Raw genomic sequence first — 57,181 nt, forward strand, 5'->3', positions numbered from 1 at the left:
ACACAAAAAGTCTATGAAATGAACGTTAACATTCATTTCATAGACTTATTTTTTTGAGACTTATGTCACAGCCTCTTTTACCATGTACGAAAAGTACGATGGAGATGGCGGGAGTGGCAAAAGGGCTATATACATCAAGGGTTAAGCGTGTTTGAATGCCCTAATTAATGCCCTTTATATAATTTGCAAACTTTTCCGCAGTGTTGTCTCTTGATGATTGACTGACGTGTGTATAAATGTTCATGGTAGTCTGTGCATCTGAATGACCCAATCTGTCCTGTACTTGCTTGATAGTAGCGCCTGATTCAAATAACAAGGATGCGTGGGTATGGCGGAAACCATGTATGGTAATTCGCTTTAATTTTTTCTGAGCTTCCACATCCATTTTATCTTGTATCTTAAGTAGCCATCCTCTTGACGTGTCCATGGATTGCAATGTCTTACCATCTTCACTAAAAATTAAGTAACTATCCTGAGCAGGAGATTGTGCTTTTTTCCAATCTTTGAGGATTGCGTAAGTTTCTTTATCAACGGATATACGTCTAATAGATGCATTATTTTTAGGTGGTCCAATATACAAGCCTTTTTTATTACGGACAACAGCCTTGTCAATATTAATCGTTTTGGATGTGACATCCATCCACCTCAGCGCTTGGGCTTCTGCTTTACGCATTCCAGTAAAGGCTAGGAGACGGAAGTAGGCTTTAACTTTTGGCGATGCACCATCTAATGCTTTTAAGAATAATTTAAGCGTGTCCGTATTATAATAATTAAAATCTTCGTCTACCGTGTGCTTAGATCGTTTGGGTGGCTTTTTTATCAAGCGCGCAGGGTTATTAGTAATCAACTCCATCCGTTGGGCGTAGTCAAAGACCATGCCAGCATAATTAGCAAGTTCTGCGGCCTTAGATACTTTTTTGCTCCATGCATCGAGGTTCGCTTGCATATCTAACGGAGATACTTTTTGAATAAGCTTGTCAGATAAAACAGGGAGAATGTGGTTTTCAAACAACCTTTCAGTTTTTAATAGTGTGCTGTCTTTAACTGTTTTCTCGTACTCGAGCATCCACATATCATATATTTCTTGATAGGTGTATTGTTTATTTTTTGCTTCTAAATTTCCATTTTCAAAAGCAAGTTTCAACTGGGATTCTAAAATCTTACCTTCTTTTTTTGTGCGGACGGTTCGGGTGGTTCTCACTTTTTTACCAGTAAGTGGGTCAATTCCCAGAAACATTTGCGCCCGATATGCTTTCTTTCCGTCTTTTCCGATGATTTCTGTAAAACTTGCCATGGTAACCACTCCTAGTCTTGTGCTAGAATAGGGATAACAAATAGACCTATTGTAGGTTTTATTTTGTGTTAGGCACATCCAACTTCTTGGCGGGAGGGGATGTGTCTTTTTTATTTGCTATAAAATAATATTATCCTTGACCGTCAATATTAAACATGTTTACTGAGATGGCAGGAATAGTAATTTTACCACCGAGCGTTGAGTCGTAAGTGATGTTACCCATTGATTCACCATAAATAGTGATAATATCATTTTCAAGTACACGAGTTGACAATTTATCGGAAGCAATTTCGACAAGAGCAATAGTGTCGTAGTCAGAGTTTACCGCAAGTCGATATTGAGTGTACCCATCGCCTTCCATAACTTGGATTACTTTTCCTTGGAAAGTTACTTTATTTCCTGTGTATTGATCAGGAGTTCTAGCTAAATTATCATAAGTAATCCCAGTATTATAAGTTGCAGGGTCGTTTTTCTCCGCTTCGGCTTTTGCGTCGGCTTCAGCTTGAGCTTTTGCTGCCGCTTCTTTTGCTGCTTTTACTTCTGAGTTTGGTTTAACTTTTACTTTTGTATTTTTTGTATCTGAATCAAGTGATGCGTTAATTGTGATTTCTTCTTCTTCATCGCCTATAAGTTCATATTTAAGTGTAAACTTGCCATCTTTATCTGCTTCAACGGAATCGCCAATGATTCCCAAGCCCACAGACACTCTCGCTTCAGGAGTTGCAGTTCCAGAAATAGATGCATTTCCTTCTTTATCAACTTCAACTTCTGCAGGAACTTCTAAGGTTAATTCAACTTTTTCGGATGATTCTTTAACTTTTTCGGATGATTGCTCAGTTTTTTCATTTTCAGATGCTGCTTTTTCATCTCCTTCGCCACCAGAACCGATAGCGATTACAATGACAACAACGGCTAAAACCCAAAACCATGTTTTCTTGTAGAAAGGTTTCTTTTCCTTCATTACATAATTTTTCCCATCTTCGCCCATTACTTCTTTTTTCTTTCCCATTTTCTTACATCTCCTTAATATTTTTATATAAAGCCCCGTCAAATTGGCGAGGCTTATATTTTTAAAACAGTGTAGACATTTTAACCGCCTTACCAACAATTCTTGCTGGATTGTCTGGTGTGATAATGTACGGATTAAATTCCGTATTATCAGGCATTAGCATTACGATGTTTCCTTGATGCTTAATTCTTTTTAACGTGATTTCCGTATCGCCGTTTACTAACACAGCAGCGATTTCGCCATCCTCAACTTCTGGCTGTTGTCGTATCATGACATAGCTACCATTCGGGATAGTGGGCGCCATGGAATCGCCCTTGGCTTTGAGATAAAACAGATTGCCAGTAGGTAGTAACTCTGTAATCTCCTCCATGTAGCCCTCTACGTTTTCTTCTGCCGTGATTGGCTCGCCACACGCTATCTCCCCAAGGATGGGGATTTTCGTTAGGCTTGTAACTCGTTGTAAATTATCCGTTCGTTCTTCTGTGATTCTTGACCGGGAAACGTTAAAATAATCAGCTAAAGCTTGCAGTTTGTCAATCCTTGGATATTTATCTCCATTAAACCAACTTCTAACGGTAGCTTCAGCGAATCCGGTATCCCTGATGACGTCCGCTTGAGTTTTTCCTTTTTGTAACAGCAATTCATTTAAATTATCAGCTAATATTTGGCGTTGTTTCTGGGCGGTAGTCATATTTTTCATACTATAATATTCCTCCTTTCATGTACCTATCATACCGCATACATTACTAAAAGTAAAGTAAAAAAAGTTGAAAATAAATACTTTTAGTGTTGACAGCGTACTTTAAGTGCGGTATATTATAGACACAGGCAAGGGATGGAGGTGAGATAAATGCCGGAACAATTATCAATCGCAGCATGGCGCGAAGAAAAAGGAATCACACAAGAAGCTCTAGCGCAGAAGCTTGGCGTTAGTGAAAAAGCGGTAAGTGAATGGGAAAACAAAAAGGTGTCCGTAAAACCGATGCATATTTTTGCTATTGCATATGTACTAAAAGTAGACGCCGACAGAATTAGAATTTAATTTTTTTTACTCTATACCGCACTTTAAGTACGAAATAAGGAGGCATAACCATGGACGATAAAGAACTACGCAAAATTTTTTCCTCGTGGGTTCCGCCACGTTACCTCAATCAAAAGCAAGCCGCGGCTTACGCGGGCACGTCTCCAGGAACGATAAACTTGTGGGTTGAACAGGGATTACCACAAATCATCTTTGCGGAAAGCAGTTGGCCAAAGTACGACGTCAAAGATCTAGACGCTTGGATGGAAAAATTTAAAGTTTAGGAAACATCTAATGAAAAAAGACTTGGCAAACAGCCAGAAGATTTATTTGGAGGTTAATGCATGAAAAAAAATCAATTAAAAGTAATTACGCTGATTTTGGTCGGAATGCTGGTCGCGTGGATGGGCAATCGTAATCTGGAAGCAACTATTCTAGTATTTTTTGGGTCACTAATTACCCTATGCGCAATCATCACCTTGCCAGAAACGCCGAAAGAAGCGCGTTTGAAACGGCGGCGGCGGCTATGAACAAATACGACATCATCGGACTAATTTTGCAGATTTTAGGTTTTATCGGGTTGTCTTGGGCGCTATGGCGCGCTTGCAAGCGTGAAGAAGACGAACGGTTTGCAAAAAATGCTTTGCGATTGAAAAACGCAGCTCTTGCTGAAGAAATTGTACGGCTGAAAAAAGCAATAAAAAAAGACTGACTCGCCGGCAAGCTTAGTCAGTCAGAAAAAAACTATTATGAGGTGATTATAACATGCAAGTGATTAAAGATACACTCGGCCGTGTGCAGATTGTAGATGATTTTCAACCAGCCGGCAAAATTATTTTTGATCCGTACAAAGACCGCATCTCCGTGTATCAAGACAGCGCCGACACCGATTTATCAATTAAGTTTGAAGCGCTGGAAGAATCGGCAGAATTCAGTCGGGCAGAAATTATTGAAGCTTTGGAATGGGTCATTAAATTATTGAAGGAGGATTCTGAATGAACCTATACGAATTAAAAGCCAGTTATCAGGCCTTATTAGAGCGTGCGGAAGATTTAGACCCAACGGCCTTCCACGATACATTGGACGCCATCACGGATGCAATCGAGGACAAAGCCATTGGCTACGCAAGTGTCATTCAGCAGTTTAAAGCGGACAGCAAGGCATTGTCGGACGAGATTAAACGGCTGACGGAACGGAAACAATCCATTGAAAAACGTATCAGCATTATGCAAGAAAGCTTACAAGACGCCATGGAAGAGTCCAATGTGGATAAAATTAAATCCGCTAAGTTTACCGTCTGGCTTCAAAACAATCCAGTCAGTGTGAAAGTGACAGACGAACGATTGATTCCGAAAGGTTTCTACATTCCGCAAGAACCAAAACTGGACAAGAAAGCTTTAAAAGAAGAATTACAGCATGGCGATATTCCTGGTGCGGAATTGGAGCAGACCCGTGGCGTTCGTATTCGATAGAAAGGTGGTGGAATCATGAAACTAATTAAAACGGAAGACATTAAACGTTTTGACCATTGGACAGCGCTTATTTATTCCGAACCAGGCAAAGGCAAAACTACCATGGTTAAGTCGTTAAAAGGCAAGACGGTGCTGCTATCTGTTGATGGTATGTATCACGTACTAGCCGAACAAAAGGACATCATTATTCAAGTGATGGATTCAGAAGAGCCAAACAAAGATTTAGGCGACTTCTACCGTTTCTTAGTTAAGCACAAAGAAAGCTACGACAACATTGTCATTGATAACTTATCCACGTTTCAAAAATATTGGCTGAACGAACGAGCGACCGACACAAAAAGCGGAATGCCAGAAATGCGAGACTATGGCGTAATTGACCGCATCCTCTTTGACTTTGTTGCAAGTCTTAAACAATTAGAAAAAAATGTTTTGATTTTTGCCCACGAAAAGAAAGTAGAAGTCACGATGGATTCTGGCAGAGTTTACACCCAGTTTCAACCAGACATCCGCAATTTAGATGCCATCATGGGCATTGTGCCAATCGTTGGGCGCTTGGTGATTACAAGAAACCAAGAAGACCAAGGAACACAAAGAATCATCGTTTTACAACCGACCCAGTCCACACGAGCGAAAGACCAGCTCATTGGAAATATAGAAACAATCGAACAAATGGAACTACTTCCCACGCTACAAAAATAAAAGGAGAGATTACACATGGGATTATTAGACACTTTAAAAGCAATTAAGGATGAAGGATTCGACGCAAAGAACGACAAAATTAATAAGAGCCAACGATTAGATGCCGGCAAATATGGCGTACGTTTGAAATCTGCGCAAGCTGGTCAAAACAATATGAAGCAAGATCAAATCGCAATTACATTGGAAGTTATTTCTGGTAAAGACAAAGGACGTTTGGAAGTCATCTACATTTCATTTGATGAAGGCATCCCTGCTTTTGTTTTAGAAAAAAACGGACGTACTTTACTTAAACTTGCAGCAATGGTTGGTGTTGAATTTAAAAACAAAGACTTGGAAGACGAGTATTCAGCAGCCGAAGCCTTAGCGAAAGGTGTTGGACAACAATTCAAAATGGACTTGACTATCTCACCAAATAAAAAAAATCCAGACTATCCTTACAGAAATTATGATTTTGAACAATTTGAAGATTCTATTCCGACCATGGAAGAGGACGAAGATTTACCATTTTAAAGGTTACAAACGTGGTTACAAGAAAAACGGCTTGTAACCACAAACGCTAAACCCTTAGAGCGCCAAGGCTTTACAGAATCGGAAAAAGTTACAAAAGTGGTTATAGAAACCAAGAAATAACCGAAAATGAGAAAATTTTAATCTAAAACGGAAAAAATCCTGTAACTATAACCACTATATAACTTTTCTGTAACTGGCTTAAAGCCTTGGTGCTACTGGGTTTCTAGCAAAAAGTTACAAAGTTACAACTAGTAAATAGAGTTTTAAATTTAATAATAAAAAAATATCTCTACCCTATTTCCTGTAACTTTTTACAAGAAATGAAGTAAAGATATCTCAAATGTCCTATTAACTTAAGACAAGTGTACCACGAAAGGAGTTGATGAGCAAGTGGGGGAAATCGTATTTAATAAATCCCAAAAAAACCTAAAAAAAGTATACAACAGACTAAACTCCAACAATCTAAGCAAATACGTTAAATCATACACAGACAAAGTATTGTTTTTAGCAGTCGGCGGATATAATCGCACATTTGAACTAATACAAGCGATGGGTGCTGACAAAGACGATATTGCGACCTTTTCAACTTTAAACCTAACAAAACAATTTTTAATGGAAACCCACCAAAAGAAAGTTATCTACATCAAAAAAATTAATTATACAACCAGCGTAAATAAAAACCTATCCTTTACCGTTAAAAAGTTAGACCTAAACGTGGCAGATGCCTTTGAAGAAAGCATGATGGTTTATGCAACAGCTCAGCGGTTTATAGGAGACGGGAAACAAAGACAAGTTTGGGATAAACCGACAGTGGTTGTACTAGACGACCAGTCTTTAAACCTCCAATATGAAGGGCATCGTTTTAGATACCAAAATGACATCGGCTTTGTACAAATTAGAAATCGCAATGCTGATCCAAAGGAAATTATCAAAGAAATAGAAAATGTGGACGAAGCAGAAAAGATGATGTTTGCCTTATATCAGATGGACGTTTCTACAGAGGCAGAAGTAATCAACGTACTCACCCAATTAAGCCAAGTAGTCCAGTTAAAAATTGACGACGACTGGGCAATAAAACCAGCAGAGTTTAAACGCATTGCAGGTTCTCAAAACTTAGCGACACAAATTAAAGAAATGCCTGAATTAGGTATTTATCAGCTTTCGTCTAATAAAAAAATAGGTAAAGAAAATGCACGCTGGATTATCATTCCAGAACATGCCTTTAACTTCACCGGATTTACTTACAAAGACGAGGACGAAATATTTGCTGAACAAATAGAGATGGAAGAACAAGCCGAACAGCGTATAATCGCCGAACAAGAAACCAAGCTTCAAAAAATTCTATCTATTGAAATTCCATTTAATATCCGAATTGGTTATACAGGAAACCAACTTAGCTCATCTGTCATTACACTGCAAACATTTTTAAATGACATTGATGATATTGAAAGCGAAAAAGTAAATGGCATTGAATTATTAGAAGGGGCCACAACCGAGCAGGAATATAAAGCAATTAAGAAAAATAATCTCGTTTACTTCTTAGATGGAAATTATAAAAATGACGAACGTAAAGACGAAAACTACCTTGGTGGACGCAGACTTATTTCCATTGATGTAGATGATGGTGATTACAATCGAGCACAAATTGAAAGCCGAATTGAAACACAAGGACTTTTTGCTTTAGTTTATCCCACTGCAAAACATTACTACGACAATTCCAATCGATGGCGCATTGTCATGATGGCAGACGGCGAAATGAGTAAGAAACAGTACAAGCAAGTAGTTGCTGGTGTGGCAGAAGTGTTAATGCTTGAAATTGATGAAGCAAGTAAAAAAGTATCACAATTAATGGGCTATCCATTAGCCGGCAAAGATGTGTCTGTTTTGACTGGTTCATTGGTCAGCATTGACCAATTTGTACAAGAAGAAATTGATTTTTCTCAAAGTAAAAATGTCGTACCGTTTACCTCTACTAGCAAAAAATCTTTAGCTGATTTTAACCATCCGCAAGCCGAACTGTTGCGAAAAGTATTAAATGGCGGGGTGGAAGAAGGAAGAAGAAACGAGACTTACAGACAAGTCTACATGTATTTAAGAGATACATTAAACAAGCCGGAAATGGAAATTTGGCACGCCGAAGCTTTAGAACTTATTGAAATAACTAAACAGCAAGCTTTGACTGATGGCTTGCCAGAAAAAGAAGTGGAAGTGATTTATCGATGAACTTTACAAAAGCTCTAACCGCAAACGTAGAGCGAACCTATACTTATTCTTTTGTAAAAAACAAAGGAATGTATGACGGGCGAGCTGAAAATTACAATGCTTTAGATTTTTTTACCAAGCTGCTTTTTACTAGCAATCCTTTCAAAGTGTTGATGGAACTTGACGGATTTGCCTACAAACGAGCCTTTGAAAATATCAGACGTTACAACATTCCTTACACAGAAGACCAGGAACGGCAAGCGCGTATTTATTTTGATGTTACAACACAAATGCAAAAATACCGAACAGACTATATTTCAGAATTTTATGATCCCGCAGATTTAAAAGATACTGGCGTGGTGTTATACAAAGACCCACATATCTTAACGACTGAAAAAACATTGTATGTCGCAAAACGTTTAAAACAATTGCCACGAAATAAAAAAATATTCAATGTAGTCTACGAAAATTCTGTACCTTATGAACTTAAAAAAAGTAAAGAACAATTTGCAGCCTTAGAATTATGCCTTACCAGTCAAATTTCATGTTTGATTGGTGGAGCTGGTACAGGTAAAAGTTTTGTGACAGCTTCAATTGTTCACCAGTTAAAGAACAATAACAAAAAAGTAGTAGTCCTAGCACCTACGCACAAGGCGAGGGAGGCATTACAAGACAAGCTAAACCAAGAAAATGTTTCTACCACCGTCCGAACTATTCATAGCTTTGTTCATAACCCTAGCGACTGCGATTGCATTGTAATTGACGAAAGCGGCATGTTATCCACGCCTTTACTGGCTAAGCTTTTAGAATACTACGAAAATCAGCAACTTATATTTGTTGGCGACAAAAATCAAATCCCACCGGTTGAGTATGGCCGGCCATTTGAAAAAATCCAAGAACTTTTTCCGATTGCTGAACTTAAAGATAATAAACGGTCAGACGCTGCAGACATCATTGCATTAGGCAGAGAGATTCTAGGGATTCCACAAAACGCAAATATGAATATGCCCAATATAGAAGTGGTAGCAACATCTGAGCAAGCCTTTAAAAAAGGTGCGGAAGTCGCTTTAACTTTCACCAACGCAAACGTTGGACGCATCAATGAAGAGCAACGTATCAAAAATGGACAGCCCACTTTATCACCAAAAATAAGCGTGGGAGACGTGATCATTGCAAAAACAAACAATCGTGAACGACATTTCTATAACGGTCAAATTTTTAAAATGATTAGTCCAACGCAGGCACAAAAGAAAAATAGCTCTTTAATTGTAAGCTTTAGAAATCAAAAGGACTTAGAAGGAAACTTCGATTTAGCTTACGGCTTGACCATTCACAAGTCACAAGGTAGCGAGTGGGAAGTGGTAGCCTATCAGCCTAGTGCTTTAGATACTAAAAACTTAGCTTATGTGGCGGTAACAAGAGCCAAAAAGAAACTCATCATTATTGGCGACGAATTAAAAACAGAATACAAAGCAGAACGTGAATGGAGACACTTATGAATTTAATCGCATTTGACCAGTCCACAACAGCAACGGGTTGGTGCGTGATGGAAATGGATAGCTCAAAAATAGTAGCTTACGGGGCTATCCACCCAATTGGCACCACGAACGAACGAATCAGAATCACAATCAAAAAGTGTATGACCTTATGCAAAAAATTTGAAGTAGGTTTTGTGTTTATCGAGGGCATACAAATTCAACGAAATCCAAAAGTTTATGAAATCCTCGCAAAACTTGAAGGAACATTAGAAATCTGTTTAGAGGAAAAAGGCTATTTTGTAAATGTTGTTAAGGCTGCTGAATGGCGCAAACGTGTTGGTATTAAAAATAAAAAGCGTGAACTCGTCAAACAAGAAGCCATTGACCTTGTAAAAGAATTGTATGATCTTGAACCATCAGAAGACGAATGCGAGGCTATTCTGTTTGCTAAAGCATTCTGTGCTTAAGGAGGCTAACATGTACAAACTCCTAATAAAAACTCACTGCTGGCTCTACGTCAAACCAGACGGAAGCCTAACCAGTGATACAAGGCAAGCGTGGCAGACAGCCAACGTTTTAGAAGCACAGGAAAAACGAAACTATTACGAAAATCAAGGATACAAATGCAAATTCCGGCATGGCGTGACCGTCAAGCATGGATTTGTAGACATAAGGGGGCATAGATAGTGTCAACACAGCGACAAATACGAGCGACAAGACGTAAATTAGCACTAGATGCATTTGATCGTGGCGACCACCAATTATCCGTAAAATTATTTGGTGGTAATGCCGATAAACTTGATGTGAGTCAAAAAACTTTAGTGACGATGGACTTGCCGGAGGACGTGCTAGACGACATCAGACGGAAATATATTGCTGAAGAAATCAATCAAGCGGAGATTAGCGAGCGATACGGGATAAACCGTACTAGGGTGTGCATGTACTGCAATCAACAAGGCTGGACGCAAGAGCGCAAAAATAAGCATAGCCGAAATTATGCTAAAGCCGCGGTAGAGGTAGCTAGTCTTATCCGTCAAGGGCTGACTGATAAACGGATACTGGAACAGGGCTACACACCAGGGCACATCAAGGCCGCACGAAGATTGTATAAATTAGAGGGTAAGAGGGGGCGTAAAGATGCAACGGGAAGATAACACCATCGAGAATGTTTGTCGCAACATCATGTGGTATGCCAAGACACACGATAAGATAGACGACTTGCGGATTGAGATGCAGGGAAGCTTTGGTGCTATGCGCGATGGTGTATATAATCCGACAATTAGAAAATTAGTACGGATAGCGGAAGCGCTAGATATTGATTTATCGGAAATTAGCATCTTGCTAGAATCAGAAGTCCCGGAAACGGAGTATCAGCGCGGGTATCGTGAGGGTGAGAAGAGCGTGCGGGATAAGGTTAAGGCGGCGCTGGTTTGATTAAAGGAGGAATCGGAATGAATAAATGGAAATTAGCCGATAAATTGACGGCTTTAGCAGAAGAAAATCGCCATATGAAAGACCCAGTAGACCACGGGAGGTTTATTGCGTATGAAGCTATAAGAGATTTGGTTGTTAAAGAACTAGACGAACCCAAAGCACCAGAAGTAGTCGTGCCACAGTGGTTTGCGGATTGGATTGAGAGGGATTACGGTTATTTCACAAAAGGTGAAATGGTTTATAATTTATGGACTGATTATAATAATGACCGTTTTACAAATAAACAAGATAATTGGTTACATGACAACAAAAAACTTGCCACACGAGCCATTTTAGATGGGCACACGGTGGAGCAAGAGCAGTTGTATTATGTGCGATTTGCTGGCGATTGTATTTTATTTCAAGCGGATGATGAGTTTTGGGTGGAATCTATGGAGAATATGGATAGCGATTGCACAATTAAGCACAAATTCACTGAAAAGGAAATCAAAGCCAAAAGCGAGCGTTACTGGCAATTTGCTGTACCAGTGGAGGAATAACCGTATGGAATTACAATCGGTTGAACATTTTCCATTTTGGAAAGAGTTGGAGGAGGGAAACCATGGGGAAAACTAAGTTTAGAGCTTGGGATAAAAAAGCAGAAGTAATGCGAGAAATTAAAGCATTGATTTGGGAAGAAAACAATCTGATAGCGCATTGCCCGCCCAGAGGACACGAATACAACGAGTGGTTTACCGTTGTATTGCAAGGATGCGAATACCAACTCATGCAATCCACCGGCCTGAAAGACAAAAATGGCGTGGAGATTTATGTTGGTGATATCGTCATTTTGACCAGCAAGTCAATAAACTATGCCGATACCTATTGGCACAACTATGCAGAGGTTTTCCAACAGCCTAATGGAGCCTATCGTTTGAGAGGTAAAGGGATATATGAGACGGAACTTTATGGCAACAGAAAGCAAGTAACGTTGACCGGAAATATCTATGAGACACCAGAATTGTTGGAAAACGACCGGTTTTGTACAGAGACAGATGACCCCGATTATTAATCAAACATTGGAGTGAAAATATGAAGCACTATCTAATTAAATACGGTAGGCACTATCTCCTGTCGGTTGATAGAAAAACAGACAAACATCCGTCTAAGTTAACGCTAGTAGAGTTTAAGAGCGGAGCGACATGGTACCAAAAAGAAAACGCGGACGAGATAATAAAAAGATATGGTGGGAAGTTAGTTGAGATTGACGCTCCAATCCAATGGAATTAAACAGCTCCCTCTACCGCTACTACATTTCAGGAGGCACCTAATGGGCAAAACTAAATCCAAAATCAAAAAGAAAAAACGGCGGATGCAGGAGAAAGCCGTGAATAATGGTACGGCGAAAGGGAGTGAGAAGAAATGAGCATTTTTGTGGTCATAGTATTAGGCATATTATTTTGGGTCATGACATTAATGTTGGGGTTCTTGATTGGAGAACGGTCAGCGAAAGGTGGGAAATAATTGACCTACTACAAAATTAAATGTGGCACGCTATTCCTAAGCCACGATGGCGCTAACGGATATAAGCTTGTGGAAGAAGATAAGTATGCCACGCCTATTTTCCGCAAAGAACAAGCTGAACATTTAAAAAATATTACAGGCGGTACGATTATTAAGTTTATCGAGGGGGATTAGTCGGATTGGATAAATGGCGGTTTGAGCGTTGTAAAAAAGTGTTGAAGGATTATCCTAATGCACAACGCGAAATTGAAAAACTAGAGGAATCTATTAGAGTGCCATATCGAGAAACTGATAATAATTCTGGTATTAAAGGCTCAGGCAAGCAGCCAGATGCCATGTTCGACACGTTATGGACGATTGAAAGCTGCAAGGCATTAAATCAGATTAAACGCAATAAGCAAGCAGTGGATGAGTTGCTAGCCGAATGCGGAAACGACGCTGAGACGATTATTCGGGAGCTGTATATAAGACGCTTTCCGCGATATAAGATGCAAGGATTGGTGGAAAAGCGACTGATTTCTTGCGGAAGAAGTAAAGCGTTCGATTTACGAGATAAGTTTTTCGAGGAGCTAGATAAATTACTTTAAATTCGGACTAAATTCGGACGCACGGTGCTTTAAAACGTTTTATTATGATACTATCGGATAGCAAATGGAAAGACCACACATACAATCATACCTACTTTGCCATTATGCTATCTGTCCGCCATCGGTCCCACGCCGAGCAGTGAGTGCAATCCTCACGGGCGGATTAGCTTGCTAACGGAAATTGGCTGGCGGCACAATCATACAGTGAGCTACTGCTTAATGCGGTGGCTTTTTATTTTGGAGGTGTTTAATTAATGTCAATAGGTCAAAATATTAAATCCATAAGAAAAAAAAGGAATCTAACTCAAAAAGAATTTGCAAAGATTTTAGAAATATCAAATTCATATATGAGTGAACTTGAAAGCGATAAAAGAAATTTAAGCATAGATACTATTAATAAGATTGCAAAAAAACTCAATGTTCCAACAATGCAACTCTTAACACAAGATGCTGAAACCAATAAAGCAATTGAAATAGCACAAAAAATTTTAGAATCATCAACTACTATGACGGAAGAAGAAAGAGATGCTATGTTGGCTTTAATTAATCAAGTGAGCATCTGAGACAAGATACATGGACGAAAAGTTTTATCGCTGGTTAGTCCAGTTGATTCGTGATGGTCAGCTCAAAAAGTTTTATGATTGTGCACGCTGGCGAAAGCTTAGGCGTGAGGCCATCAAGCGGGATAACAATGAATGCCAGATGTGCAAACATCTTGGACGGTACCATCGCGTGGAAAACGTCCATCACATTAAAGAGGTAAAGGATAGGCCAGACCTAGCATTAGATATTAATAACCTGATTTGTCTGTGTGTGGATCATCACAATGAAGTCCACGACAGATACTTATCCATAGAGGAAAAGAAGCAGAAGAAACTGGAAAGCTTTAAGAACTTTGACCCAAGGGAGAGGTGGTAGCTCATGATAATTAATGACAATGGTAGAGAGTATGATACAGAAAAGATTGAAGAGTATTCTTCTTATACGCGCAACTTAATCTTTAGACTCATCTATCTGAGGTACGTTTCTATTCGTGACCTTCTGTCTGACAGCTGCTGCAATAAGATGCGTCTTGATGCAGTCAAGAAGGCAGTGCTGGAAGAAAAGAATATAAAAAGGATTCAAAACGTCTTTAATTATTCAGTGGATGAGATTAATTTTTATATTTCTTTTGCTGAAGAAAAAATTCCGATGGCGAGGTAAGCCCCCCCCTTAAAATATTTTGCAATTTTTTGGAGGGGTCTCGAACGGAGGGAGGTAGCAGGAAAAGATATTTTCCAAAAATTTATCACGCGCGAGAGGGGGATGTGAGCTTTGTTTAAAAATGAGTTAGCTCAAAAAAGATATCGTGAAAAATTAAGAAGATCATTAATGGACCAACTAGAAAAACAACAAATAACAATTGAGCCGTTTTTAGATATCATTGACCGATACATTAAACTCTGGGAAACGGCCATTTCGTTAGAGAAAGATATCAGTGAGCACGGTATACGACTGGAAAACGGAAAGAAAAACGAATCAGTGGCGCTGCTAGTGTCTGTTAACAAACAAATGGGACTAATGCTCGATAAACTGGCAATCACTCCCGAGGTGGTGAGTGGTGGAAATGACACAATTCCGGAACTATAAATATATTAAAGCTTGGTTTGACGCGATTGAAAAAGGAACTATAAAAGTTTGCAGAGAACAACTTAATTTGAAAAAGTATTTAGAAGAGCGTTTATTTTCACGAGATGATATTTATTTTGACGAAAAGATGGTTGAAGATTCCATTAAGATTCCTGCATCATATTTCCCGTTTGATTTAATTCCGTGGGAGAAATTTATTCAGTGCTTCGTTTACGGATTTCGCTGGAAAAAAGATAACACTTTAGTATTTAACCGGTACTTAACTCTGATGGGTAGAGGAAACGGCAAAACGGGATATGCAGCGTGGAATAATTTCTTTATGCTGACGGCTAAACATGGCATTACCAATTACGATATTGATATTTACGCCAATAACGAGAGTCAAGCTATGACCAGCTTTATTGATGTCCAACAGGTAATCAAGGCTAGGCCAGACCTGGATAAAAAAGTATTTATTGTAACAAACATGGTTATCAAGAATAAGGCAACCAATAGCCGACTAAAATACAATACGTCCAATGCCCGAACAAAAGATGGTAAGAGACCAGGCGCGAATAGATTTGATGAAATACACGAAAATGAAAATTACGACACTATGAATGTTGCTACTTCTGGTGGAGGTAAAATTAAAGATTATCGAGAGTTTTACGATACCACCAACGGGTATGTCCGAGGCGGTCCACTGGATGATTTGATAGAAGAAGCAGAAATGATTTTTTCTGGAGAATTAGGTATTGATCGTGAAGGTGCTGATTTTTCTGGATTGTTTCCTTTTATTTGCAAACTAGATAGTGATGAAGAAGTAGATACTCCTGAATTGTGGGAGAAAGCTTGTCCGTCCATTAACTATAATGATTCGTTAAAACGCAAGATGTTCCAGGAATATTCTCAAATGCAAAGAAGCTCTCAAGTCAGAATGACATTTATGACTAAAAGAATGAATCGTCCCTTGGAAGATACTCGTTTCGCGGTGGCCAGTTATGAGGACATTGTACACACTAAAGAAAAAGAAATGCCTGAAAAGATGGAAGAGGTTATCGGAACTGTCGATTTTGCAGACGTCCGCGACTTTGCAAGCGTCGGCTTACTGGGTAAATATAGTGGCGATGTTTACTTTAAACAGTTTACTTTTATCCACGAGACAGCTCTTAAAACCCAAAATATCAAAAGGCAAATCATTGATATTGCTTTGGAACAAAATAAAGCAAGAATAGTCCACGGAAAATCTATTGAAGTGAGTTACGTGGTCAATTGGTTTTTAGAACAAGCTAAGCATTATTACATTAAGAAAATATGCATGGATATGTATCGTGCAAAAATTTTGAAGCCAGCTTTGGAAGAAGCTGGTTTTATTGTTGAGATTGTCCGAAGCGGCGCTATCACTCACTCTCAATTGAAACAATTAGTAGACAATTTGTTTATTGAACAAAAGGTGTACTTTGGCGATGATGCCATCATGCGTTGGTATTGTGGCAATGTTTACGAGGAATACATCGGGAATGGAAATATTCGTTATGAAAAAATCGAACCCGAAACTAGAAAGACGGATGGCTTTTTCTCTTTCTTACATGGCTTGAATTGTCTAGATGAAATTTACGATTCTCAACCGATTAAAGTATCAAATCCATCTGGGGGCAGTCCGACATTTCAGCCACTAGTTTTCTAATGAAGGGAGGTGAATAAATTTGGGAGTAGTTCAAAAAGCGGTCAACTATTTTATGCGCCGAGAAATTAGAACCATCGAAGATTATTGCTACCAGCTCACCGCAGAAATGGCTTATAAAAGGTTTGCCATTGAGATTGGAATTGACCTTATCGCCAACGCTATGTCAAAAGTAGAGTTTAAAACTTACGAACGGCAAAAGAGCAAAAGAAATTCTCTTTATTATCGGCTGAACGTTGCGCCGAACAAAAAGGAAAATGCTACTGAATTTCGCAAGAAATTAATTAGGCGGCTCATTTATTACAATGAAGTTTTGATTGTCACGCCATCGGAAAGTAGCGACGAAATTTTTATTGCGGATGGTTGGAATCGAAATGAATCGGCGATTAGGTATGACACTTTTACTAATGTCACGATTGGCAATATGAGTTTAGACCGCAGATTTAGCGAAGAAGACGTGATTTACATTACGCTTGCCGATACTAATATCCGACAGCTCATTGATAGTTTTTATGCTAGCTATGGGAAATTAATTGCCAGTGCCATGAACATTTACAAGCGGTCCAATGCCCGACGATATATTTTGGAAGGCGATTTATTTAGACCGCAAGACGGCACAAACCAGAAACAAATTAACGATATGATGACTTCACAATTTAAAACTTTTATGGAGGCGGATAATGCCGGTGCAGTTTTCCAATTGCAAACTGGCAATAAGCTAAACGATATTTCCGACAGCAGCAGACCAAATTCGAGAGACATCAAAAGTTTAATTGATGATATTTACGAGTTAGCAGCAATAGCGTTTCACATTCCGAAAAACCTTTTTAAGGGCGATATGTCCGGGTTGGCGGAACAAGTGGACGCTTTTTTGATGTTCTGTATTTTGCCATTAGCGGAATTAATCCAAGATGCATTTAATTCCACGGTGTATAGCGAATTGGAATATTTGCGTGGCGATTACGTCCGTGCAGATACCACCATGATTCGAGTGACCAGCTTTAAAGAATTGGTTGAGGCGAATGATGTGGCTATTCGCTCTATGCAGTCCACGCCAAATGAAGCACGTGTCAAAACGGGTGCTGACCGCTCAGACGACCCACGAGCGGATGAACTCTATATGACGAAAAACTACATGGAATCCAATGTGAAGGGAGGTGATGTGAATGACAACGACAATGAAAACATTTCTAGCAGTTAAAAATGAAGATACCTCCAAGCCCCAAATCTTTATCCAAGGCTTTATTGGTTCAAGCTGGTTTTTTGAAGGGAACACCGACACCGGTATTAAACGCATGTTGGACAGCTTAGGCGATAAAGAAGAAATCGATGTGGTGATTAATTCCAACGGTGGCGATGTTTTCCAAGGGATTGCGATTGGCAACTTGTTAAAAGCAAATAAAGCTAAAATTAATGTGATTATTAACGGAATTGCCGCTTCGGCAGCGTCCATTATTGCGATGGCTGGTGATACGATCCAAATTTATTCCAATGCTCAACTCATGATTCACCGCGCTAGTACGTGGGAAGAAGGCAACGTGGACGATTTTCGCAGAATTGCTGACCAATTAGAATCCATTGATAAATCTGTTAAAGCTTCTTATAAAAAACGATTTAATGGCACGGATGAAGAACTTCAAAAATTGCTAGTGGATGAAACGTTTATGGATGCTGAAACAGCTTTAAATTATGGTTTAGTTGATGAAATCGTGGATGAAGTAGAAGAAACTGATCCACAAGAAATTGAGGAAGAAACAGCGGAAATTACCGCTGAAGTCTTTGCGAAACGGGAACAACGCTTTGCAGCTTTTGCCAATGCTTTACAAAAAACAATTAGAAAAGAGGACTAAAAATGACTGTTAAAAATTTAAAAAATGCTAGCGATTCTAGCGAACAATTATTACAAGCTTTTAAAGCCGGAAATGAAGAAGATTTCGGCCAAGCAATGGTGGCTTTCTCCAACGAAATCCAAAACAAAGTTTTAAAGGAAGCACAAACTCAAAACCAAGATAACCTTATCTTAATGAATCGTGGTCAACGTGTGTTAACGAGCCAAGAAACGAAATACTACAATGCTGTTGTGTCCAATGACGGTTTTGCCGGTGTAGAAGAATTAGTACCCGCTACCATCTTTGAACGTGTCTTTGAAGACTTGGAACAATCTCATCCGTTATTGCAAAAAATTAATTTTGTCAATGTAACCAGCGTGTCTGAATGGATTGTCTCTCGTGGCGTAAATCCTGCTTGGTGGGGCAAACTTTGCGAAGCTGTTAAGAAAGTTTTAGATAATGGCTTTGACGTGATTAATATGAAGCAATTCAAACTTTCTGGCTACATCCCAATTTGTAAAGCAATGCTTGACTTGGGACCGGAATGGATTGATCGTTATGTCCGCACTGTTTTAGTTGAATCTTTACGCATTGCCTTAGAACAAGCGATTGTTGACGGTACTGGTAAAGACCAACCAATTGGCATGATGCGTGATATGTCTTCTCAAACTGACGGCGAATACGCTGAAAAAACAGCAGAACCTATCACGGTTTTAGATGCCGTGACGATGGGCGGTTTAATGGCACGTTTATCCAAATTTACAGTTGATGGCGTGACTGACCCGATTTATCGGACAGTAAATCCATCTGACGTTGTCTTGATTGTTAACCCAACAGACTACTGGGCTAAAGTGTTCCCGGCTAAAACTGTCTTAGCTGACAATGGTCAATACGTTCAAACTTTACCAGTGCCGGTTTCCGACATGCAATCCATCGCAGTTCCTGAAGGAAAAGCCGTACTTGGAGTTGCTGATGATTACTTCATGGGGATTGGCTCTACTCTAAAAATCGAAGCATCTGACGAATATCATTTTGTAGAAGACGAACGCGTTTATTTGGCTAAGCAATACGCCAACGGTCAGCCAAAACGAAATGATAGCTTTATCGTATTAGATGTTAGCAATTTAGGACCAGTGTCAAAATAACGGCCCCGACAGTGGGGACTGTGACTCCCACTGCTGATGGGGCGACTGTAGAATTATCTTAAAGAAGGGAGATTTTTTTAATGACACGAACATTTAAAATTAATAAAAAAGATGGAACCAATGTCGCCGAGGGAGCTTCTCCTTTGGCGATTACTGGTTTAGCAGCAGGAACGGCTGTTAAAAAAGGAGATTATGTGGCTATTGCTGTCGACTTCGGGCGCGAATCAACGGCCGTTCCAATCCCAGCATTTACAGTGCCAATTCCCTAGGACGCCCCTGACCCTCGTCGTGAACGGGGTAGAAGAATCAGGGGATTACGAAGTTTTAGAAATCTCCCAAGCGGACTACCTGGTTCTGTTGGCAAACAACGCAGTAGACCCAGACATTGTGTATTCAGTAATGCCAGAAGGGAGTGAAAGCTGATGAACGTTTACTTTAAAGGCGCAACGCCGATTGATTTGGTTAAAAATGGGGATGGGGAAGTTGTTTACAGTCGTAATCTGTTGCTAAACACAGCACTAGATACTGATGCTAATTGGGCGTACAGTAAGTCAGCATCTCTCAACGTTGCCGTTACGACGGATAAAATTGATGGCATCAATTATAAAAAAGTTGCGCTACCCGATGGCAAAAACTCTGGGTTGTGGGGCTACCTAAGTAATGATAGTTTGCAAAATAGAGGAGTAATCGAGCCTGGAGACGAGTTGTTTTTAGGTATGACCGCTAAATCTACTCAATCAATTAGTTTAAAACTAAGCGTTTCTAACGCTCAGGGCAGTGTCGTGACTTTGCCATTTAAAAATGTGGGAGTCACGGAAAGCCTGCAAGAGCTCGTTAATAATGGAGTAGCTAGTGCTAATCCTCCTCAATTGGCAAAAATTGAGGTCCTTACTGGAGACGCAATTTCAGGCGCTACGGATTATTGGATTGGCAAAGCCTTTTTAAATAAAGGTGCAAAAGGGCCTTACACTCCCGCCCCAGAAGACATCACAGGCACCACCGCCACCACAGCAGGAGGAGGCGAATTTAGTTGATAACAGAATTAGGACGCACCATGCAGTTGTTCCTCATCGAGAAACGAGAAAACTTATTGCGTGATGTGAGCACCAACACCGTGTACTGTATTTCCGGTGTTTATTTTTACATTAAAGACGGTGTGGAAACTCCATGCAAGACTTGCGATTTTACAGGCAGAAAGTCGGAAAACGGCACTGATTTACCTGATGTCCATTATCGCCGGAATTATCTCCCGCTTTCCGCTATCGCAGACGGTACAGCAGTCTTACAGCTCACGCCAAATCAGGAGTACACGCTCATGCGTTATTGGGAGGAAGTTTCTGAGGAAGAAGTCATTCCTCACAGCGAGATTGTCGGTACCTATACTGGCTCGGCTGTTAAAGGTCAGGTCACACTTAAGGATTTATTGCCCGATAGCCGGTACAAGCTTTTTATTGACGATGGCAAGGGATTTGATGTGGAGTACACGCCGGCTTATGAGGATGTGTTTACAGATGAATCCTAACGAAATCACACCAGAATTACTGGCAGAAGTTAAAAACAATCTCTTCGTCACTTGGGAAGATGACGATACGCAAATTAAAATTATCATCACGAAGTCTGCACAGTATCTGCAATCTAAAGTGTCGCAAGTTTTAAGCCCAGAAGTTTTTTCCGGTTACGATATCGAACATACTCTCCTTATTGAAAGATGCCGGTATGACTGGAATAATGCACTGGATGAATTTGAGAAAAACTTTGCACGTGAGATTTTCTTTTTTATCCAAAAATATGCGCTGTTGGATTGGCAGGAAAATGGTGATGTCAATGGCGAATAAACGTGTGCGAGAAGTCTATAATGACGGTATTTTTAAAATCAAAAAACAAGCAACTGTCCGAAATGAAGCTGGTAAAAAAACTGGAGTCACTGATAAAACGGTTGCTTCTTTGCGTTTTAGAAATATGACCATTCGGGAAAGTGATATTACCACCATGCAAGCTTTAGATTCGAAAATCACCAAGAAAATCAAAACGCCAATCCATCCGATTAGTCGTGATTTTACAAGCAGTGATTTTTTTGCGGTCATTGGGTCTAGTAAGTACAACGTCACTTATGTGGATACGGACGATTATTCCGCCTTTTTGTATTTAGAGAAAGTGGGTGATTACACTGAACGATAAGGAGAAGACAAGGCTCTCGAATCAAACGATTGAGAACATCAAAAAATTGAAAGAAGCCTTTAACTTGCCTGTTGTGCAAGATTTTCTTTCCAACGATGAAAAGAAATCCTTAGGCGACAATTACAACTATTTTATCGTGGAGGAAGATGGGTTTAACTCCACCATTGATGAAAAAGGCAAGTATAGCTTTACTCAAAATGTGTATATTACCTTTTATTCGGAAAATCGGGAGAATTTGACAGGTGACCAGTTAGACGTTTTATCGTTACTCCACTCTTCAGTTTTCCGGTTTAGGGGAACCGAAGTTAACCATTTAAAACTAGAAAATCAAGACCGGTTTATTGACCAGGTCATTTTTAGCTTTACCCGAATCATTAGGGGTGGTTGCTAATGGCAGACCGCTGGGAAGTAACACTAAAAGGCCATGACCAATTGCTGGTCAAAATGCAAAATTATTCCAAAGAAAGCGAGCGGGTCATTAATGACACACTCAAAAAATCCGGAGGAGAAATTGCCACAGATAAAATCACCAACTTTATTCCAGTCAGCGCAGAACAATTGAGGAGTGGTCATCGTCACGCGAAATCGAGCAAGCCTTTGACGGTCACTTATTTTAATTTGGGTTTCCGAGTTAGACCAAAAGGAAATTTTGATTATCTCAAATATCCCGATTTAGGGATAGGAACGTCTAAAAAAAATAAACCGCAAGAGTTTATGCGCAGGGGATTGGAAATTGCTTTAGATCCAATCACCGACGAACTCATGCGAGCTTTTGATGCATTAAATAAATAGGAGGTGCCATAAATGGCAGTCACAACAGTAACCACGTTTGATAACGTGTCGATTAAAAAAGTTGCCTTTAATTTTGAGGGCAGTGAAGCCGGAGTATCCACTGATTGTAATGGTCAGTTATCCGGAGAAACGGAAATGCAAACCATTGAAAAAAAGTGTGGAGCAACCGTTCAAAAGTCCAAATCTAAACCAATCTCCATGACCGTCACTGTAACAGCCCATGTACCAGTGGATGTTTATCGTAAATTTTATGGAATTGCACAAGATGAGCGGATTAAACCAGGTATTTATTCTTACGGTCCTGATTCTGTCGGAACTGATTTTGCGTTATCGGCTGAAATTGTCGATGATTTTGAAGAAAATGAAAAATTGTTAGCTTTCTTAAATTGCACATCAAACACTGGATTGACCTTTACCATCGAAAACGGAGCGGATGAAGTCGCAGCTCTTGAATTGGAATGCAAGGTTATGGTGGATGAATTTAACAAATTTTATCACGAAGCTATTGTCGCTGAATTGGAAACGGATATCACTGATTTGTGGATGTCCAACTTGTCTGCTGACGTTATCGACGCGTCAAAATCCTAGCCCCAGTGATTGGGGCAGTAACCCCAACCGCAGACGGGGCATCTATAACATTGACTTAACACATTTTGGGCCCGCTTTAATTAGCGGGCTTTTTATTTAGGAGGAAAAATCATGGACGAAAATATCAGCGAATTGACCTTTAATGATGGAACCGTTGTGAAAATCGACGCCAAACTTAATCTCAAAAAACTCATGATGATTGATAAAGATTTTGACACATCCGAGTTTGCAAAACTGACTATGGGAAACAAAAGTGCTGAAATCTCCGTTATGCAAGCCGCCAAAGCTGTTTATGTCGCGTATCGTCAAGCAAACATGTCGGACTATATTAATTTTTATGAATTTATTGATCGCTGGGATATTGATATGGAATTTGGCTCTTTAATCTATAGCCTTATGATGTTTAAAAGTGCTCGCGATGCTTATCAAAAAGAATTTGAAAGACAAGCAAAATTAATCATGGTAAAAAATGGAAAAAAATAAAAACACCCAAGTTTAAAATCGAGACTTGGGTAGATATTTATAGTCTATATACCGACGTTTTTGAATTGCCCTCCGAAGTCGTGTTGAGCGATTTGCCATTTGAAACAATTTCTCAAATGGCACTTAATAAGTCGGCTTATCAAGGATGGCAAGGAAAAGTACGTCAAAAATTAGTGGAGGAAGGGGGTAAAAAATAATGGCGAAAAAATCAGAAGCTGAGGTAATTTTTAAAGCCACAGATGATGGCATGAAATCCACTTTAAAAGGGATTACCGCAGAAATGCAAAAGAACAAAGCAGAAGCTAAGCTCATGCAGGCTCAATTAAAACTCACTGGTTCTGATTCCGATAAGCTAGCTTCTAATCTTAAAACTTTAGAAAAGGCTTATGAATTACAAGGTCAAAAAGTCGAAGTGACCAGTGAACGTTTAGCAAATGCCAAAAAGTTTTATGGCGAAAATTCCGTTGAAGCTCAACGATTAGAAAAAGAACTAATCAATTTGCAAACAGGACAGCAGAATTTAGCTAACAGCATTGATACTACCAAACAAGCTCTTTCTGAATCCACCAGCGAAGTGAAAACTTATGCTTCTAGCATGTCGGAATTAGACGCTAAGCAAAACGATCTACAAAAAAGTGCAGAATTAGTGGAATCTGAGTATAAAAAATGGTCCGCTACTTCCGGCAAAACGGCTACCGATTCTGAAAAATTGGCTAAATCTCAAGAGTATGTGGCTAAACAATCTCAACTAGCAGAGCAAAAAATAGAAGTCATGCGTCAAAAATTAGATGCCACGCAAAAAGAATTTGGTGAAACTTCCACCGAAGCCAAAGAAATGGCGATTAAATTAAATGAAGCCGAAACTGAATTTGCTCAATTAGGCGAAGCGGCTGAAAAAGTAGATACCACTGGTGTGGATGATTTAGGCAAGAAAATGGATATGTCCAATCTCATGCAAGCTTCCGAGCAACTGGCAAATATCGGCGACAAATTAATTGATGTGGGAAAAAATTCCATTGAAGCCGCCGCTTCTCAACAAGCTTTACAAGCCCAATTTGACCAGGTGTTTGGTGATGGAGCTGATAAAGCTCAAAAGATGGTAGACGATATGGCGAGCGAGTTTAATATGTTGCCAAATCGTGTAAAGCCAAACTTTACGAAACTAACCGCCATGTTTCAAGGATTAGGAATGGACCAATCAGAAGCGATGGAATCTGCCGCACAAGCTACCACACTTGCCGCCGATGCCGCCGCTTTTTACGACCAATCAATGGAAGATGCTCAAGGCTCTTTGACTAGTTTTTTAAAAGGAAATTACGAAGGCGGAGAGTCAATTGGTATTTTCGCTAACGACACGCAGATGGCCGCGTTTGCTATTAAAAACAATTTAATTCCGGCCACGGAAGGCGCTAAAGAAGCGTCAGAAAAAGCAATAATCACTTTGGAAAAAGCTCAGAAAGCGCAAAGTGAAGCTATCAAAAAGCATGGCGAAAACTCTTTGGAAGCGCGCGATGCCGCTTTAAAACTGAAAGACGCGCAAACCGAAATTGATGAAGAATTGGGGCCTCAAACTCAAAAGTGGGCCGACCTTGACGAAAAAACGAAACAAGCCGTCAGACTAGAATATGCCGAGAACATGCAGAAATTATCTGGTGCTACTGGTCAAGCAAGTCGGGAAGCGGATGGTTATGAAAATGTCATGGGTAACTTAAAACAAGCCCAAGAAGATTTTTACGCCACCGTTGGAACACCGATTTTAGAAACTTTTACCAGCTCTGTACAAAAATTAACAGGTTTTATGTCTACTTTGAGTGACATTTTTACAAATCTTCCGGGACCTGTGCAGAACGCTATTTTTATAATTGGAGGCTTATTAGCTGGGTTTGCTGTTTTATCCCCGATAATTGCTTCCATGATTACTGTAATAACAACGTTAGCCGGAATAATGTCGGGACCTGTCGTTTTAGGAATAGCGGCTGTCGTTGGTGCCGTAGCTGGTGCAATTGCAATATTTACTAATTGGGGAGCTATCTCAGACTGGGTGTCCGAAAAGTGGGGTCAGTTCTCGAGTTGGGTTGGTAAAAATTGGGATGGTATTAAAAGTAAAACATCCGAAACGTGGGGGAATATCTCCAGTACCGTTAAAAATAAAGCTTCGGAAATGGCTAACGGAGCAAAGGAAAAATTTAATACTTTGAAAAATGATGCATCTGAAGCATTTGGAGCAGTTAAAAAATTTGCAAGTGAGAAATTAAACGCTGCGAAAAATACTGTCAGTGATATCATTACTAAAATTAAAAATTTGTTCAGCTTTAAACTTAAATTTCCTGAAATCAATATTCCACACATTCCGTTGCCACATTTTAAATTAAGTGGTTCTTTTAATCCTCTTAAAATGCAAATCCCGAAACTAAGCATTGATTGGTATGCAAAGGGCGGCTTGTTTGATGGACCAAATGTAATTGGTGTGGGTGAAGCAGGAAAGGAAGCTGTTTTACCCTTGAAAGACCGCGTTTTAGGCACAATTGGGCAGATGATTAGTAAAACTATGCCCGCTCAAGAAAACAACAACAGCGAGCAAAATATCACGAATAACTTTACGATTGAAATTGGCGATGTATCTGACCCACAATCCGCCCGACAAATGGTGGATGAATTGATGGAAAGAATCACCGATGCCCAGCGTGGAAAAAATACAGCATTTGAATAAGGAGGCGGAAAAGTGTTAACCGATAGAATTGAGGTCTTGATTGACCGAGTGTCTTGTTTTGCGTATAAGCTTTGTATCGATGGCAGACCGTCTATTCCGTCTCCAAAACGCAAATATAACACGTTTGAGGTTTATGACAGTGTCAATGGTGATGAGTATGAGTTTATCGGATTTGAAAACGTTGAATATGGAATCCAATTTAATTATTTGGAAGATGTCACTGACAATGGCACCTTTAAAAATCAATTTAGACGGATTAAGCGTTGGCTTTTAAATGCGGCGCGCCTTGAATTTTCCGACGAGCAAGACGTGTTTTATATCGTTAAAAAAGTTGAAATTGGCGATGCCGAAAATGATATTGTTGAGTACGGAAGTTTTGAAGTTAAATTTACGTTGGCTCCTTTTGGCAGATTAATTGAGAATGCGCCGTTGTCTTATGACAAGACGGCTGCTGACTTAGAAATTTATTTTGACAATCCATCCATCATTGAGTCTCCGCCAGTCATTGTTTTATATGGTAGTGGCGATGCTACGATTTATCTAAATAGCGTGCCCATCAAATTTACAGGAATTGACGGGAATATCACGATGGATAGTGACTTGCAGTTAACATACAAAACGGATGACGGATTGCATATTAACCAATCTGACAAGCAATCGTCAAACGGCTACCTTAATTTATTATCGGGGGACAATCATTTGATTGTGAAAGGTCCCGGAATAACTAAGGTAGAAGTTTGGCGAAATTCTTTGGTGTGAGGTGAGAATATTGGCAGTACCTTTTTTATACAGTGCAAACGATGCGACAAACGACTACACCAAAGATGGTTATGGCGCTTTATCCGGATGCACGACACTAACGTGTGTAGGGGAAATCAATGGCGAGGTCACTTTGACTGGATCAGTGCCGTTATCTCGTCCAAACACAGATTACGTGGTTAACAACAATATTATTAAGGTTAAAATTAACGACACACAAGACCCACAAATTATGCGGTTGTATAATGTCAAAAAATCCATGAAAGATGGCTTGGTTACTTTTAACGCCGAGCCAATCGCTAATGATATTCGTGGCGGCTTTTTGCCTAAGGTCAAGACTGACGGCGGAACCGCAGCTAATGCCATGGCGCAGTTAGCAAGTGAAGCTATTCCGCCAATCCCTGACCGCTTTAGTTTTGCGAGCGACAAAGAAAATTTAGCTACTGTTGAGTTGGAACGTGTTTCTGTTTTGCAAGCTTTAGGTGGCGTAGAAGGCTCTGTGTTGCAAAAATTTAAAGGGGAATACGAGAAGGACAACCACGCAATTAAACTCCTAAAACGGCTTGGAAATGACCATAAAATCAAAATTATCTATACTAAGAATCTCACTGGTTTGGATATCGAAGTAGACACACAAGGAATTGTCAACGGAATTTATCCTTATGCCAAGTTGGAAGGCAGCGAAGATGATGAAATTTTAGAAATCGAGGAAAAAGTCGTCTTTTTTAAAAAGAGATATGATGCCGGTGTCATTTCAGCGGTAGATTTTTCCAATGAGAAGCCAGAAACCCAAGCTGACCTTTTGAAGTTGGCCAATGATTATCTATCTAGTAATAGCAGCCTCAACGAGCCAACTGTATCAGCTAAAGTTGATTTTATCTTGCTCAACAAACAGCCGCGTTATAAAGATTTTGTCAATATGGAGACTGTCGGATTGGGCGATGGTGTAGACGTTTTTCATCCGAAACTAGCTACTGATATGCACGCCCGAGTTGTTAAATACGAGTACAATTGTTTGACTGAGCAATACAACAAGTTAGAGATTGGCTCTGTTAAGTCAAATTTTTTAGATCAGATTGCTAATCAAATTAGCGAGCAAGGCAAAGAGACTGATGATAAGTTGGGAATTCTTCAGCAAGCTCAAAAAGAAGTGTCCGATTTGATTAAGAATCCGGCAGAAGGGCACGTGGTCGTATATCCAAGTTTGGCTGACCCGCAAGAAATTTTAATAATGGATACTACCGACGTTAACACGGCTACTAAGCTATGGCGATGGAATTCATCGGGGTTAGGTTATAGCAAAAGCGGCTATAACGGCACCTACGAAACGGCCATGACTAAAGACGGGCAAATTGTGGCGGATATGATTACCACGGGTGTATTACGTGCCATTGATATTATCGGGGTGACTATTACTGGGGCTATGATTATTAGCCAACGAGCAAATAGTGACTACAAGATAGTGCTCAATGGCGGCAATCTTAATTTCAACCGTGGCGACAGTAATATTGGTGGCATTTATCCGACATTTAGCACTGCTACCGGAAATACTAATGGGTTTGCTATCATTAAATCCGATGGGGAAATTTTTTCCATCAACGTCGAGGGTACTAATGGCTCTGTCGCGGTTTTTCAAGTGCCGGCCGATTCCAATCCTAGCAACGTGAAGTACACGTTATCTGGTGCCGGAACGGTCACGGGCAAGCTCACTCTAAATGTTCGAGGAGTTTTCAAATCTGGCTTTAGAATTTCTGACGACGATACTGCGGGAGTTTTCCAAGGCTCCGACCGCAATTCCGTTTGGATGCAGGGCAATAACGTTAATATCAAAGGTAACAGTGGTGGTCAGTTAGATCTCGGTAGTGGAAATATTAATGTATATGGTAATTTTAATGCCTTTAACGGCTCAAAAAACGCCGTCCACGTTACTCGTGATGGTATGAGAGCTACACCAGCTTACGAAATGGCTGAAAGTTATTTAGGAGACCTCGGACGTAACTTTACCGATGAAAATTGCCAAGTCTGGATTCCAATTGATGAAATCTTTTCCGACACCGTCAACACCGATTTGCCTTACGAAGTATTTTTACAGGTCTACGATAATGCGAGAGCTTGGGTATCTGATTTTAAATCAAACGCCTTTTTAGTTTGCTCCGATAAGCCTTTAGTCCGCTTTGCGTGGGAAATGAAGGCGAAACGTCGGGGATACGAATCAGAACGACTAGTCAAACAAAACGTTGATAATGTTAAAGTAGCTGAGATTTTTGAACCAGAAAAATTTAAAGAAAAGGAGGTTGAGGATATTGACGGAAACGTTGAGGTTTGATTTAAACAAACAAAAATTTGGAAATCCCATTATTTATGGACGGGTTTCCGATGGGAATGAGTACAAAAAATCCGTCCAATTTTTGATGGACGGAAAGCCATTTGACTTAACAGATTGGGTAGTCAGTTTTGAAGGCATCACAGCTCATTTTAAAAACAAAATCATGGATACTGTCGGAGTCACTTTGACCGATGCGCCTAATGGCAAATTTGATTATGTTTTTCCGAATGCTTCCTTTAGTCAGCACGGGAAATATGAGAGAGCTTATTTTTCCGCAGTCAAAGGCGATAAACGAGTGACCACTGCTGATTTTGTGGTAATCGTGTTAGATTATGCCGATATTGATGCCCAGAAAGCGGAAGATTTTATCTCAGAATACAATCGTTTGGTTGTGGAATTAAATAGTCGTTTTAATTCTGCTATTAACCAGATGGACGCAGATTATGACGATTTAGACCAACGCGTAACGGCTTTACAGCAAGCCATGATAACTTATGAGGCAAGTGTAGAAAGCACTGCTAGCGAAGCAATACAGGCTGTTAACGATGCTTTGGAGCAACTGGGCACTTATTACACAAAAACAGAATCGAATGCAAAGTTTTTGAGTAAAACAGATGCAGAAAGTTTATATATTCCGCTGAATAAACTTTATCTGACATACCCAATTGGTTCCCCATACTTTTCATTTCTTCCAGACAACCCTGCAACAGTTTTGGGCGGCGGAACTTGGGAACGTGTGGCTAATGGCAGGACTCTAGTCGGAGTTGATGAAAATGATACGGACTTTGCAACAGCAGGATTAACTGGTGGTGAGAAGATGCATGTACTGACCGTCAGTGAGCTAGCTAAACACAGTCACGCTGCTTCCACTACTAATGGACTGTACGTGTATGGTGGAACTAGTAGCACGACTGGTCCCGCTAGCGGGACGGGATATAGGACAAATCTGTTTGAAACATCCACGACATCGGTCGGGGGGGATACTGCCCATAATAACTTACAACCGTATATCACGGTATACATTTGGAAAAGAATTGCTTAACGGTACAGCGAAATAACTTTTAGGGGAGCTGAAAAGCTCCTCTTTATTTTTAATTGAGGGAAGTGTAGGCATGTGAGTGAAACCATCATTGTATCGCTAGTTAGCTTAGTGGGTACATTAGGGGGAACGTTTGGCGGGATTATCACCGCAAATAAATTAATTACTTATCGGATTGAACAATTGGAAAAGAAAGTGGATAAGCATAATAGCGTCGTGGAACGTACCTTTGAGTTAGAAGGACGGATGCGCGAAGCTGAACACGACATTGTCGAAATGAAGAGAGGCGTAAATTAATATGGAAGAATTTACGGGAACTTTGATCCAAGCAGGTTTTATGATTTTAGTAGCGGCAGTAGGCTTAGTCGCCCAAAAGATTACAGCTTATTTTAAGAAAGAGGGCATCCTCACTGAGTTGGAAAGCAAAAAAGCCTACGCCAAAATTGTGGTAGAAGCGACGCAACAAATGTATCAGGCGGCTGAAGGTCCGGAAAAGCTTCAACGCGCTAAAACTCAGTTGGTGGATTATCTTCAAACTAAAAAAATTCCTTTTACGGAAGCCGAGCTTGAAACGCTTATCGAATCCACCGTTAAAAGCATGAAAGATGGTATTGCGACTGGATTAAAAGAGGAAAAATAGTTACTTAGTGGTGTGTGCAGTTTTTGCATGCACCACTTTTAATTTAAGGAGGATGATTAATTATGACGACAGCAAACGACATTTTAACAATCGCGCGGCACTATTTAGGTAGCGCTGAGGGCGGTAGTAATCACTATCATATCATTGACACGTACAATGCTACTAAGCCACTACCACGAGGTTATACGGTTAAATACACGGACGATTGGTGCGCTACGTTCGTGAGCTTTGTCGGCATTGAGGCGGGAGCGCCTGACCTATACGGACGCGAGTGTGGCGTGGAGCGATTTATTGATATCTTTAAGGATAAAGGCATCTGGCTCGAGGACGGCACCATCACGCCAAAAGTTGGCGACATTATCTGCTATAACTGGGATGATGGCACACAGCCCAATGACGGATATGCGGACCACATTGGCTTTGTCGAGTCCGTATCTGGAGGCTTAGTGACCGCGATTGAGGGCAATAAAAACGACAGCGTCCAACGTCGGACAATTTCTGTTGGAGCTGGGAATATCCGTGGATATGCACGTCCTAATTACAGCGGTGGTGGCAATCCCGCTCCTGCACCAATTCCAAGTAAATCTATTGCTGAAATTGCAAAAGAAGTAATGGATGGAAATTGGGGCAACGATCCCGAACGTAGTCAAAAACTTAAGGCAGCGGGCTATGATGCAGAAGCGGTACGAGCGGAGGTTAACCGGTTATCTGGCAAACCTGCAGTTGCTCCATCTACTCCACAAATTACCGTAGACGGCTATTGGGGCAACGCCACGACTAAACGCATCCAGCAAGTCCTAGGCGTTACTGCTGACGGCTTAGTGGGTCCTAACACATATAAGGCTATCCAAAAAGCGGTAGGTGTGACCGCTGACGGGATTATCGGTCCTAACACGATTAAAGCTATGCAACGTCACTTCGGGACTCCTGTTGATGGACGTATTGACAAACCGTCTATGGTGGTCAAGGCTATGCAAAAACGACTTAATCAAGGCAAATTCTAATATCAAAAACAGCCTATCTCTCTTAATCGGGAGGTAGGCTTATTTTTTTTACATATTTTTAAAATAAAAAGTACACAATGTGTATTTTTATCTTTACAAAAGTACCCAATGGGTATATAATGAAGACAGTTAAGAAAGACATAATGAAGGAGCGAATTAAAATGATTGAAATTAGATTTGAAGGAAGCTTTGATGAATTAACAGTAGTGATTGTAAACCATGACGAAAAAACATTTGCAGTAACTGATTTGGAAACAGCTAACGAAATGGTAGATTTTGAAGCAGAAGGCGTTAACCCTAACTTGGAAAACGCTGAAGACATGTGGGTACAAGATTTAGGAATGTTTTTAGATTACTTGGAAGGCCAAGGATATGAAAGAGAGGATGACTAATATGGACTACGCAACTGATGAGATTATCCAGCTAATGGATAATCTGCACGACTTGGATGTTGACCGGGAACCTTTTGGCTGGGAACATGTTGGATTGAGATTTGAGGAAAAAGCGTATAAAGTCGGGGATATTATCTCCGATAGTAAAGCTAATCCAGATCGCGTGGACGAACGAGACTTTCCTGATTTTAATTTGGAAGAATACGAAGACCTTCCAGAACTTCCCGGCGTGAGCACTTGGGTCAAAGAGGCTTTTGACGGAAAAGACATTCTCGAAATCATGAGACACCACAAGCACGCTTATATCGTGGTGGGAAATGACGATGCCTGGTACGGGGAAGTAGACGGTATATTTTTAGATCTCGATGAATTGGTCATCGAAAACGGGCAAGTAGCAGTGGTACTTAAATAAAGGAGGAAAACAAAATGGATTACGAATTATTTGCAGAGTTACATTTACAAGCAACAGAGGAAAAAGATTTGGATATGTACATCGGTGAGCGAGGATGGCAAGAGTGGATGGATAATTTTCCTCCCGCTTCCCTTGGCACAATTCTTAAAAATATTTTTGATCTAGCGCACGGAGATTTAAAATCCAATCGAGAAAGAATTGGCCTAAATCAAAAGCAATTTTCCGGCAAGTACAATATTCCGGTCACGACGGTGGGCAAATGGGAACGTGAGGAACGGGAGCTGTCTCCATGGTTAAAAGTACTAATTGACTACAGTATTTTTGGCAGCATGGAAAACTTTTACTCCACCACCAAAGTAGAGGAGTAGCCAGAATGACTGAAGTTACCATAACGAAAAAATTAGAAATTTATATTGCAGATCCCGAAGAACGACAATCGTATTTCGACTTCTTTTTTTCCAACAGTAAAAAATATGTACGAGCTTTAAATGCCGTGTACGCTCAACTAATTTATGAGGAGCTAGCGATTGATGCCATCAAAGAGTATGATGAGGGATTTGTAAAACGAGAACAAAAACTGTTAGACTCTATCAATTCAGATTTTGAAGTATTGACTGAAAAACGCAAAAAGTCCAAAGACAAAGGCAAAGACAAGACAAAGGGCGAGGAAACTTTGGAAGTAGCCATTGAAAAAAATAAAAAGAAATTAGCTGATTTGCGGAAGCAAAAGAAAAAAGAAGCTAACGAAATTTTAGAAAAAAGTCTAGGGCTAAAAAAGGAAACACGACTACGAGATATTGCATCGAAAGAAGATTTTGGTTATAGTATGTTTCCGGCTACGGCAACAAGGAAAGCAATAAAGGACTTTAGCAATGATTACGTAGGGATTCTTAAAAAAGAGCGCACTCCTAGAATTTATCGTGATAAAAAAGGGTATGGCATGCTTCCGTACCAAGGAAACGAATTTAAAATAGCTAAAGGCGACGATAATCGTTTTTATTTAGCTGTACCTTTAGGCTATCATTTTAGAATTAAACTTGGCGGCTCCTCGAAGAATGCCGCAAGGAGAAATGATGTTGTGCCATTGCTGGAAAAAATAATTTCTGGCGAATATACTCTGAGACAAAGTGCCATCACCTTTGAGAATGGAAAGTTTTACGCAGCAATGACAGTCACTTTTGAAACGGACTACACAAATTTGGAGTTGGACGAAGAAAAGGTGCTCACGCTTGAATTTGTAAATGCGGGAGAGATTAAAGGGTCTTTTGATGGGAAAAAAGAATTTACGATTGGAGATTCTCAGTACGTTAAAGATTTCCAAATGAAAATACAAGCCTTGAAAGATAAAGAAAAAAGCCGGATGCAGTTCGGCAAGGGTGGAAAAGGTCGTAGTCACAAGTTGAAATATGATCAATGGGAAGCTATCAAAAACAGAGAACGAAATTTTGCTAAAACGTATAATAACCAAGTTTCCTCAAAAATTGTCCAAAGAGCAGTTAGAAGCAGAGCCAAGTATATCCAAATTCTCCCGCCCTCAAAAGAATTGGGTGGATGGTCGTATTATGAGCTTGTTCAAATGATAAAAAATAAAGCAAACTATTACGGGATTGAGGCAAAGGATTAGGTTGCAATGATTTCGCGAATAACATATAATAAGTCTACGCTGGTTTGGCAGCGTTAGGGTGAGGGTAAAGCCACTCGCCGAAGGGTAAGCTCCGGCTAATGTGTAACCGCCGGAAGGCCATGTAAATTGAATAAGAGTTTCTAAATGTGTTTCCAGCTTTGGAACTATAAGAAACGACATGGTTCTCAAACGGCACTCTTCAGGATAAGGAAAGTATGTTTCCTTTGGAGCCATAAGAAACAACATGGTTCTCAAACTGTCGTACCTTTCACACTAGTTTTGAAACTACGTTTTATTTATATATGTACAAAAAGACCCCCGAAATTAATCGGAGGTCTTTTTTAGTATGGTGATGGTAGTCTCCCGAAGCGCGTCGATATAGCTCACCTCCTCTAAAAGAAGATACGCAAAAGATTTTGATTTTATTTTTTCGTAGGCAAAAAAGATTAAAAATTAATGCCCAAATTAATGCCCTTTTTCTAAAACTAGCGAAAACCTCCGAAAACAAAAAAAGCCGAAACCTTGTTAAATCAAGGGTTTCAGCTCTTTACGAAATGCTCCAAAAAGTATCTATGGAGATGGCGGGAGTCGAACCCGCGTCCAAATATTTTGCCACTCCAACTTCTACGTCTATAGTTCACTATTTATGATTCGTCTTTTTATAAGCCAGCAAACCTGCGTTTAAAAAGACTAGTCAAGGAGTCTCTTCGTAAGCTTTTTGACAGAAGTTTACGCGTATCCCACTAGAATAGGACCACGACTCGAGCACATGGGCGATGCCGAGATGGTCTACGCTGCTGGTTTTTAGGCAGCTAAAGCGTAAGAGTTGTTATTGTTTTTAGCAGTTATATTTAACTGTAACGTTTTTGCGAAGACGTAACCTTCGAGACGCCATCAAAGCTCAAACAATACCTGTCGAATCCGTAACATCCCCGTTACGAACATTTTAATTATAACAGTTCTCCTTGATTTAGCAAGTTTGGGGCCAAGTAGGTTTACTAAAAATTAAGACTTACGGATTTTTTTGGCGCGCGTGTTAGTCAACCAGTAACAAGGAGTAAAGACAAGACTACTAATACCTAAAGCTACTAAGGCGCGCAATGCATAATGGAGTAAGAGCACTGCTTGCGAGCTATCATCGGTGATACTTAAATTAAAGGCGAAAAAATTTTGTGGCGAGTATAAACTCATCGCGCCCGTTGCTTCTTGCAAGGCTGTGGAAACGGCAGTGTAGTTCATTTGTATGTTGCTTAAGAGGCGATTACCATAGCTTTGTAAGAGATGGAGAAGATTGTCTTGGAGCACAAAGAGTAAACAAAATAGGATAAAGAGGGTCAGGGACACTGGAAAAAGTAGTAGAAAAATATTTCTCAAGAATTGCCGCCAACTTTTGCTGCGGTTATTTTTTTGCAATTCTTTCACATAGTACAAGCCGAAAAGTAAACAAACAATGACCAGTAAACAGGTTAAAATATTTTGTCCTTGGCGAATTTGTTTTATTGCTAAGTCTAAGTGGTCTTGAAACGTCGCAAAGCTACTAGTAAATGTTTCATCACTATTGGTAGCTAGTTGAGCCACTCGATCTTGAAAAGTGGCGTCTGCTCTTTGCAAAAAATAAACGATAAAAGCTGCGCCGGCTGTCAACAGACCATAAAGACTTAAAGTTAGACTCATGAATAGATAAAAGCGACGATGCTTTTGCCAACGTTGCGTAAAGCTTTCCGTCTCCATAAAATCACCTCAAGTCTAGTATAAGGGCCGTTCATGAATAAAATATGAAGATATCTTGAAACAATTCCCACGCGCTTTTGGCCAAAGAAAAAAGACCTTGCACCAGCAAGATCTTTTTCTTAAATTTATTTTTCTGTTGTGGAAGATTCTGTCGTAGCACTAGTTGCTGAGGTACTCTCCGTACTTTCTTCATGGTACTCTTTATACGTTTTTGTTTGATAGAGGTCGCTAGTGGACTTGTTACCGTTTTGGGAGTAAAGGCTAGTGGAGAAGGTTCCTTTTGTTTCTTCAATTTCTTCTAGTTGATCTAGTTGATCTTTGTAATTAAAGTCTTCAGCATTAATCGGTTCTAAACCAGAGTCTGTATAGAAACGAAGCAAGTCACCATTTACTAGGCGATCAGAAATTTCCAATTGCTTGGCAACTTTTTCTTTAATATCGGTGATTTCTTGGGATTCTTCTTGTTCTTTCGTTGCCGGTTGGCCGGTTGTATTGTCGTACAAAATATTATCATAGTAGGTGTAGTTTGGTGTGAAGAAATAATTGTTTTTCCGGTAAGCTACGATTTGATCGTGATCAGGTGAGAACAAGTCTTGTCCTAATTGGATATAATTGGTCGTATCGACACCTAACAAGTGTAACAAGGTTGGTAAAGCGTCCACTTGACCACCGTACGTGTGATTGATGCCGCCGTTTGTTTGACCAGGGACGTGAATCATGTAAGGAACTCTTTGCAATTGAGCAACATCATAATTGGTCCAAGTATCTGGATTTTTTCCTAATAAAGAAGCAAGTTCTGTCGTACGACCATCGGAAATACCGTAGTGATCGCCATATAAAACAATCACGGAATTGTCATAAAGACCGCTAGCTTTTAAGTAAGCGAAAAATTCACTCACCGCAGCGTCTAGATAATTAGCAGTGGCAAAATAACCGTTGATGGTTTCATCTTCTGTTGTGGCAATGGGGAAGCCCGCTTCATCATTTTCAAATTGGGAGTAAGGATAGTGATTAGAAACGGCAATGAACTTCGTGTAAAAAGGTTGTTGCAAGTGTTCCAAGTATTGAACAGATTGTTGGAAGAAAGGTTTATCATGCAAGCCGTATTGGAAAGAGTTTTCCGCATTGACATCATAATAACTAGCATCAAAGAAATTTTGGAAGCCTAGACGTTTATACGTTTCATTACGGTTCCAGAAAGTTCCAGCATTCCCGTGGAACACAGCTGATGAATAACCAGCAACTTGATTTAAAATATTCGGAGCGGCTTCAAAAGTATTGCTGCCACCTAAAGTTGGGAAGAGTACCCCTTGGTTTAAACCAAAGAAGGAGTTTTCCATCAAGGTTTCAGCATCAGAAGTTTTTCCGGCGTTTACCTGGTGGAAGAAATTATCAAAAGCAAAGGTTTGATTATCGTGGAAAAGACTATTTAAAAATGGCGTAACTTCGTGTTCAGTACCATTTTCATCGGTTAATTTATAGTCAATTAAAAATTGTTGGAAGCTTTCTAAGTGGATATAAATGACGTTGCGTCCCTTAGCGATGCCAAACATGTCATCACTAGGAGCGGCATAGTGTTCTTTAACGTAATCCTCAACTTCTACTAAGTCATTAGGACTAGCTTCAGCCCGTACTTGGTTTGTTTGATACGTTTGGTAACCATCGTAGGCCATGAAAAAGTTTAAACCGAGATATTTTACAATATAATCACGGGAGAAGGTCCGACCTAAAAGTTGGGGACGATCGGCTTCGGCTAAAGATAAGTTAGCAGAAAAAATTAAAGCGCCTAAAATCGAAAAAGCTAAGGCAACCCGCGCACGAATTGGCTTTTTATCGACCTTAATTACTTTGGTAAATAATAAGATGGGAATGATTACCAAGTCAATGACATAAAGCAAATCGTGAACACGAAGCAAACGCAAAGCACTTTCTCCTAAACCGGAAGAAACAGCACCAGAGTTTAAGATGGTATTAATGGTCATAAAGTCGGTGAACTCACGGTAGTAAGAAGCGTTGGAGTAAATCAGCACGCTTAAAGCTAAGTAAATCAAAAACATAATCACGTAAGACGTTTTGGGCTTACGGACATATAAAGCAATGGAGAGGAGCAAAATCGTCGTGGCAAAAGGATTCACCAATAAAATAAAATATTGGAACCCACTTTCAATCCCTAGATTAAAGTCAACGAAGTACGCCAGCATGGACTTAGCCCAAATTAAAATCGTTAGTAAAAAGAAGAAACCTAGTCGGCTGTTAAGCCATTTAAAGGTAGCTTTCAAGTAAAACACCCTTTCTAAAATGAATTTACTATTAAAAGTGCATTTAATTTTCAATTTTTCAACAAAACTTACAAATTATACAAAAGTATTTTACGTAACCTTCCTAGGAAAGTCAACGAATATCGGGTGTTTCTTACGGATTTTAACGATTTCTTGACATTTTATGATTTTTCTTAGCCCTTCTTTTTGCTATACTAAGCATGAAATGAGGTGGCTTATGAAAGTGCAACTACAACGCAGCGGTGAAAATGCCCGCAATCCTTTGATTCACGAAAAAGAAATCAAAGAACAAAATTATCCTAAGACGTGGCTACGTTTTACTGATGCCAAAGAAAATTTTTTAAGCTGGGGTTATTTAGGTCAACAAAATAAAGGAGCTGGTTGGTTAGTTTTAACGGCGCAACAACAGCCTGATGCTCTTTTTTTTGAAAATCTTTTGGCCACAAGTTTACACAAACGAAAAAGTCTTTTTAAAAATTTATCCACAACCAATGCTTTTCGCCTTTTTAATGGGGTAGGAGATGGTCTTGGCGGGGTGACGGTGGATTATTACGACGGCTATTTGGTCTTTTCTTGGTATAACGAAACCATTGCGGCCTTAAAAGAGGAAGTTCTGCAAGGCTTTCTGACAGCTTACACCGCCTTTTGCGGTACGCCAGCTTTAGGAGTCGTGGAAAAATTCCGTTACAGTACTAGCAAAATAGAAAGCCAAGTACTGCAAGGAGCTGTGCCGGAAAGTTTACTCATCGTTGAAAATGACGTCCATTACCGCGTGTATCTGGATGAAGGGTTAATGACGGGAATCTTCTTAGATCAACGCCACGTGCGCAACTTATTAAAAGAAAAACTGGCGCAAGATAAGACCGTCTTGAATACTTTTAGTTATACGGGTGCGTTTTCGGTGGCAAGTAAAGTCGGTGGGGCAAAGGCTACCACTAGCGTTGACTTAGCTAAAAGAAGTTTAAAGAAGACACAAGAACAATTTGCCGCCAACGACTTGCCTTTAACCGATGAAAAAATTTACGTCATGGATATTTTTGACTTCTTTAAGTATGCACAAAAGAAAAAGTTAACCTACGATATTGTCGTGCTAGATCCGCCGAGTTTTGCCCGCAATAAGAAAAAAACTTTTTCCGTGGCGAAAAATTATGGCGAATTAGTTACCGCCAGTCAAACTTTAATTCAAAAAGGGATTTTAGTTTGCTCCACCAATGCTGCCAACGTGAACTTAAAACAATTTAAAAAAATGATTGAAGATAGCTTAGTCCAGGCTAAGCGAAAATTTCATTTTGGCGAGACCTTCCGTTTACCTGAAGATTTTTCCACGGTTAAAGAGTTGCCAGAAGAAAATTATCTAAAAGTCTGTCTGGTCTATTTGGAGGAACAAAGATGACCAAAATTTTAGTGGCGCTCACAGGGGCAACTGTAGAAGAAGTAAGCGTACAATTAAATACTTTAGCAACCGAGGATAATATTTTTGCCATCGAGTTTCGCGGGGATCTTTTTCAAGAATGGTCAGCCTTTTCGTTACTAGTACCACTTTTTGAAGCAGTAGCTTGTCCGCTGATTTTTACCTTACGCTCTAAAAGAGAGGGTGGACAATTTGCCAGTGGATTAGCAGAACAAAGCGTCGCTTACGAAAAGGCGCTAAAAGCGAAGCTCTTTACCTATGTGGACTTGGAAGTTGCAGATCCGCATTACGCTGATTTGAGCCAACTTGTTGCTGCCTATGATGTTCAAGTCATTTTAAGTTATCATGCACCAGTCAAAATGCCGCCCTATGCGGAACTCCTTCGTCTGAAAGAAAAAATGATTGCCCAAAAACCAGCCATTGTTAAATTTGCCTTAATGCTAACAGAACCTGATGAACTTTTACGTTTGAAACTTTTAGGCTTTCAAGAGCGTTATCCAGAGCAAATTATCATTGGTATGGGTATCGGGGGTTGGTTGAGCCGCGTCGTACCCGAGATGTTTGCTAGTGACTTTACTTTTGCTGCCGGGACGGTAGAAGCTGCCAGCGGTCAATTAAATATTGAGACGGTGGAATTTTTACGAAATAAAACGAGAATATCTGATTGAAACGCTTGTCAAAATTAAGGAAAAACTTTAATGTTATACTGTAATATCCAAATAAGGAGGAGAAGTAATGTCTCACATTCAATTTGATTATTCAAAAGTCCGCCCATTTGTCGGCGAACATGAACTTGGCTATATGCAAGCTCAAGTAACAGCCGCTCATCACACCTTACGGGAAGGCACCGGTGCTGGTAGCGATTATATCGGCTGGGTTGACCTTCCAACAAATTATGACCACGAAGAGTTCGACCGCATTAAAGCTGCCGCTGCTAAAATTAAAAAAGATTCTGAAGTATTAATCGTGATTGGTATTGGCGGTTCTTATTTAGGGGCTCGTGCCGCTATTGACTTTTTAAACCATACCTTTAACAATCTTTTACCAGCAGAAAAACGCAACGCACCTCAAATTTTCTTTGCCGGCAATTCGATTAGTTCCACCTACTTAGCTGACTTAATTGAAGTTTTAGGCGACAAAGATTTCTCCGTTAACGTGATTTCTAAATCGGGAACAACGACGGAACCCGCGATTGCTTTTCGTGTCTTTAAAGAATTATTAGTCAAAAAATACGGACAAGAAGAAGCCAACAAACGGATTTACGCTACCACGGATAAAGCGCGGGGCGCTGTGAAAGTGGAAGCTGACGCTGAAGGCTGGCAAACTTTTGTCATTCCTGATGATGTGGGTGGTCGCTATTCCGTTTTAACTGCCGTTGGCTTATTGCCAATTGCGGCTAGTGGAGCCGATATCGATGCTTTGATGCAAGGGGCCGCCGATGCTTCTAAAGAATATACTTCTGAAAAAATTGAAGAAAATGCTGCTTACCAATACGCTGCCATGCGCAACATCTTATACCGCAAAGGTAAAGTTACCGAGCTTTTAATTAACTACGAACCAGGAATGCAATATTTCTCTGAATGGTGGAAACAATTAGCCGGTGAATCAGAAGGGAAAGACCAAAAAGGTATTTATCCATCTTCTGCCAATTTCTCCACCGACTTGCACTCTTTAGGACAATACATCCAAGAAGGACGTCGCAACATTTTTGAAACCGTGATTAAAGTAGAAAAAGCGCGAAAAAATGTGACGATTCCAACAACACCAGAAGACTTAGATGGTTTAGGTTACTTGCAAGGTAAAGAAATGGACTTCGTCAATACGAAGGCTTTTGAAGGAGTTTTACTAGCCCACACTGATGGCGACGTGCCAAACTTATTAGTGAAAATTCCTAGTATGGACGCTTATACCTTAGGCTACATGATTTACTTCTTTGAATTGGCCATTGGCATTTCTGGTTACTTAAACGGCATCAATCCGTTTGACCAACCAGGGGTGGAAAGCTACAAACGTAACATGTTCGCCCTCTTGGGTAAACCTGGCTACGAAGATTTAGCCAAAGATTTGAATGCACGGCTCTAAAAAAGAAACTGAACTGTCTGGTGTTGCGCCAGGCAGTTTTTTTGCGAAAAAATTGAGCCTCATCTCTCATCAAGATGAAGCTCAACGTTTTAAAATCATTTAAATTGTAACCAGCAAAATAAAATGGCACAAAGTAACAAGAAGGGCGGCACATATTTGAGAATTAACTGGGCTAATCTTTCACTAACTTCTTGACGTGCTGCTGGCTTTAAGAAAAAGAGAAAAGGTGACAGCGGAAAGTTTCCTTTACTCCATTTAACAGCGCAGGCTGAAAGGACGAGAATACCGCAAAATGTTAAACCGGCAAAAGCCAAGAGAAGCCCTGAATTCGTCTTTATCGTTGGACCTAAATGGATGGGAACCTCCTCCTTTTTTTCTTAGCAATTATGCAATTATTTTGGTGCGCGGTAACCAGCCGCCTTGGCTTCAGCAATCGTTTTGAACCAAGCTTTAGGGTTAGTGGTTTGATCGTAATATTTACTGCCAGGCAAATGATAAATTTTATTTTTCGAACCTTTGATTAGCCCATTACCCTTTGCATCGACATACTCTTTTTCATCAGCAGTCGCGTTTGGTGCGGTAGTGGGAGCAGGTGTGTTAGCAGGAGCACTGGAGCTTGTGGTGGGTGCTGAAGAGGAACTCACGGTTTCACCAGTCAGGCTGCTAGAACCATCAGCATAGTTCAGGGTTACCCCATCTTGCACGTTATGAATAAAGACGTTAAAAGAAATTTCATTATCGCCAATGGATTGGGCTTGCATGTGGACACCGCGGGCTAAAAGTTCATCGCCGCGAAAAATAGGAGTAACGGAGTAGCGCACGTAATGGTCGGTACTTGCTTCCAAGTAGGTTTTAACATCCATTTCAAAACGTAACATCTCTGGGCTATTCAATTGTCGCGTACCAGTGATTAGATTTTGCCAGTTGGCATTCTCATCGGCTAAAGCCCAACCAATCAAATGGGAGCGATTATATAAGTAGCCACCGCTAATTTTTTTGTTTTTCCAACCAGTCGGCGTAACAGAAGAAATCGAGCCTCGCTCTTCACCGTCTTTAGGCATTAAACTTTGGTTTAACATGGCTTCAGCCGAAGTGGCCCGGTTCAATGTATCTAAGTCGCCATATTTTTCCCAAGCGCCATTAGCCAGACTTAAGTCTGCAGGCGAAAAAGTCGGCACACCGCCATTGATATCCACAGTTTGTACGCCATCGTAGGTAAGATTAGCTAAGTCGGTACTGGTGGTCGTAGTCGTTGGAACAGCGCTAGAACTGGTGGTCGTGCTCTGGCTGCTAGTGGTTGTGGTCGCCTGCGGCACACTACTTAAAGTGCTGCTACTTTGCGTTGTTTCTTTAGACCGATTGGTACAAGCCGCTAAACTTCCCACAAGACTTAAAGTCAGCAGTCCCCAATAAATTTTTTTTCGCAAATTATTTTTTTTCATGGTCATCCTCCTGTTTCAAGCAAAGTCATTCTAACATGGAAAAATCCTCAAGACCATTGTTCCTAGTAAAAAAAGTTGCTAAGTGAGATAAGCTTTTGCCAGTTTCGTTTGACAAGGGGCTTGATTTGCACTAAATTAAACTTGCAGTACAAATGAAGCGCATTATAGGAGGCAATCATGTTATTTTCTAGTGTTCAAGATTTACAAAAAAGCTTAGACTTAGCAACTGATTTAGCTAAAGTCGAAGAATTCATCAAAAATTTCACCATGGACCAATTTGAAGCCGGCACATCCATTCAAGTGGCCGACAACATTAAAGCAAATTTAATCGAATATCAAACAAAGACGCAAGAAGAAGGTTTTTGGGAAGCCCACAAAAAAATGATTGATGTCCATTACATTTTACAAGGTTCTGAACTAGCTGATTTAGATTTCACGGATTCATTAGAAAAAGGTGAATACCAACCAGAACGGGAAATGTATGAACTTTTTGGTGAACCTAGTGATACGATTCGTTTGGATACGACGAATAACTTCTTGTTATTGTTCCCAGATGAAGCACATCGCACAGGTGTTAAAGTCGGTGAAAGTGAAACGTTACGGAAAATCGTCTTTAAAATCGAAAAATAATTTCAGTTAAAAAATTGAGTAATGGAGAGCATACTACGGTAGTGGTGTGCTCTTTTTTGTTATTTTCAGTTAGGAAAGAACAACGCTTTAAAAAAATAAAAATGAGGGGTAACAGGCAAAGAAAAATATTTTTTTGAAATTTTTTTCATAGCGGTTAAAGCGCGCATTACTGAATTATTCTTACGTTTTTGTAGTAGGATTAGCCCCTAGCCAAATATTTTGTCATTTTATAAAAAAGGTATATAATATAAAACGTGAAGGTGAGTTAAATTAAGAAATTAATTGTTTTTCAATTCTTAAGTAAAGCATCTTCCCATGAAAATTTAGGAGGTTTAAATCACTATGGCAAAACAACATTATGACAGATCCAAACCACATGTTAACATTGGGACCATCGGACACGTCGACCATGGTAAGACCACATTAACGGCAGCTATCACCACCGTCTTAGGGAAAAAAGGTCTTGCTAATCCGCAAGATTACGCCAGTATCGATGCTGCTCCTGAAGAAAGAGAACGGGGCATTACGATTAACACAGCTCACGTTGAATACGAAACTGAAAAACGTCACTACGCCCACATTGATGCTCCAGGGCACGCGGACTATGTTAAAAATATGATTACTGGGGCAGCGCAAATGGACGGAGCAATTCTCGTTGTTTCTGCTACTGACGGACCAATGCCACAAACGCGGGAACATATTTTACTCTCGCGCCAAGTTGGGGTTAAACATTTAATTGTCTTTTTAAACAAAATTGATTTAGTGGATGATGATGAATTAATCGACTTAGTAGAAATGGAAGTGCGGGAGCTCTTAAATGAGTATGGTTTCCCAGGTGACGATATTCCGTTTATTAAAGGTTCAGCCTTGAAAGCTCTTGAAGGCGATCCTGAAGCAGAAAAAGCGATTGAAGAATTGATGGATACGGTGGATGAATATATTCCAACACCAGTTCGGGATACCGATAAACCATTACTATTACCAATTGAAGATGTCTTTACCATCACTGGACGGGGGACAGTAGCTTCTGGTCGGATTGACCGGGGGACCGTTCGTGTTGGGGATGAAGTAGAAATCGTCGGTATTAAACCTGAAACGAAAAAAGCCGTGGTGACAGGTGTCGAAATGTTCCGTAAGACTTTGGATTACGGGGAAGCAGGCGATAACGTTGGTGTCCTCTTACGTGGTGTTCAACGGGATGAAGTAGAACGGGGCCAAGTATTAGCTAAACCAGGTTCTATTACGCCACATACAAAATTTAAAGGTGAAGTCTATGTGTTGACGAAAGAAGAAGGTGGCCGTCATACGCCGTTCTTTAACCAATATCGTCCACAATTCTACTTTAGAACGACAGACGTTACCGGCAATATTCAATTGCCTGAAGGGGTAGAAATGGTTATGCCAGGGGATAACGTTACTATCGAAGTAGAGTTAATTCATCCAGTAGCGATTGAAAAAGGAACCACTTTCTCCATTCGTGAAGGTGGCCGCACAGTCGGTTCTGGTATTGTTTCAGAAATCGAAGCTTAAGTAATTTAAAAAGTCAGCGTTTCTCTTATTTTGAGAAGCGCTGACTTTTTCTTTAAATCCAATCCATAAATTTTTGTAACGGATGGGTCGTTTTATTTTTAACTGGCGCATTGTCCACTAAAAGCAGCTGAATCATAGAAAAGATAATCGAGCTATCGCGGCAGTATAGGGTGTATTTAGGAATCCACGCACTAGCGTACTTATCTTTATATTCCCGCAATCCTTGAAAGGAATAAAAACGCGAGCCAAAGTGGAAGATGAGGTACGCGATCCTTTCTTGGAAGAAACTGTGACGAGTGGTCCCAACGTTGGCGAGAGGAGCCATCCCTAAATCAAATTTTTCGTAACCTTCTGCTTTTAAATACTCAAAAAGTTGAATGAAAAGATAATCCATGATGCCGCTAACTACGGTTTTATCATAGCGCATCAAATCCACACTGGCTTTTTTGGGCTCATAGCTAGGAATTAAATTAGCGAAAGCGACGATGGTCCCAGCGCTATTTTTCACTAGTGCAATCGGTTCCCGCTTTAAGTAACTTTCATTAAAAAAGCCCATCGAAAAACCTTTTTCACTCCGTCCTGCTAACCACTCATCAGAAATTTCTTTAAGGCGTGTTAAAAGTTGGGAATCAAAAGGGGGTTGAACAATTTCAAAAGAATATTCTTCCCGGTTAAAGCGATTCATAAGCGCGCGCTCAGCTTTTCTTTTTTTACCTGTCAAGGAAAAATCTAACAGATTGACTTCGGCGGCTTCCCCCATCTTAAAGAAGTCATAGCCAAAGTTATGCAAGATCATTACGAGTTCTTCTGTTACTTCATAAAAAATTAATTTGTATCCTTGACGATTTGCCACATCAATTAATTCTTCAATAGCTGGTTCGAAATAACTTGCATCTCCAGCGGGGTTGCCCATGATAATCAGTTTATCATTTTTAATGCGATACTGAAAAAGAACAAGATCAACATCATCTTGGCGATAAAAATAAGTATCTTTGTCCCCTAAAAAGACAAGTTGGCTATCTGTATTTCCGCCTTGAGTCATTAAAAGATTTGTAATTCGATTTTCGTCATAAGGCATGGCGATTTTTTTTTGAGGTTGTTCTAAATAGTGAATTAAGAGAATCATAAAAAAGGCGACAATCAAAATGCCAATAAAGCCAATCAACCAAAGTCTTTCACTAGGAAAAACGAAAAAAGTAGGTAAGCGATGTCGATGCAATGGATGGTCTGGTCGGTTATAGACACCGATAAAGATGTACAGTAGTGTTAAGAATCCTAAGATAAAAAAATCTACCAAACGCATTTCCCATGAATAGACTAGCTGTTTGCGGAACAATTCTTGTTTTGAAAAAAGCATAATTAGTAGCAATATGCCGAAGTAAAGGACCGCGCCCAGCGAAAAGTCTAACAGGATTGTATAGCCTAAAGAAAGGGTAATGAATAAAATGGCGATGGGGTAGGTTCGTTTTACACGAGCTGAAACACCACGACCCATGAGAATAAGAAAATAACCGAGAATCAGCAGAATACTTTTGGACAACAGATGGTAAGTGAAAGGATTAAACTGACGTAAAAAAGAAAGCTCAGTGAAGGCGCGAGGAATCGTCCCGGAAAGTGCTAAAATAATGCCGCCGCTATACAAAAGAAATACTAAAATTTTATGTGCTAGTTCTTCAGCGAGGTCACGAGGCAGTCCTTCAAAGCGTTGATTAAAGCGACCGCTAAGATTTTTAGCGAATAGAAGAATACCTAACAAGAAAGGTAAAATGTAGTAAAAAAGTCTAAAGAGCAAAATCCAAACAGCGATAGTCTCGCGCGGAATACCAAAAGTTGCGAGGCCCATAAACATCATGACATCAAAACTTCCAATTTCTCCAGGTAACATGGTAATCACCCCAAAAACGGAAGCGGCAATCACTAAAGGAATGACTTGTAAATAAGGAACGTGAATATCTAAGAAATAAGCAATGGAAAGAAAAGAAGCCAAGACCCCCGTCCATTCTAAAACAGAGACGGCCATTAAAGCGATGGCTGTTTTTAAAGGCATGCCGCCTAAAATACCAGTTTTTTTAAGGTGAGTAACTAAAATAATTACCGGGAAATATAAACCGCCACCTAAGAGTAGCGGCCAGTATTGATGGAGATAAGGACTTCCTTGACCAAAGGATACTAGCAAGAAAGAAAGCAGACTGTAAAAAGACAGCCCACTCATTAAAAATAAAAAGACTTTACTTAACGCGTGTAAAAATTCTGGTCCTTCTTTTTTACCTCCGTAAAAGGCAGAACGGAAGCCAACGCTGACAAAACCACCAAAGCCAGTCAAATTATTGATGGTGTTGGTAACCCAACTGGTTTCCAAAAGATAGCTAGTTTTAATGGGGCGCTTTAGCATCCGATGGAAAATAATGTCGTAACCTAACATGGGTAAGATAGCAACAAAACCAATGACTGCCATCAAAATTAACTTGAACCTTGGCAAATCACGAAAAATTATTTTAAGTTGGTGGAAGTCTAACGTTTTTGTAAGATTGGTCAATTCAAAGAAAATGATAACTACGACAGTTACCATAAAGATTCCTTTGAAGTATTTGCTACGAGCTTTAAAAAAGTTAATTATTTTTTTCATAGTTCACTCCTTGAAGAAAATTAGTCAGCAGTTGATTAAAGCGTTGGGGATGGCTATGGGCAAAGCCGTGAAAAGTTTTAGGTAAAATTTTAAGTTCACCATAGGGCAAAAGATCAGCCATTTTTTTCCCATGCTTAATTTGAATTAAATCCCATTGACCAACGAGAATTAACGCCGGTACTTTAATCTGGGATAATTCTTGATAGCTTAAAAAAGGCTGAGTCATTAAACGATAGATACGTAAGCGACGTTGCCACTTGGTGGAAAATGATGCGAGAACTCTCGCTGTGGCGACTTGAAAAAAAGTAAACAGATTACCTAACCAGGTTAGGCCATCCGGTACAATATTTCCCGCATTTAAAAATAAACCGGCAATTTTTTGCGGATAATGGAAGCTGTAGACTAAAGCTAAATTAGCCCCGTCGCTAAAGCCTACTAAAAAAAAGCGAGTAATGTCTAGACTTGCTAACAGCAAGTGGAGATCTTGAGCCATTAACTCAAAAGTAAGTTCAGGGCGGTGGTTAGTGGAAAGACCGTGTTCTCTGGCATCTAGAGCGATGACGCGATAATTTTCTTTAAAAAAAGCCAGTTGTTTTTCGAAATAGCGACTTTTGCTATTATTGCCGTGTAAGAAGACGAGAGCTGTTGTCCCAACTCCGCCGCTTAAGTAATGGAGTCGACTGCCATCGTGGGTCATGAAAAAGTGTTGGGTTATCTCCATAAATCTCCACCTTCCTTTTACAATGCTTAGTATACCGAGGATAGCACTCCTTGCCAAATAACAAAAAAGTAAGGTTTCCTAAAGAAAAAGTGCAAGAGTAGTCAGGTTTAACTTTTTCTAGTACCATAAACTGGTAAAAGGAGTGGCTCATGAAAAGATTATTCCGTTGGTTACGCCGTCTGCTAGCTTTAGTTTTGTTTATTTGCTTAGGGGTGTTTAGCTATTATGCGTATCAAACTTATCAGCACGTGAAACAAGTAGAAACTTATCGCCATGAAGTAGCAGCACTTTATCCTCAAGATAAAAAAGCACAACAGCTAGCCTTGGCAATTATTTTAACCGAAAGCAAAGGACGCGGCACCGATGTCATGCAAAGCTCAGAGAGTCTTTATGGTACAACGGGTCAAATAAACAGTCCTGAAGAAAGTATTCAACAAGGGGTTGCCCATTTAACGGCGATGCAAACGCAAGCGCAAGACTTAGGGTTAGATGAGTGGAGCGCTATCCAAGCCTATAACTTTGGTGGCGAGTATTTAAATTTTTTAAAGGAACAGGGAGCAACTAAGACGAATGTCTCTTTAGCAGAAAAATATTCCAAAGAAGTTTTGTCACCACTTTTAGGAAATACCACCCAAGCACAATATCGTTATTTACAAATTTCAGCCATCTTAAAAAATGGTGGCTACTTGTATCAAAATGGCGGCAACTTCTTATATGTGGAAATTGTCAAATTAAATTTAAAATGGATCCAACTTTATGAAAGTTTCCACTGAGTTTCAGTAGGAAACTCTTGTAATTTTACAAAAATCTGCTATGATAAAAATGTATGATTGTGTCTTCTGTTCGCATTGATGTAAATTGATGCGAATTTTTTAAGTTTTTCGTAGGGAGCAGGTGAGAATCATGGCGCAAAAGATTGCTCCACAAGTGATTGACGAAATTCGGCAACGGGTGAACATTGTGGACGTAATTGGGGACTATGTGCAGCTGAAAAAGCAAGGCAAAAATTATTCTGGTTTATGTCCGTTCCATGAAGAAAAATCACCATCATTTTCCGTCACGGAAGATAAGCAAATTTTTAAATGTTTTGGCTGTGGCAAAGGCGGTAACGTCTTTACCTTCATTCAAGATATTGAAGGTGTTACTTTTCCAGAAGCGGTGAAGAAAGTAGCCGATCGAGTCCATGTTCCTTTAGAACTTGATGAAGAAGTGGTCAGTCCACAAAGTCAGAAGTTAAATCGTTTACTGTTAGCCCACACCAAAGCCAATGAGCTTTACCAACACCTTTTAAAAAATACGAAGGTGGGAGAAGGTCCTTTAGCCTATTTGGAGCAGCGGGGCTTGGATGCTGCCACTATTGAGCGCTTTGGTATTGGTTTTGCACCTGAAAATGGCGAAGTCTTGTTACAAGTTTTAAAAAAGGAAGGCTTTCAAGAAGAAGAGCTAGTGGCAACGGGGTTATTTAATGAAACTGCTGAAGGTCGCTTGTTTGATCGTTTTCAAAGTCGGATTACCTTTCCGTTACAAGATGCCAATGAGCGTGTTGTGGGTTTTTCCGGGCGCATTTATTTGCCGGAAGGCCAAGCCCACAGTCAAGCGAAATATTTAAATTCACCAGAAACGGCACTATTCACTAAGCGTACGTTACTGTATAACTTTGGGAAAGCTAAAAGCGAGATTCGCAAGGCCGGGAGTGCTTTTTTATTCGAAGGCTTTATGGATGTGATTGCCGCTTACCAAGGTGGAATCCTTAATGGGATTGCTTCCATGGGGACCAGCTTAACGAGTCAACAAATTCAAGGAATCCAGCGGGTGACGAAAGATTTAGTTTTGTGTTTTGATGGGGATGCCCCCGGCCAAAATGCAATTGCCAAAAGTTTAAGTCATTTGCAAGCTAATTCGCAGCTGCGTTTAAAAGTAGTCATGTTGCCAGAAAAACTAGATCCCGATGAATATTTACGAAAATACGGTGGGGAATCTTTTAAAAATTATTTAGGGCAACAACAAATTACGCCTTTTCAATTTAAGGAAGCGTATTTGCAAAAAAATTATGATTTAGCCAATGAACAAGGACGAGCAGACTTTTTGCAAGAACTCTTACGAGAAGTAGCCAATGTTCCTTCCATTGTGGAACGCGACATTTTATTGCATCATTTGGAAGAGCACTATCACGTTTCCTTAGAAATTTTACAACAACAATTAAAAAGTTTTAGTAATGCTGAAGTGGCTGCCCAACTGGCCAAAGTCAGTCAGTTAAAAGGTGCAGTACTTCCGCAACGCGAGAAGTTGACGCAATTAGAAAAAGCGCAACGTCATCTCTTGTACCGCTTCTTTACAGAGAGCGAAGTACGGCAACGTTTACGGGAACAGACGACTTTTGTTTTTCCCACGGAAGTGTATCAAGAACTTTTTTTACTGATGGATGGCTATGCTTTAGCTGGCGGTGAAATGGCCGTGGATGCTTTCTCCACTTTTTTAGGAGAAAATCAACGTTTACTGCAAGTTGCCACCACGATTTTTATGCAGGAGCTCGCACCAGAAGTATCTACTATTGAGATTGAAGATTTGCTGGCGGTGATTCAAAAAGCTAAAGTCCAACAGCAAATTACTGAAAAACAACGGTTACAAAAAGAAGCCCATCGTCTGGGAGATCAAGCGTTAGAGTTAACTTTGACGGTGGAAATTGTCAATTTGAAGCGACAACTATTAAGTTGAGCCAATTTTTAGGAGGGGTCATTTATGACAGAAGAAAACAAAATTCCTTACGAAGAAGCTGTCAAACAATTTATTCGTACCAATAAAGGAGCCGGTCAAGTTAAGCTCGATGATTTGACGACACAAATCGCCACCCCTTATGAGTTACAAGCAGATGCCATGGACGACTTAATTCAAAAAGTAGAAGATGCCGGCATCAGCGTTGTCGACGATAACGGTGAACCTACCGCCAACAGTTTGAAAAAAGAAAAAGTTACTAAAGCAGAACTAGAAGATTTATCTGCTCCTACTGGTGTAAAGATTAACGATCCAGTCCGGATGTACTTAAAAGAAATTGGTCGTGTGCCTTTATTGACGGCTGAAGAAGAAGTGAATCTCGCTTTAAAAATCGAAGAAGGCGATCAAGAAGCTAAACAACGCTTGGCTGAAGCTAATTTACGTTTAGTGGTTTCCATTGCCAAACGCTACGTTGGGCGGGGAATGCAGTTCTTAGATTTAATTCAAGAAGGAAATATGGGCTTGATGAAGGCCGTAGAAAAATTTGACTACCGTAAAGGGTTTAAGTTCTCTACTTACGCTACTTGGTGGATTCGCCAAGCCATCACCCGGGCAATCGCAGACCAAGCGCGGACGATTCGGATTCCGGTGCACATGGTAGAAACCATTAACAAATTAATTCGGATTCAACGGCAATTGCTCCAAGATCTCGGGCGGGAACCAACACCTGAAGAAATCGGCGCTGAAATGGATTTACCGACAGAAAAAGTACGAGAAATCTTAAAAATCGCGCAAGAACCGGTTTCTTTAGAAACGCCAATTGGGGAAGAAGACGATTCCCACTTAGGGGACTTCATTGAAGACCACGAAGCCACAAGTCCAGCTGAACACGCGGCTTATGAATTACTAAAAGAACAATTGGAAGATGTCTTAGATACCTTAACAGACCGAGAAGAAAACGTTCTACGTTTACGTTTTGGTTTGGATGACGGACGGACACGGACGTTAGAAGAAGTAGGAAAAGTCTTTGGGGTAACCAGAGAACGGATTCGGCAAATTGAAGCTAAAGCGTTGCGGAAATTACGCCATCCATCTCGTTCCAAACAGTTAAAAGATTTCTTAGAATAAAAATAAAAGAGGACTCGGTAGGAGTTTACTCTTAAGTATTAGCGGGGATATCCGAAAATCGCTCTTCGTATTTTCGTGATAGCTCCGCTTATTTTTCAGTGAGGAGGAAAATAAATGGAAGAATTATTAGGACGTGTCGCCACTGGGCTGATTACGGATGAGAACCAAGACTATTACTACGTGCAAAAAAATGGTGTCACCTTTCAGTTAGCTAAAGCAGAAGGTGCACACCAATTAGGAGAAAGTGTTGAGGGTTTCTTTTATGTAAATCAACAGCAACACAATGCTTTTACGACGGTCATTCCTAAAATTGTGGTGGGTCGTTATGGGTTTGGTGAAGTAAAAAGTGTGCGGCGAGATTTAGGTGTCTTTGTGGATATCGGTTTACCAGATAAAGAAGTTGTCGTTTCTTTAGACTCTTTATCTGAAATCAAAGAATTGTGGCCTAAACCAGGTGATCGCTTATATATTACCTTACGCGTGGATCATAAAAACCGTATCTGGGGTGAATTAGCCACCGAAAATATTATTTTAAGCTTGTTTAAACGCTTGCCACAAGATGGCACCTGGCAAAATAAAGAAGTTACGGGGACGGTTTACCGATTAAAGTTGGCGGGTACCTTTGTGCTTACCGATGACTTTTACCAAGCCTTTATTCATCCTAGTGAACGTTATCGAGAACCGCGGCTGGGGGAGCGGGTTACTGGACGCGTCATTGGGGTTTCTTCCCACGGCTACTTGAACCTCTCGTTAAAACCTCGCAGTTATGAAGTCATTGATAATGATGCTTTAATGCTCTTGACTTTCTTAGAGCGGGCGCAAGACCACAAGATTCCTTTTACTGATAAAAGTGATCCGGAAGCGATTAAAGACCAATTTGGCATTAGCAAAGGACAATTTAAACGGGCGATTGGCCATTTATTAAAGGCTAAAAAAATTAAGCAAGAAGAGGGTTATACGATTCTCTTGGAGAAGTAATTGCAATTTAGCTGGAGCTAGTTTATACTTTTTGTAAAATGAGTTATTATTTATTTAGACTAATTACAATTAGAGGTTAGCAAATGAACACCACCTTAGCATTGAAAAAAACCAAAGAACAACTACATGACTCAGGCTTTAAGTTGACGCCGCAACGGGAAGCGACCTTGTTAGTTTTATTGGAAAATGAGAAAGACCATCTTTCCGCTGAAGAAATTTATTTATTAACGAAGCAAAAAAATCCCGATATTGGTTTGGCTACGGTTTATCGGACGTTAGAAATTTTAACGGAACTAAAAATTGTCGATAAGGTCAGCTTTAATGACGGCTTAGCGCGTTACGATTTACGTAAGGCAGGCGCTAAACATTTTCATCATCACTTGCTGTGTTTAGAGTGTGGCAGCATCCAAGAAATCGAAGAAGATTTACTAATCGATGTTGAAAAAGTTGTCGAGCAGCAATTTGGTTTTCAAGTGAGCGACCACCGTTTAACTTTTCACGGCATTTGTGCAGCGTGCCAAAAAAAGAAAAAAACAACACCAACGCAACCATAATAAATCAGATATGAAGAAGTGGGACTGTGGGAATTGCCCGGTCCTGCTTTTTCTTTGGAAAAAAATGTTTTTCATTGCCTTAAATTCTGCTATGATGGGTAAGAAAGTGGGGGATTCCATGGAACAAATCGTGTTGGAATATTTAACCTATTTACAAATTGAGCGGGGACTAGCGGAGAACACGCGTGCTAGTTATCAAAATGACTTAAAACAATATTTGGATTTTTTAGCGAAAGAAAAAATTAGCGACTTTAATCAAGTGGATCGTTTTACGATTATGCATTTTTTACAAGCCTTACAAGCTGAAAATAAAGCTAGTAGTACCATTATCCGGATGGTTTCTAGCTTACGCCGTTTTCATCAATATTTGCGGCAAGAACGCATTACTGAACAAGATCCCATGCAGCACGTGGATACGCCTAAAAAAGGACAAACCTTGCCCAAAACTTTAAGCTTAAAAGAAGTGGAAGTCTTACTGGCCACACCAGACACGACTACTCCCTTAGGTCTGAGGAACCGTGCGATTCTCGAAGTGATGTACGCTACGGGTATGCGGGTTTCCGAAGTTGTTAACTTGAAGCTGAACCAATTGCACTTAAGTTTAGGCTTACTGAAGACGATTGGGAAAGGAGATAAGGAACGAATTATTCCTTTAGGGAAAATAGCGATTCAATGGTTGGAGCGTTATTTGACGGAAGTACGCGAAAAACTCGCCGTCGAAAACGAAGAGCACGTCTTTGTGAATCATCACGGACGCCAATTAACCCGCCAAGGTATTTGGAAAAATCTACGGGAAATTGTACGGGAAGCGGGCATTCAAAAAGAAGTTACCCCCCACACTTTGCGTCATAGTTTTGCCACCCATTTATTAGAAAATGGTGCCGATTTGCGGATTGTTCAGGAACTTTTAGGACATGCTGACATTTCCACTACCCAAATCTATACGCATATTACCAAGCAACGCATGGCGGATGTTTATCAAAAATATTTTCCCCGTGCTTAAAAGGAAGAGATTATGGCAGATTTAAATGTAAAAATTGACGTCTTTGAAGGGCCACTGGATCTTTTGTTACACTTGATTCAACAATATGAAGTGGATATTTACGAAGTACCTTTGGCTGAAGTAACCGATCAATATCTCGCTTTTGTCAATACGATGCAATCTTTGCAGTTGGAAGTAGCCGCGGAGTATTTAGTGGTGGCCGCCACCTTACTAGCAATTAAAAGTTATCAGCTCTTACCTAAAGCGCCCCTTTTAGAAGTGGAAGAAGTGGATCCGGAAGAAGATTTGCGGGAAGCTTTGTTACAACAATTGCTGGCCTACCGTAAATTCAAATACGCTGCTGTTACTTTGCAAGATAAAGAACGTGAGCGCCACCAATATGTAGGGAAAGCACCGGAAGATTTGAGTGAGTTTGAAAAAGAATTGCCGCTAATTAAAAATCAAGTGACCACCATTGATTTATTTTTAGCTTTTCACGATGTGTTGCAAAAACAAAAGCGGCAAAACTTCACTGCTGCCACCATTGATAAAGAAGATGTGAGCGTCAGTGAAAAAGTCACGTGGATGCGCCAGTATTTTAAAGGGCAGCACGGGCGAATTAGTTTTGCTACTTTATTTGCCACACCGTCCCGTAGTGAATTAGTCAACACTTTCTTAGCCGTTTTGGAGCTGATGAAAGAAGGGGAACTGGTGGCGTTACAGGACGAAACATTTGATGAAATTTATTTTGCTAGCCAAGGAAGTGAAGAGACTCTTGAATAATTATTTAGCCCAATTGGAAGCTTTGCTTTTTGTTGCCGGTGGGAAAGGCGTCAGTCTAGGAGAATTCAGTTTGCTCCTGGGACTCTCTAGTGGGGCGTGTTTACAACAGTTAGAAAAGTTAAAACAATCCTACGAAGAAGATTCTAAGCGCAGCTTCACTTTGTTAGAAACAGGCGAACGCTATCAATTGGTAACCAAGCCGCAATTTAAAGATTTATTAGAGTCCTTTGCTAAAGCGCCAACGACCCCGCGTTTGTCACAAGCCGCCCTAGAAACGTTAGCCATTGTTGCTTATAAACAGCCAATTCCTCGTTTAGAAATTGATGAGATTCGTGGTGTGCAATCTACTGGTGCTTTGCAGACATTAACCATGAGGCAACTAGTGGAGGAAAAAGGACGGCAAGAAACACCAGGTCGTCCCATTTTATATGGCACGACTGCCTACTTTTTAGATTATTTTGGTTTGCAGACGCTAACGGATTTACCGGATATCGCTGAATTAGAAAGCGAAACAACAACCGAAATTCCCGACTTATTTTTTAATGAAGCAACACTAACGAATCCTTTGCCTGATGAATTGACGGCAGAGTAACAAGGAGGACAAGATGGAAAGACTACAAAAAGTAATGGCTCAAGCTGGCGTGGCTTCAAGACGTAAGTCAGAAGAATTAATTCTAGCTGGCTTTGTCACCGTCAATGGTGAAGTAGTAAAAGAATTAGGCACCAAAGTTTCTACTAGTGATGTGGTGGAAGTCAAAGGAGTTCCGCTAGCCAAAGAAGAACCTGTTTATTATTTATTTTACAAACCCCGGGGCGTAATTTCTGCCGTAACTGACGACAAAAAACGCCCTGTCGTAGTGGATTACTTCCCGCAAGTTAAAGAACGTATTTTCCCCGTGGGGCGGCTTGATTACGATACGTCAGGCTTATTATTACTCACTAACGATGGCGATTTTGCTCAAAAATTATTGCATCCCTCTTTTGAAATTGAAAAAACCTACGTGGCTAAACTAAAAGGGGTGCCTACGTATAAAGAATTACGGCCGTTAGAGCGAGGTATGCGGATTGATAACTACAAGTTACAACCCGCCAAGGTAAATATTTTATCGACAGATGAAGAAAAGGGACACGCCATTGTTGCTTTAACCATTCACGAAGGACGTAATCACC

Annotated in this window: 65 protein-coding genes, 1 other RNA gene and 2 pseudogenes (1 of these 68 cut by a window edge); 59 read left to right on the forward strand and 9 right to left on the reverse strand. The window is 40.1% G+C overall.

All coding sequences use genetic code 11. The annotated features are described in order from the left end of the window. Positions 1–160: 160 nt before the first annotated feature. The 3 genes from FFM57_RS04640 to FFM57_RS04650 form a co-directional block, all read right to left on the reverse strand. On the reverse strand, positions 161–1,294 hold the full coding sequence (locus FFM57_RS04640) for a tyrosine-type recombinase/integrase (RefSeq protein ID WP_170999892.1): 1,134 nt from the start codon (positions 1,292–1,294) through the stop codon (positions 161–163). Positions 1,295–1,424: 130 nt separating this feature from the next. Then, the gene (locus tag FFM57_RS04645) at positions 1,425–2,303 is read right to left on the reverse strand and encodes a hypothetical protein (protein WP_137599358.1); all 879 of its coding nucleotides are present in this window, start codon (positions 2,301–2,303) and stop codon (positions 1,425–1,427) included. 61 nt (positions 2,304–2,364) lie between these two features. Beyond that, on the reverse strand, positions 2,365–3,003 hold the full coding sequence (locus tag FFM57_RS04650; protein ID WP_170999893.1) for a LexA family protein: 639 nt from the start codon (positions 3,001–3,003) through the stop codon (positions 2,365–2,367). Between the two features lie 150 nt (positions 3,004–3,153). On the opposite strand from FFM57_RS04650, the gene FFM57_RS04655 reads away from it, so the two are divergent. From FFM57_RS04655 to FFM57_RS09965, 45 genes and pseudogenes are all read left to right on the forward strand, one after another. Then, positions 3,154–3,345 (forward strand): helix-turn-helix domain-containing protein, encoded by a 192-nt coding sequence (locus FFM57_RS04655; protein ID WP_137599359.1) that lies wholly within the window; start codon positions 3,154–3,156, stop codon positions 3,343–3,345. A gap of 50 nt (positions 3,346–3,395) precedes the next feature. Further along, positions 3,396–3,608 carry a helix-turn-helix domain-containing protein gene (locus FFM57_RS04660; protein WP_137599360.1) on the forward strand — a complete coding sequence of 71 codons (213 nt, stop codon included), beginning with the start codon at positions 3,396–3,398 and terminating at the stop codon, positions 3,606–3,608. Positions 3,609–3,668: 60 nt separating this feature from the next. Further along, complete coding sequence (locus tag FFM57_RS04665; protein ID WP_137599361.1) at positions 3,669–3,854, forward strand: hypothetical protein; 186 nt, start codon at positions 3,669–3,671, stop codon at positions 3,852–3,854. Further along, on the forward strand, positions 3,851–4,036 hold the full coding sequence (locus FFM57_RS04670; protein ID WP_137599362.1) for a hypothetical protein: 186 nt from the start codon (positions 3,851–3,853) through the stop codon (positions 4,034–4,036). Before FFM57_RS04665 ends, FFM57_RS04670 begins: the two co-directional genes overlap by 4 nt. Before the next feature lie 53 nt (positions 4,037–4,089). After that, complete coding sequence (locus tag FFM57_RS04675; protein ID WP_137599363.1) at positions 4,090–4,323, forward strand: hypothetical protein; 234 nt, start codon at positions 4,090–4,092, stop codon at positions 4,321–4,323. Continuing rightward, positions 4,320–4,796: a siphovirus Gp157 family protein gene (locus FFM57_RS04680; RefSeq protein ID WP_137599364.1), complete on the forward strand. Its 477-nt coding sequence runs from the start codon at positions 4,320–4,322 to the stop codon at positions 4,794–4,796. The genes FFM57_RS04675 and FFM57_RS04680 overlap by 4 nt, the downstream gene beginning before the upstream one ends. A 15-nt stretch (positions 4,797–4,811) precedes the next feature. Continuing rightward, the gene (locus tag FFM57_RS04685) at positions 4,812–5,495 is read left to right on the forward strand and encodes an AAA family ATPase (protein ID WP_137599365.1); all 684 of its coding nucleotides are present in this window, start codon (positions 4,812–4,814) and stop codon (positions 5,493–5,495) included. A 15-nt stretch (positions 5,496–5,510) separates the two neighbouring features. After that, positions 5,511–6,005: a hypothetical protein gene (locus tag FFM57_RS04690; protein ID WP_137599366.1), complete on the forward strand. Its 495-nt coding sequence runs from the start codon at positions 5,511–5,513 to the stop codon at positions 6,003–6,005. A gap of 390 nt (positions 6,006–6,395) precedes the next feature. Next, positions 6,396–8,228, forward strand: a complete 1,833-nt coding sequence (locus FFM57_RS04695) for a hypothetical protein (protein ID WP_137599367.1) — start codon at positions 6,396–6,398, stop codon at positions 8,226–8,228. After that, positions 8,225–9,706 carry an ATP-dependent DNA helicase gene (locus FFM57_RS04700; RefSeq protein ID WP_137599368.1) on the forward strand — a complete coding sequence of 494 codons (1,482 nt, stop codon included), beginning with the start codon at positions 8,225–8,227 and terminating at the stop codon, positions 9,704–9,706. Before FFM57_RS04695 ends, FFM57_RS04700 begins: the two co-directional genes overlap by 4 nt. Further along, positions 9,703–10,152, forward strand: coding sequence for a crossover junction endodeoxyribonuclease RuvC (locus FFM57_RS04705; protein WP_170999894.1), 450 nt, complete (start codon positions 9,703–9,705; stop codon positions 10,150–10,152). Before FFM57_RS04700 ends, FFM57_RS04705 begins: the two co-directional genes overlap by 4 nt. Before the next feature lie 219 nt (positions 10,153–10,371). After that, the gene (locus tag FFM57_RS04710; protein WP_137599370.1) at positions 10,372–10,839 is read left to right on the forward strand and encodes a hypothetical protein; all 468 of its coding nucleotides are present in this window, start codon (positions 10,372–10,374) and stop codon (positions 10,837–10,839) included. Further along, positions 10,823–11,119, forward strand: a complete 297-nt coding sequence (locus FFM57_RS04715; RefSeq protein ID WP_137599371.1) for a hypothetical protein — start codon at positions 10,823–10,825, stop codon at positions 11,117–11,119. The genes FFM57_RS04710 and FFM57_RS04715 overlap by 17 nt, the downstream gene beginning before the upstream one ends. 17 nt (positions 11,120–11,136) lie before the next feature. Next, positions 11,137–11,658: a DUF1642 domain-containing protein gene (locus tag FFM57_RS04720; protein WP_137599372.1), complete on the forward strand. Its 522-nt coding sequence runs from the start codon at positions 11,137–11,139 to the stop codon at positions 11,656–11,658. Positions 11,659–11,720: 62 nt separating this feature from the next. Then, entirely contained in the window at positions 11,721–12,170 is a 450-nt protein-coding gene (locus tag FFM57_RS04725; RefSeq protein ID WP_137599373.1) for a YopX family phage-derived protein, read from the forward strand. Between the two features lie 452 nt (positions 12,171–12,622). Beyond that, positions 12,623–12,796, forward strand: coding sequence for a hypothetical protein (locus FFM57_RS09850; protein WP_170999895.1), 174 nt, complete (start codon positions 12,623–12,625; stop codon positions 12,794–12,796). A 5-nt stretch (positions 12,797–12,801) separates the two neighbouring features. Next, complete coding sequence (locus tag FFM57_RS04730; protein WP_137599374.1) at positions 12,802–13,209, forward strand: DUF722 domain-containing protein; 408 nt, start codon at positions 12,802–12,804, stop codon at positions 13,207–13,209. Positions 13,210–13,463: 254 nt separating this feature from the next. Next, on the forward strand, positions 13,464–13,772 hold the full coding sequence (locus tag FFM57_RS04735) for a helix-turn-helix domain-containing protein (RefSeq protein WP_137599375.1): 309 nt from the start codon (positions 13,464–13,466) through the stop codon (positions 13,770–13,772). 10 nt (positions 13,773–13,782) lie between these two features. Continuing rightward, positions 13,783–14,127 carry an HNH endonuclease gene (locus tag FFM57_RS04740; protein WP_137599376.1) on the forward strand — a complete coding sequence of 115 codons (345 nt, stop codon included), beginning with the start codon at positions 13,783–13,785 and terminating at the stop codon, positions 14,125–14,127. Positions 14,128–14,130: 3 nt separating this feature from the next. Continuing rightward, the gene (locus FFM57_RS04745) at positions 14,131–14,412 is read left to right on the forward strand and encodes a hypothetical protein (protein WP_137599377.1); all 282 of its coding nucleotides are present in this window, start codon (positions 14,131–14,133) and stop codon (positions 14,410–14,412) included. A gap of 111 nt (positions 14,413–14,523) precedes the next feature. Further along, positions 14,524–14,838 (forward strand): P27 family phage terminase small subunit, encoded by a 315-nt coding sequence (locus FFM57_RS04750; protein ID WP_137599378.1) that lies wholly within the window; start codon positions 14,524–14,526, stop codon positions 14,836–14,838. Next, positions 14,816–16,504, forward strand: a complete 1,689-nt coding sequence (locus tag FFM57_RS04755; RefSeq protein WP_137599426.1) for a terminase TerL endonuclease subunit — start codon at positions 14,816–14,818, stop codon at positions 16,502–16,504. Before FFM57_RS04750 ends, FFM57_RS04755 begins: the two co-directional genes overlap by 23 nt. A 19-nt stretch (positions 16,505–16,523) precedes the next feature. Further along, complete coding sequence (locus tag FFM57_RS04760; RefSeq protein WP_137599379.1) at positions 16,524–17,702, forward strand: phage portal protein; 1,179 nt, start codon at positions 16,524–16,526, stop codon at positions 17,700–17,702. Beyond that, entirely contained in the window at positions 17,680–18,351 is a 672-nt protein-coding gene (locus FFM57_RS04765; protein WP_170999899.1) for a head maturation protease, ClpP-related, read from the forward strand. The genes FFM57_RS04760 and FFM57_RS04765 overlap by 23 nt, the downstream gene beginning before the upstream one ends. 2 nt (positions 18,352–18,353) lie before the next feature. Further along, a pseudogene (locus FFM57_RS04770) lies at positions 18,354–19,537 on the forward strand (phage major capsid protein). A gap of 18 nt (positions 19,538–19,555) precedes the next feature. Next, complete coding sequence (locus tag FFM57_RS04775) at positions 19,556–19,744, forward strand: hypothetical protein (protein WP_137599382.1); 189 nt, start codon at positions 19,556–19,558, stop codon at positions 19,742–19,744. A gap of 153 nt (positions 19,745–19,897) precedes the next feature. Next, positions 19,898–20,509, forward strand: coding sequence for a hypothetical protein (locus FFM57_RS04780; protein WP_137599383.1), 612 nt, complete (start codon positions 19,898–19,900; stop codon positions 20,507–20,509). Beyond that, entirely contained in the window at positions 20,506–20,997 is a 492-nt protein-coding gene (locus FFM57_RS04785; protein WP_137599384.1) for a hypothetical protein, read from the forward strand. The genes FFM57_RS04780 and FFM57_RS04785 overlap by 4 nt, the downstream gene beginning before the upstream one ends. Continuing rightward, a complete protein-coding gene (locus FFM57_RS04790) occupies positions 20,987–21,310 on the forward strand; it encodes a hypothetical protein (protein ID WP_137599385.1) in 324 nt (107 codons plus the stop codon). Before FFM57_RS04785 ends, FFM57_RS04790 begins: the two co-directional genes overlap by 11 nt. Then, positions 21,300–21,653: a head-tail adaptor protein gene (locus FFM57_RS04795; RefSeq protein ID WP_170999896.1), complete on the forward strand. Its 354-nt coding sequence runs from the start codon at positions 21,300–21,302 to the stop codon at positions 21,651–21,653. The genes FFM57_RS04790 and FFM57_RS04795 overlap by 11 nt, the downstream gene beginning before the upstream one ends. Then, entirely contained in the window at positions 21,634–22,044 is a 411-nt protein-coding gene (locus tag FFM57_RS04800) for a hypothetical protein (RefSeq protein WP_170999897.1), read from the forward strand. Before FFM57_RS04795 ends, FFM57_RS04800 begins: the two co-directional genes overlap by 20 nt. Continuing rightward, positions 22,044–22,445, forward strand: coding sequence for a hypothetical protein (locus tag FFM57_RS04805; protein ID WP_137599387.1), 402 nt, complete (start codon positions 22,044–22,046; stop codon positions 22,443–22,445). The genes FFM57_RS04800 and FFM57_RS04805 overlap by 1 nt, the downstream gene beginning before the upstream one ends. A 12-nt stretch (positions 22,446–22,457) precedes the next feature. After that, complete coding sequence (locus FFM57_RS04810) at positions 22,458–23,033, forward strand: phage tail protein (protein WP_137599388.1); 576 nt, start codon at positions 22,458–22,460, stop codon at positions 23,031–23,033. 111 nt (positions 23,034–23,144) lie between these two features. Continuing rightward, positions 23,145–23,516, forward strand: a complete 372-nt coding sequence (locus FFM57_RS04815; protein WP_137599389.1) for a hypothetical protein — start codon at positions 23,145–23,147, stop codon at positions 23,514–23,516. Positions 23,517–23,712: 196 nt separating this feature from the next. Next, positions 23,713–24,526, forward strand: a pseudogene (locus tag FFM57_RS10045) (phage tail protein); the annotation flags it as partial. Between the two features lie 1,712 nt (positions 24,527–26,238). Next, complete coding sequence (locus FFM57_RS04830; RefSeq protein ID WP_137599391.1) at positions 26,239–26,985, forward strand: hypothetical protein; 747 nt, start codon at positions 26,239–26,241, stop codon at positions 26,983–26,985. Between the two features lie 10 nt (positions 26,986–26,995). Beyond that, the gene (locus FFM57_RS04835) at positions 26,996–29,311 is read left to right on the forward strand and encodes a phage tail spike protein (RefSeq protein WP_137599392.1); all 2,316 of its coding nucleotides are present in this window, start codon (positions 26,996–26,998) and stop codon (positions 29,309–29,311) included. Continuing rightward, a complete protein-coding gene (locus FFM57_RS04840; RefSeq protein WP_170999898.1) occupies positions 29,289–30,353 on the forward strand; it encodes a phage baseplate protein in 1,065 nt (354 codons plus the stop codon). The genes FFM57_RS04835 and FFM57_RS04840 overlap by 23 nt, the downstream gene beginning before the upstream one ends. Before the next feature lie 72 nt (positions 30,354–30,425). Next, a complete protein-coding gene (locus tag FFM57_RS04845; RefSeq protein WP_137599394.1) occupies positions 30,426–30,647 on the forward strand; it encodes a hypothetical protein in 222 nt (73 codons plus the stop codon). Between the two features lies 1 nt (position 30,648). Then, the gene (locus FFM57_RS04850; RefSeq protein WP_137599395.1) at positions 30,649–30,990 is read left to right on the forward strand and encodes a phage holin, LLH family; all 342 of its coding nucleotides are present in this window, start codon (positions 30,649–30,651) and stop codon (positions 30,988–30,990) included. A 62-nt stretch (positions 30,991–31,052) separates the two neighbouring features. Continuing rightward, positions 31,053–31,994, forward strand: a complete 942-nt coding sequence (locus FFM57_RS04855; RefSeq protein ID WP_137599396.1) for a CHAP domain-containing protein — start codon at positions 31,053–31,055, stop codon at positions 31,992–31,994. A gap of 161 nt (positions 31,995–32,155) precedes the next feature. After that, positions 32,156–32,386, forward strand: a complete 231-nt coding sequence (locus FFM57_RS04860; protein WP_137599397.1) for a hypothetical protein — start codon at positions 32,156–32,158, stop codon at positions 32,384–32,386. Between the two features lies 1 nt (position 32,387). Then, on the forward strand, positions 32,388–32,798 hold the full coding sequence (locus FFM57_RS04865) for a hypothetical protein (protein ID WP_137599398.1): 411 nt from the start codon (positions 32,388–32,390) through the stop codon (positions 32,796–32,798). A 14-nt stretch (positions 32,799–32,812) separates the two neighbouring features. Then, entirely contained in the window at positions 32,813–33,166 is a 354-nt protein-coding gene (locus tag FFM57_RS04870) for a helix-turn-helix domain-containing protein (RefSeq protein ID WP_137599399.1), read from the forward strand. A gap of 5 nt (positions 33,167–33,171) precedes the next feature. Next, on the forward strand, positions 33,172–34,422 hold the full coding sequence (locus tag FFM57_RS09965) for a hypothetical protein (RefSeq protein WP_246023396.1): 1,251 nt from the start codon (positions 33,172–33,174) through the stop codon (positions 34,420–34,422). Positions 34,423–34,992: 570 nt separating this feature from the next. Here FFM57_RS09965 and ssrA read toward each other — a convergent pair. The 3 genes from ssrA to FFM57_RS04890 all read right to left on the reverse strand — a co-directional run bounded on the left by ssrA (position 34,993) and on the right by FFM57_RS04890 (position 38,441). Next, positions 34,993–35,356, reverse strand: a transfer-messenger RNA (tmRNA) gene (gene ssrA, locus FFM57_RS04880). 71 nt (positions 35,357–35,427) lie between these two features. Next, complete coding sequence (locus FFM57_RS04885; RefSeq protein ID WP_137599400.1) at positions 35,428–36,153, reverse strand: hypothetical protein; 726 nt, start codon at positions 36,151–36,153, stop codon at positions 35,428–35,430. 125 nt (positions 36,154–36,278) lie between these two features. Beyond that, complete coding sequence (locus FFM57_RS04890; RefSeq protein WP_246023398.1) at positions 36,279–38,441, reverse strand: LTA synthase family protein; 2,163 nt, start codon at positions 38,439–38,441, stop codon at positions 36,279–36,281. Between the two features lie 208 nt (positions 38,442–38,649). On the opposite strand from FFM57_RS04890, the gene FFM57_RS04895 reads away from it, so the two are divergent. The 3 genes from FFM57_RS04895 to FFM57_RS04905 all read left to right on the forward strand — a co-directional run bounded on the left by FFM57_RS04895 (position 38,650) and on the right by FFM57_RS04905 (position 41,925). After that, positions 38,650–39,825, forward strand: a complete 1,176-nt coding sequence (locus tag FFM57_RS04895; protein WP_137599401.1) for a class I SAM-dependent rRNA methyltransferase — start codon at positions 38,650–38,652, stop codon at positions 39,823–39,825. After that, on the forward strand, positions 39,822–40,511 hold the full coding sequence (locus FFM57_RS04900) for a type I 3-dehydroquinate dehydratase (protein ID WP_137599402.1): 690 nt from the start codon (positions 39,822–39,824) through the stop codon (positions 40,509–40,511). Before FFM57_RS04895 ends, FFM57_RS04900 begins: the two co-directional genes overlap by 4 nt. Before the next feature lie 67 nt (positions 40,512–40,578). Further along, complete coding sequence (locus tag FFM57_RS04905; RefSeq protein WP_137599403.1) at positions 40,579–41,925, forward strand: glucose-6-phosphate isomerase; 1,347 nt, start codon at positions 40,579–40,581, stop codon at positions 41,923–41,925. A gap of 392 nt (positions 41,926–42,317) precedes the next feature. Here FFM57_RS04905 and FFM57_RS04910 read toward each other — a convergent pair whose 3' ends face one another. Then, positions 42,318–43,373 carry a DNA/RNA non-specific endonuclease gene (locus FFM57_RS04910; protein ID WP_371851239.1) on the reverse strand — a complete coding sequence of 352 codons (1,056 nt, stop codon included), beginning with the start codon at positions 43,371–43,373 and terminating at the stop codon, positions 42,318–42,320. Positions 43,374–43,544: 171 nt separating this feature from the next. Here FFM57_RS04910 and FFM57_RS04915 point away from each other — a divergent pair, with 171 nt between their 5' ends. Together FFM57_RS04915 and tuf are read left to right on the forward strand one after the other, a co-directional pair. Next, positions 43,545–43,997, forward strand: a complete 453-nt coding sequence (locus FFM57_RS04915; RefSeq protein ID WP_137599405.1) for a NanQ anomerase/TabA/YiaL family protein — start codon at positions 43,545–43,547, stop codon at positions 43,995–43,997. Positions 43,998–44,339: 342 nt separating this feature from the next. Beyond that, the gene (gene tuf, locus FFM57_RS04920; RefSeq protein ID WP_137599406.1) at positions 44,340–45,527 is read left to right on the forward strand and encodes an elongation factor Tu; all 1,188 of its coding nucleotides are present in this window, start codon (positions 44,340–44,342) and stop codon (positions 45,525–45,527) included. Between the two features lie 52 nt (positions 45,528–45,579). Here the strand turns inward: tuf and mprF are convergent, their stop codons facing one another. Beyond that, the gene (mprF, locus tag FFM57_RS04925) at positions 45,580–48,153 is read right to left on the reverse strand and encodes a bifunctional lysylphosphatidylglycerol flippase/synthetase MprF (RefSeq protein WP_137599407.1); all 2,574 of its coding nucleotides are present in this window, start codon (positions 48,151–48,153) and stop codon (positions 45,580–45,582) included. Continuing rightward, positions 48,137–48,874, reverse strand: a complete 738-nt coding sequence (locus FFM57_RS04930) for an alpha/beta fold hydrolase (protein ID WP_137599408.1) — start codon at positions 48,872–48,874, stop codon at positions 48,137–48,139. Before FFM57_RS04930 ends, mprF begins: the two co-directional genes overlap by 17 nt. 149 nt (positions 48,875–49,023) lie before the next feature. Here FFM57_RS04930 and FFM57_RS04935 point away from each other — a divergent pair, with 149 nt between their 5' ends. The 9 genes from FFM57_RS04935 to FFM57_RS04975 all read left to right on the forward strand — a co-directional run. Then, positions 49,024–49,647 carry a lysozyme family protein gene (locus FFM57_RS04935; RefSeq protein ID WP_137599409.1) on the forward strand — a complete coding sequence of 208 codons (624 nt, stop codon included), beginning with the start codon at positions 49,024–49,026 and terminating at the stop codon, positions 49,645–49,647. A 130-nt stretch (positions 49,648–49,777) separates the two neighbouring features. Continuing rightward, positions 49,778–51,589 (forward strand): DNA primase, encoded by a 1,812-nt coding sequence (gene dnaG / locus FFM57_RS04940; RefSeq protein ID WP_137599410.1) that lies wholly within the window; start codon positions 49,778–49,780, stop codon positions 51,587–51,589. A 24-nt stretch (positions 51,590–51,613) separates the two neighbouring features. Next, positions 51,614–52,714, forward strand: a complete 1,101-nt coding sequence (gene rpoD / locus FFM57_RS04945; RefSeq protein ID WP_137599411.1) for an RNA polymerase sigma factor RpoD — start codon at positions 51,614–51,616, stop codon at positions 52,712–52,714. Between the two features lie 114 nt (positions 52,715–52,828). Beyond that, positions 52,829–53,692: a CvfB family protein gene (locus FFM57_RS04950; protein WP_137599412.1), complete on the forward strand. Its 864-nt coding sequence runs from the start codon at positions 52,829–52,831 to the stop codon at positions 53,690–53,692. A gap of 83 nt (positions 53,693–53,775) precedes the next feature. After that, complete coding sequence (fur, locus tag FFM57_RS04955) at positions 53,776–54,246, forward strand: ferric iron uptake transcriptional regulator (RefSeq protein ID WP_137599413.1); 471 nt, start codon at positions 53,776–53,778, stop codon at positions 54,244–54,246. Positions 54,247–54,364: 118 nt separating this feature from the next. Next, positions 54,365–55,249: a site-specific tyrosine recombinase XerD gene (xerD, locus tag FFM57_RS04960; protein ID WP_137599414.1), complete on the forward strand. Its 885-nt coding sequence runs from the start codon at positions 54,365–54,367 to the stop codon at positions 55,247–55,249. A 12-nt stretch (positions 55,250–55,261) separates the two neighbouring features. Continuing rightward, positions 55,262–56,011: a segregation/condensation protein A gene (locus tag FFM57_RS04965; RefSeq protein ID WP_137599415.1), complete on the forward strand. Its 750-nt coding sequence runs from the start codon at positions 55,262–55,264 to the stop codon at positions 56,009–56,011. Continuing rightward, positions 56,004–56,603 carry an SMC-Scp complex subunit ScpB gene (gene scpB / locus FFM57_RS04970; RefSeq protein ID WP_246023400.1) on the forward strand — a complete coding sequence of 200 codons (600 nt, stop codon included), beginning with the start codon at positions 56,004–56,006 and terminating at the stop codon, positions 56,601–56,603. The genes FFM57_RS04965 and scpB overlap by 8 nt, the downstream gene beginning before the upstream one ends. 13 nt (positions 56,604–56,616) lie before the next feature. After that, positions 56,617–57,181, forward strand: partial view of a pseudouridine synthase gene (locus FFM57_RS04975; protein ID WP_137599417.1) — the 5' portion only. Its footprint extends 161 nt past the window's final position; 565 of the gene's 726 nt are visible here — the first part of the coding sequence; it begins with the start codon at positions 56,617–56,619; its stop codon lies off the right edge, out of view.

It is taken from the genome of Enterococcus nangangensis, assembly GCF_005405245.1.
In the GTDB taxonomy this organism is placed as follows: Bacteria; Bacillota; Bacilli; order Lactobacillales; family Enterococcaceae; genus Enterococcus_J; species Enterococcus_J nangangensis.

Excerpts from the sequence above, each read along its gene's own strand:
- FFM57_RS04910 (WP_371851239.1), bottom strand. The coding sequence starts at position 43,373 with ATGACCATGAAAAAAAATAATTTGCGAAAAAAAATTTATTGGGGACTG.
- FFM57_RS04780 (WP_137599383.1), top strand. The coding sequence starts at position 19,898 with ATGAACGTTTACTTTAAAGGCGCAACGCCGATTGATTTGGTTAAAAAT.
- FFM57_RS04900 (WP_137599402.1), top strand. The coding sequence starts at position 39,822 with ATGACCAAAATTTTAGTGGCGCTCACAGGGGCAACTGTAGAAGAAGTA.
- FFM57_RS04870 (WP_137599399.1), top strand. The coding sequence starts at position 32,813 with ATGGATTACGAATTATTTGCAGAGTTACATTTACAAGCAACAGAGGAA.
- FFM57_RS04645 (WP_137599358.1), bottom strand. The coding sequence starts at position 2,303 with ATGGGAAAGAAAAAAGAAGTAATGGGCGAAGATGGGAAAAATTATGTA.
- FFM57_RS04740 (WP_137599376.1), top strand. The coding sequence starts at position 13,783 with ATGGACGAAAAGTTTTATCGCTGGTTAGTCCAGTTGATTCGTGATGGT.
- rpoD (WP_137599411.1), top strand. The coding sequence starts at position 51,614 with ATGACAGAAGAAAACAAAATTCCTTACGAAGAAGCTGTCAAACAATTT.
- FFM57_RS04950 (WP_137599412.1), top strand. The coding sequence starts at position 52,829 with ATGGAAGAATTATTAGGACGTGTCGCCACTGGGCTGATTACGGATGAG.
- dnaG (WP_137599410.1), top strand. The coding sequence starts at position 49,778 with ATGGCGCAAAAGATTGCTCCACAAGTGATTGACGAAATTCGGCAACGG.
- FFM57_RS04765 (WP_170999899.1), top strand. The coding sequence starts at position 17,680 with ATGAAAACATTTCTAGCAGTTAAAAATGAAGATACCTCCAAGCCCCAA.
- FFM57_RS04795 (WP_170999896.1), top strand. The coding sequence starts at position 21,300 with ATGGCGAATAAACGTGTGCGAGAAGTCTATAATGACGGTATTTTTAAA.
- FFM57_RS04715 (WP_137599371.1), top strand. The coding sequence starts at position 10,823 with ATGCAACGGGAAGATAACACCATCGAGAATGTTTGTCGCAACATCATG.
- FFM57_RS04805 (WP_137599387.1), top strand. The coding sequence starts at position 22,044 with ATGGCAGACCGCTGGGAAGTAACACTAAAAGGCCATGACCAATTGCTG.
- FFM57_RS04745 (WP_137599377.1), top strand. The coding sequence starts at position 14,131 with ATGATAATTAATGACAATGGTAGAGAGTATGATACAGAAAAGATTGAA.
- FFM57_RS04930 (WP_137599408.1), bottom strand. The coding sequence starts at position 48,874 with ATGGAGATAACCCAACACTTTTTCATGACCCACGATGGCAGTCGACTC.
- FFM57_RS04755 (WP_137599426.1), top strand. The coding sequence starts at position 14,816 with ATGACACAATTCCGGAACTATAAATATATTAAAGCTTGGTTTGACGCG.
- FFM57_RS04895 (WP_137599401.1), top strand. The coding sequence starts at position 38,650 with ATGAAAGTGCAACTACAACGCAGCGGTGAAAATGCCCGCAATCCTTTG.
- FFM57_RS04735 (WP_137599375.1), top strand. The coding sequence starts at position 13,464 with ATGTCAATAGGTCAAAATATTAAATCCATAAGAAAAAAAAGGAATCTA.
- FFM57_RS04675 (WP_137599363.1), top strand. The coding sequence starts at position 4,090 with ATGCAAGTGATTAAAGATACACTCGGCCGTGTGCAGATTGTAGATGAT.
- FFM57_RS04850 (WP_137599395.1), top strand. The coding sequence starts at position 30,649 with ATGGAAGAATTTACGGGAACTTTGATCCAAGCAGGTTTTATGATTTTA.
- FFM57_RS04685 (WP_137599365.1), top strand. The coding sequence starts at position 4,812 with ATGAAACTAATTAAAACGGAAGACATTAAACGTTTTGACCATTGGACA.
- FFM57_RS04865 (WP_137599398.1), top strand. The coding sequence starts at position 32,388 with ATGGACTACGCAACTGATGAGATTATCCAGCTAATGGATAATCTGCAC.
- FFM57_RS04790 (WP_137599385.1), top strand. The coding sequence starts at position 20,987 with ATGAATCCTAACGAAATCACACCAGAATTACTGGCAGAAGTTAAAAAC.
- FFM57_RS09965 (WP_246023396.1), top strand. The coding sequence starts at position 33,172 with ATGACTGAAGTTACCATAACGAAAAAATTAGAAATTTATATTGCAGAT.
- FFM57_RS04690 (WP_137599366.1), top strand. The coding sequence starts at position 5,511 with ATGGGATTATTAGACACTTTAAAAGCAATTAAGGATGAAGGATTCGAC.
- FFM57_RS04810 (WP_137599388.1), top strand. The coding sequence starts at position 22,458 with ATGGCAGTCACAACAGTAACCACGTTTGATAACGTGTCGATTAAAAAA.
- tuf (WP_137599406.1), top strand. The coding sequence starts at position 44,340 with ATGGCAAAACAACATTATGACAGATCCAAACCACATGTTAACATTGGG.
- xerD (WP_137599414.1), top strand. The coding sequence starts at position 54,365 with ATGGAACAAATCGTGTTGGAATATTTAACCTATTTACAAATTGAGCGG.
- FFM57_RS04905 (WP_137599403.1), top strand. The coding sequence starts at position 40,579 with ATGTCTCACATTCAATTTGATTATTCAAAAGTCCGCCCATTTGTCGGC.
- FFM57_RS04855 (WP_137599396.1), top strand. The coding sequence starts at position 31,053 with ATGACGACAGCAAACGACATTTTAACAATCGCGCGGCACTATTTAGGT.
- FFM57_RS04720 (WP_137599372.1), top strand. The coding sequence starts at position 11,137 with ATGAATAAATGGAAATTAGCCGATAAATTGACGGCTTTAGCAGAAGAA.
- FFM57_RS04655 (WP_137599359.1), top strand. The coding sequence starts at position 3,154 with ATGCCGGAACAATTATCAATCGCAGCATGGCGCGAAGAAAAAGGAATC.
- FFM57_RS04705 (WP_170999894.1), top strand. The coding sequence starts at position 9,703 with ATGAATTTAATCGCATTTGACCAGTCCACAACAGCAACGGGTTGGTGC.
- FFM57_RS04815 (WP_137599389.1), top strand. The coding sequence starts at position 23,145 with ATGGACGAAAATATCAGCGAATTGACCTTTAATGATGGAACCGTTGTG.
- FFM57_RS04660 (WP_137599360.1), top strand. The coding sequence starts at position 3,396 with ATGGACGATAAAGAACTACGCAAAATTTTTTCCTCGTGGGTTCCGCCA.
- FFM57_RS04680 (WP_137599364.1), top strand. The coding sequence starts at position 4,320 with ATGAACCTATACGAATTAAAAGCCAGTTATCAGGCCTTATTAGAGCGT.
- FFM57_RS04650 (WP_170999893.1), bottom strand. The coding sequence starts at position 3,003 with ATGAAAAATATGACTACCGCCCAGAAACAACGCCAAATATTAGCTGAT.
- FFM57_RS04965 (WP_137599415.1), top strand. The coding sequence starts at position 55,262 with ATGGCAGATTTAAATGTAAAAATTGACGTCTTTGAAGGGCCACTGGAT.
- FFM57_RS04860 (WP_137599397.1), top strand. The coding sequence starts at position 32,156 with ATGATTGAAATTAGATTTGAAGGAAGCTTTGATGAATTAACAGTAGTG.
- FFM57_RS04670 (WP_137599362.1), top strand. The coding sequence starts at position 3,851 with ATGAACAAATACGACATCATCGGACTAATTTTGCAGATTTTAGGTTTT.
- FFM57_RS04885 (WP_137599400.1), bottom strand. The coding sequence starts at position 36,153 with ATGGAGACGGAAAGCTTTACGCAACGTTGGCAAAAGCATCGTCGCTTT.
- fur (WP_137599413.1), top strand. The coding sequence starts at position 53,776 with ATGAACACCACCTTAGCATTGAAAAAAACCAAAGAACAACTACATGAC.
- FFM57_RS04775 (WP_137599382.1), top strand. The coding sequence starts at position 19,556 with ATGACACGAACATTTAAAATTAATAAAAAAGATGGAACCAATGTCGCC.
- FFM57_RS04935 (WP_137599409.1), top strand. The coding sequence starts at position 49,024 with ATGAAAAGATTATTCCGTTGGTTACGCCGTCTGCTAGCTTTAGTTTTG.
- FFM57_RS04915 (WP_137599405.1), top strand. The coding sequence starts at position 43,545 with ATGTTATTTTCTAGTGTTCAAGATTTACAAAAAAGCTTAGACTTAGCA.
- mprF (WP_137599407.1), bottom strand. The coding sequence starts at position 48,153 with ATGAAAAAAATAATTAACTTTTTTAAAGCTCGTAGCAAATACTTCAAA.
- FFM57_RS04725 (WP_137599373.1), top strand. The coding sequence starts at position 11,721 with ATGGGGAAAACTAAGTTTAGAGCTTGGGATAAAAAAGCAGAAGTAATG.
- FFM57_RS04700 (WP_137599368.1), top strand. The coding sequence starts at position 8,225 with ATGAACTTTACAAAAGCTCTAACCGCAAACGTAGAGCGAACCTATACT.
- FFM57_RS04665 (WP_137599361.1), top strand. The coding sequence starts at position 3,669 with ATGAAAAAAAATCAATTAAAAGTAATTACGCTGATTTTGGTCGGAATG.
- FFM57_RS04640 (WP_170999892.1), bottom strand. The coding sequence starts at position 1,294 with ATGGCAAGTTTTACAGAAATCATCGGAAAAGACGGAAAGAAAGCATAT.